At 71.1% G+C, this 56,502-nt stretch carries 52 protein-coding genes (2 of these 52 running past the window's edge); 16 read left to right on the forward strand and 36 right to left on the reverse strand.

From position 1 onward, the window contains the following. A protein-coding gene (locus ASH01_RS00240; protein WP_056769924.1) for a proline--tRNA ligase crosses the window boundary here: on the reverse strand, positions 1–570 show its 5' end (the start). The gene continues 1,209 nt to the left of window position 1, outside the view; 570 of the gene's 1,779 nt are visible here — the first part of the coding sequence; its start codon is at positions 568–570; its stop codon lies beyond the left edge, outside the window. A 441-nt stretch (positions 571–1,011) separates the two neighbouring features. On the opposite strand from ASH01_RS00240, the gene mmsA reads away from it, so the two are divergent. The 5 genes from mmsA (at position 1,012) to ASH01_RS00265 (ending at position 6,990) form a co-directional block, all read left to right on the forward strand. Continuing rightward, a complete protein-coding gene (gene mmsA / locus ASH01_RS00245; protein ID WP_056772404.1) occupies positions 1,012–2,553 on the forward strand; it encodes a multiple monosaccharide ABC transporter ATP-binding protein in 1,542 nt (513 codons plus the stop codon). 65 nt (positions 2,554–2,618) lie between these two features. Continuing rightward, the gene (gene mmsB / locus ASH01_RS00250) at positions 2,619–3,917 is read left to right on the forward strand and encodes a multiple monosaccharide ABC transporter permease (RefSeq protein ID WP_056769927.1); all 1,299 of its coding nucleotides are present in this window, start codon (positions 2,619–2,621) and stop codon (positions 3,915–3,917) included. 128 nt (positions 3,918–4,045) lie between these two features. Beyond that, positions 4,046–5,149: a substrate-binding domain-containing protein gene (locus ASH01_RS00255; protein WP_056769931.1), complete on the forward strand. Its 1,104-nt coding sequence runs from the start codon at positions 4,046–4,048 to the stop codon at positions 5,147–5,149. A 114-nt stretch (positions 5,150–5,263) separates the two neighbouring features. After that, entirely contained in the window at positions 5,264–6,067 is an 804-nt protein-coding gene (locus ASH01_RS00260) for a class I SAM-dependent methyltransferase (protein ID WP_056769933.1), read from the forward strand. Positions 6,068–6,135: 68 nt separating this feature from the next. Further along, entirely contained in the window at positions 6,136–6,990 is an 855-nt protein-coding gene (locus tag ASH01_RS00265; RefSeq protein ID WP_056769936.1) for a GNAT family N-acetyltransferase, read from the forward strand. A 4-nt stretch (positions 6,991–6,994) separates the two neighbouring features. Here the strand turns inward: ASH01_RS00265 and ASH01_RS00270 are convergent, their stop codons facing one another. From ASH01_RS00270 to ASH01_RS00305, 8 genes are all read right to left on the reverse strand, one after another. Beyond that, the gene (locus ASH01_RS00270) at positions 6,995–7,405 is read right to left on the reverse strand and encodes a DoxX family protein (protein WP_056769941.1); all 411 of its coding nucleotides are present in this window, start codon (positions 7,403–7,405) and stop codon (positions 6,995–6,997) included. Between the two features lie 31 nt (positions 7,406–7,436). Next, a complete protein-coding gene (locus ASH01_RS00275) occupies positions 7,437–8,282 on the reverse strand; it encodes a GNAT family N-acetyltransferase (protein WP_235508605.1) in 846 nt (281 codons plus the stop codon). Between the two features lie 115 nt (positions 8,283–8,397). Continuing rightward, a complete protein-coding gene (locus ASH01_RS00280) occupies positions 8,398–9,075 on the reverse strand; it encodes a hypothetical protein (protein WP_056769948.1) in 678 nt (225 codons plus the stop codon). Between the two features lies 1 nt (position 9,076). Continuing rightward, positions 9,077–10,237 (reverse strand): flavodoxin-dependent (E)-4-hydroxy-3-methylbut-2-enyl-diphosphate synthase, encoded by a 1,161-nt coding sequence (gene ispG, locus ASH01_RS00285; protein WP_056769951.1) that lies wholly within the window; start codon positions 10,235–10,237, stop codon positions 9,077–9,079. A 65-nt stretch (positions 10,238–10,302) separates the two neighbouring features. Then, positions 10,303–11,649, reverse strand: a complete 1,347-nt coding sequence (locus tag ASH01_RS00290; protein WP_056769954.1) for a M50 family metallopeptidase — start codon at positions 11,647–11,649, stop codon at positions 10,303–10,305. A gap of 87 nt (positions 11,650–11,736) precedes the next feature. Beyond that, positions 11,737–12,939 (reverse strand): 1-deoxy-D-xylulose-5-phosphate reductoisomerase, encoded by a 1,203-nt coding sequence (dxr, locus tag ASH01_RS00295; protein WP_056769957.1) that lies wholly within the window; start codon positions 12,937–12,939, stop codon positions 11,737–11,739. Between the two features lie 33 nt (positions 12,940–12,972). Beyond that, complete coding sequence (locus tag ASH01_RS00300) at positions 12,973–13,494, reverse strand: pyridoxamine 5'-phosphate oxidase family protein (protein WP_056769959.1); 522 nt, start codon at positions 13,492–13,494, stop codon at positions 12,973–12,975. A 64-nt stretch (positions 13,495–13,558) separates the two neighbouring features. Beyond that, on the reverse strand, positions 13,559–14,878 hold the full coding sequence (locus tag ASH01_RS00305) for a hypothetical protein (RefSeq protein WP_156415352.1): 1,320 nt from the start codon (positions 14,876–14,878) through the stop codon (positions 13,559–13,561). Positions 14,879–14,952: 74 nt separating this feature from the next. Here ASH01_RS00305 and ASH01_RS00310 point away from each other — a divergent pair, with 74 nt between their 5' ends. Next, positions 14,953–15,429: a ribonuclease domain-containing protein gene (locus ASH01_RS00310; RefSeq protein ID WP_056769965.1), complete on the forward strand. Its 477-nt coding sequence runs from the start codon at positions 14,953–14,955 to the stop codon at positions 15,427–15,429. Next, positions 15,426–15,773: a barstar family protein gene (locus ASH01_RS00315; protein WP_056769968.1), complete on the forward strand. Its 348-nt coding sequence runs from the start codon at positions 15,426–15,428 to the stop codon at positions 15,771–15,773. The genes ASH01_RS00310 and ASH01_RS00315 overlap by 4 nt, the downstream gene beginning before the upstream one ends. Positions 15,774–15,894: 121 nt before the next feature. Here the strand turns inward: ASH01_RS00315 and ASH01_RS00320 are convergent, their stop codons facing one another. From ASH01_RS00320 to ASH01_RS00355, 8 genes are all read right to left on the reverse strand, one after another. Next, a complete protein-coding gene (locus tag ASH01_RS00320; RefSeq protein WP_056769970.1) occupies positions 15,895–16,911 on the reverse strand; it encodes a DnaB-like helicase C-terminal domain-containing protein in 1,017 nt (338 codons plus the stop codon). An 85-nt stretch (positions 16,912–16,996) separates the two neighbouring features. Further along, on the reverse strand, positions 16,997–18,466 hold the full coding sequence (locus tag ASH01_RS00325) for an NAD-dependent succinate-semialdehyde dehydrogenase (protein WP_056769972.1): 1,470 nt from the start codon (positions 18,464–18,466) through the stop codon (positions 16,997–16,999). Positions 18,467–18,527: 61 nt separating this feature from the next. Next, the gene (locus ASH01_RS00330; RefSeq protein WP_056769973.1) at positions 18,528–19,775 is read right to left on the reverse strand and encodes a saccharopine dehydrogenase family protein; all 1,248 of its coding nucleotides are present in this window, start codon (positions 19,773–19,775) and stop codon (positions 18,528–18,530) included. Positions 19,776–19,781: 6 nt separating this feature from the next. Beyond that, complete coding sequence (locus tag ASH01_RS00335; RefSeq protein WP_020142720.1) at positions 19,782–20,576, reverse strand: ABC transporter permease; 795 nt, start codon at positions 20,574–20,576, stop codon at positions 19,782–19,784. After that, a complete protein-coding gene (locus ASH01_RS00340; protein ID WP_200959028.1) occupies positions 20,576–21,526 on the reverse strand; it encodes an ABC transporter permease in 951 nt (316 codons plus the stop codon). The genes ASH01_RS00335 and ASH01_RS00340 overlap by 1 nt, the downstream gene beginning before the upstream one ends. After that, on the reverse strand, positions 21,519–22,643 hold the full coding sequence (locus ASH01_RS00345) for an ABC transporter ATP-binding protein (RefSeq protein WP_056772413.1): 1,125 nt from the start codon (positions 22,641–22,643) through the stop codon (positions 21,519–21,521). Before ASH01_RS00345 ends, ASH01_RS00340 begins: the two co-directional genes overlap by 8 nt. Then, entirely contained in the window at positions 22,640–23,884 is a 1,245-nt protein-coding gene (locus ASH01_RS00350) for a polyamine ABC transporter substrate-binding protein (protein ID WP_056769975.1), read from the reverse strand. Before ASH01_RS00350 ends, ASH01_RS00345 begins: the two co-directional genes overlap by 4 nt. A gap of 130 nt (positions 23,885–24,014) precedes the next feature. Further along, entirely contained in the window at positions 24,015–25,463 is a 1,449-nt protein-coding gene (locus ASH01_RS00355; RefSeq protein ID WP_056769978.1) for a gamma-aminobutyraldehyde dehydrogenase, read from the reverse strand. Between the two features lie 113 nt (positions 25,464–25,576). On the opposite strand from ASH01_RS00355, the gene ASH01_RS00360 reads away from it, so the two are divergent. From ASH01_RS00360 to ASH01_RS00375, 4 genes are all read left to right on the forward strand, one after another. Then, complete coding sequence (locus ASH01_RS00360; protein ID WP_020142725.1) at positions 25,577–26,080, forward strand: Lrp/AsnC family transcriptional regulator; 504 nt, start codon at positions 25,577–25,579, stop codon at positions 26,078–26,080. Next, positions 26,077–27,516: an aspartate aminotransferase family protein gene (locus tag ASH01_RS00365; protein WP_200961735.1), complete on the forward strand. Its 1,440-nt coding sequence runs from the start codon at positions 26,077–26,079 to the stop codon at positions 27,514–27,516. The genes ASH01_RS00360 and ASH01_RS00365 overlap by 4 nt, the downstream gene beginning before the upstream one ends. A 180-nt stretch (positions 27,517–27,696) precedes the next feature. After that, positions 27,697–28,401, forward strand: a complete 705-nt coding sequence (locus ASH01_RS00370) for a hypothetical protein (protein WP_056769981.1) — start codon at positions 27,697–27,699, stop codon at positions 28,399–28,401. Between the two features lie 185 nt (positions 28,402–28,586). Next, the gene (locus tag ASH01_RS00375) at positions 28,587–28,958 is read left to right on the forward strand and encodes a VOC family protein (RefSeq protein WP_056769984.1); all 372 of its coding nucleotides are present in this window, start codon (positions 28,587–28,589) and stop codon (positions 28,956–28,958) included. 79 nt (positions 28,959–29,037) lie between these two features. Here ASH01_RS00375 and ASH01_RS00380 read toward each other — a convergent pair whose 3' ends face one another. Further along, on the reverse strand, positions 29,038–29,976 hold the full coding sequence (locus ASH01_RS00380; protein WP_056769989.1) for an AEC family transporter: 939 nt from the start codon (positions 29,974–29,976) through the stop codon (positions 29,038–29,040). Positions 29,977–30,058: 82 nt separating this feature from the next. On the opposite strand from ASH01_RS00380, the gene ASH01_RS00385 reads away from it, so the two are divergent. Continuing rightward, the gene (locus ASH01_RS00385) at positions 30,059–31,174 is read left to right on the forward strand and encodes an LOG family protein (RefSeq protein WP_056769991.1); all 1,116 of its coding nucleotides are present in this window, start codon (positions 30,059–30,061) and stop codon (positions 31,172–31,174) included. Positions 31,175–31,277: 103 nt separating this feature from the next. Here the strand turns inward: ASH01_RS00385 and ASH01_RS00390 are convergent, their stop codons facing one another. Together ASH01_RS00390 and ASH01_RS00395 are read right to left on the reverse strand one after the other, a co-directional pair. Then, positions 31,278–33,191 (reverse strand): propionyl-CoA synthetase, encoded by a 1,914-nt coding sequence (locus ASH01_RS00390; RefSeq protein ID WP_056772419.1) that lies wholly within the window; start codon positions 33,189–33,191, stop codon positions 31,278–31,280. 4 nt (positions 33,192–33,195) lie between these two features. Next, the gene (locus ASH01_RS00395; RefSeq protein WP_056769995.1) at positions 33,196–34,569 is read right to left on the reverse strand and encodes an MFS transporter; all 1,374 of its coding nucleotides are present in this window, start codon (positions 34,567–34,569) and stop codon (positions 33,196–33,198) included. A gap of 71 nt (positions 34,570–34,640) precedes the next feature. Here ASH01_RS00395 and ASH01_RS00400 point away from each other — a divergent pair, with 71 nt between their 5' ends. Next, positions 34,641–35,648 (forward strand): GlxA family transcriptional regulator, encoded by a 1,008-nt coding sequence (locus tag ASH01_RS00400; protein ID WP_056769998.1) that lies wholly within the window; start codon positions 34,641–34,643, stop codon positions 35,646–35,648. A gap of 61 nt (positions 35,649–35,709) precedes the next feature. Here ASH01_RS00400 and ASH01_RS00405 read toward each other — a convergent pair whose 3' ends face one another. From ASH01_RS00405 to rpsB, 15 genes are all read right to left on the reverse strand, one after another. Continuing rightward, the gene (locus ASH01_RS00405) at positions 35,710–36,858 is read right to left on the reverse strand and encodes a N(5)-(carboxyethyl)ornithine synthase (RefSeq protein ID WP_056770001.1); all 1,149 of its coding nucleotides are present in this window, start codon (positions 36,856–36,858) and stop codon (positions 35,710–35,712) included. Positions 36,859–37,006: 148 nt separating this feature from the next. After that, entirely contained in the window at positions 37,007–38,242 is a 1,236-nt protein-coding gene (gene rlmN, locus ASH01_RS00410; protein WP_082619316.1) for a 23S rRNA (adenine(2503)-C(2))-methyltransferase RlmN, read from the reverse strand. A 137-nt stretch (positions 38,243–38,379) separates the two neighbouring features. Further along, a complete protein-coding gene (locus tag ASH01_RS00415; protein ID WP_235508604.1) occupies positions 38,380–39,210 on the reverse strand; it encodes an SDR family NAD(P)-dependent oxidoreductase in 831 nt (276 codons plus the stop codon). 4 nt (positions 39,211–39,214) lie between these two features. Next, complete coding sequence (locus ASH01_RS00420) at positions 39,215–40,183, reverse strand: phosphatidate cytidylyltransferase (protein ID WP_056770004.1); 969 nt, start codon at positions 40,181–40,183, stop codon at positions 39,215–39,217. Positions 40,184–40,199: 16 nt separating this feature from the next. Continuing rightward, entirely contained in the window at positions 40,200–40,757 is a 558-nt protein-coding gene (gene frr, locus ASH01_RS00425; protein WP_056753911.1) for a ribosome recycling factor, read from the reverse strand. Positions 40,758–40,881: 124 nt separating this feature from the next. Beyond that, complete coding sequence (gene pyrH / locus ASH01_RS00430) at positions 40,882–41,610, reverse strand: UMP kinase (protein ID WP_056770006.1); 729 nt, start codon at positions 41,608–41,610, stop codon at positions 40,882–40,884. Between the two features lie 79 nt (positions 41,611–41,689). After that, positions 41,690–42,829, reverse strand: coding sequence for an aminotransferase class V-fold PLP-dependent enzyme (locus tag ASH01_RS00435; protein WP_056770010.1), 1,140 nt, complete (start codon positions 42,827–42,829; stop codon positions 41,690–41,692). Positions 42,830–42,843: 14 nt separating this feature from the next. Beyond that, positions 42,844–45,567: a DUF4153 domain-containing protein gene (locus ASH01_RS00440; RefSeq protein WP_056770013.1), complete on the reverse strand. Its 2,724-nt coding sequence runs from the start codon at positions 45,565–45,567 to the stop codon at positions 42,844–42,846. Continuing rightward, entirely contained in the window at positions 45,564–46,340 is a 777-nt protein-coding gene (locus ASH01_RS00445) for a response regulator transcription factor (protein ID WP_056770015.1), read from the reverse strand. The genes ASH01_RS00440 and ASH01_RS00445 overlap by 4 nt, the downstream gene beginning before the upstream one ends. Positions 46,341–46,455: 115 nt before the next feature. Then, a complete protein-coding gene (locus tag ASH01_RS00450; protein ID WP_056770018.1) occupies positions 46,456–46,974 on the reverse strand; it encodes a DsrE/DsrF/DrsH-like family protein in 519 nt (172 codons plus the stop codon). Continuing rightward, entirely contained in the window at positions 46,974–47,288 is a 315-nt protein-coding gene (locus ASH01_RS00455) for a TusE/DsrC/DsvC family sulfur relay protein (protein WP_056770021.1), read from the reverse strand. Before ASH01_RS00455 ends, ASH01_RS00450 begins: the two co-directional genes overlap by 1 nt. Positions 47,289–47,319: 31 nt before the next feature. Then, the gene (sqr, locus tag ASH01_RS00460; RefSeq protein ID WP_200961736.1) at positions 47,320–48,567 is read right to left on the reverse strand and encodes a type III sulfide quinone reductase, selenoprotein subtype; all 1,248 of its coding nucleotides are present in this window, start codon (positions 48,565–48,567) and stop codon (positions 47,320–47,322) included. 127 nt (positions 48,568–48,694) lie between these two features. Beyond that, positions 48,695–49,294, reverse strand: coding sequence for an antibiotic biosynthesis monooxygenase (locus ASH01_RS00465; protein WP_056770024.1), 600 nt, complete (start codon positions 49,292–49,294; stop codon positions 48,695–48,697). Positions 49,295–49,445: 151 nt separating this feature from the next. After that, complete coding sequence (gene tsf, locus ASH01_RS00470; protein ID WP_056770026.1) at positions 49,446–50,276, reverse strand: translation elongation factor Ts; 831 nt, start codon at positions 50,274–50,276, stop codon at positions 49,446–49,448. 64 nt (positions 50,277–50,340) lie between these two features. Continuing rightward, positions 50,341–51,270: a 30S ribosomal protein S2 gene (rpsB, locus tag ASH01_RS00475; protein WP_056770029.1), complete on the reverse strand. Its 930-nt coding sequence runs from the start codon at positions 51,268–51,270 to the stop codon at positions 50,341–50,343. Positions 51,271–51,555: 285 nt separating this feature from the next. On the opposite strand from rpsB, the gene ASH01_RS00480 reads away from it, so the two are divergent. The 3 genes from ASH01_RS00480 (at position 51,556) to ASH01_RS00490 (ending at position 55,683) form a co-directional block, all read left to right on the forward strand. Further along, on the forward strand, positions 51,556–53,472 hold the full coding sequence (locus ASH01_RS00480) for a DUF6541 family protein (protein WP_056770030.1): 1,917 nt from the start codon (positions 51,556–51,558) through the stop codon (positions 53,470–53,472). 243 nt (positions 53,473–53,715) lie between these two features. Then, a complete protein-coding gene (locus ASH01_RS00485; RefSeq protein WP_056770033.1) occupies positions 53,716–54,885 on the forward strand; it encodes a pyridoxal phosphate-dependent aminotransferase in 1,170 nt (389 codons plus the stop codon). A 252-nt stretch (positions 54,886–55,137) separates the two neighbouring features. Continuing rightward, a complete protein-coding gene (locus ASH01_RS00490; protein WP_082619317.1) occupies positions 55,138–55,683 on the forward strand; it encodes a M23 family metallopeptidase in 546 nt (181 codons plus the stop codon). A 16-nt stretch (positions 55,684–55,699) separates the two neighbouring features. Here ASH01_RS00490 and ASH01_RS00495 read toward each other — a convergent pair whose 3' ends face one another. Continuing rightward, positions 55,700–56,502 carry the 3' portion of a tyrosine recombinase XerC gene (locus ASH01_RS00495; RefSeq protein WP_056770040.1) on the reverse strand. The gene runs 127 nt beyond the window's last position, so 803 of the gene's 930 nt are visible here — the last part of the coding sequence; the start codon falls outside the window, past its right edge; its stop codon occupies positions 55,700–55,702.

Here is a 56,502-nt window from a genome sequence, read left to right on the forward strand (position 1 = left end):
GAGGCGGTCGAAGATGCGGACGTAGGCCTCGCGGTGCAGCTGGTAGCTCTTGTCGAGACCGGCGACGTCGACGTCGAAGGAGTAGCTGTCCTTCATGACGAACTCGCGGCCGCGCAGCACGCCGGCCCGCGGACGTGCCTCGTCGCGGTACTTCGTCTGGATCTGGTAGATCGAGAGCGGCAGGTCCTTGTAGGAGCTGTAGAGGTCCTTGACCGTGAGGGTGAACATCTCCTCGTGGGTCGGGCCGAGGAGGTGGTCGGCGCCCTTGCGGTCCTGGAGTCGGAAGATGTTGTCGCCGTACTCGGTCCAGCGACCGGTGGCCTCGAAGGGCTCCTTGGGCAGCAGCGCCGGGAAGAGCAGCTCCTGGGCGCCGATGGCGTCCATCTCCTCGCGGACGATCTTCTCGACGTTGCGCAGGACGCGCAGGCCGAGGGGCAGCCACGTGTAGACGCCGGGGCTGACCCGGCGCACGTAGCCGGCGCGGACGAGCAGCCGGTGGCTCGGGACCTCTGCGTCCGCCGGGTCCTCGCGAAGGGTGCGCAGGAACAGGGACGACATGTGCAGGGCCACCGGGACTCCTCGAGTGGTGCAGGGTGCACGGCGCGGCGTGACTCGTGCGCGCGGGTGCGGAACCCCGGCAGGATATCGGCCGCCCGGGATGCCCCGTTGGCCCGTGTCCTGTCCACTTCCCGTCCTGACCGGACAGGAACCGGTCACGGGCTTGACCGGCGAGTAGCCCCGCGTGTTCAGTGAGCCTGCCGGATCGGCAGGTGCGGTCGAACTCGTCCAGACATCGTGACGTCCTTGTGACAACACGACGGGGTGTTCGGCCACGCACGGGTGAACGGTGAGCAACAATCGGGGAGGGCGTTCGCGCCTCACGAAACACCACAAAGGAGTGTTGACGACCAGATGAGCGACCCCTCCATCCCGGCTCCTGGATCCTCGGGTGCGGACAGCACCGGCGCCGCGGCCCCTGCCGCGAACCCGCCCGGCAGCGTCATCCTCGAGATGCGGGACATCACCAAGGAGTTCCCCGGCGTCAAGGCGCTCTCGAACGTCTCCATGGCCGTGCGCCGCGGAGAGGTCCACGCGATCTGCGGGGAGAACGGCGCCGGCAAGTCCACCCTCATGAAGGTGCTCTCCGGGGTGCACCCCGCGGGCACCTACGACGGCGAGATCCACTTCGAGGGTCAGCTGTGCGAGTTCAACAACATCCGCGACAGCGAGCACGCCGGCATCGTCATCATCCACCAGGAGCTCGCGCTCATCCCGGAGATGTCGATCGCCGAGAACATCTTCCTCGGCAACGAGACGGCCAAGAGCGGCGTCATCAACTGGCTCTCGACCCGCGTCAAGGCGCGCGAGCTGCTCGCCCGCGTCGGCCTCGAGGAGGAGCCCGACACCAAGATCCGTGACATCGGCGTCGGCAAGCAGCAGCTCGTCGAGATCGCCAAGGCGCTCTCCAAGGACGTCAAGCTGCTCATCCTCGACGAGCCGACCGCCGCGCTCAACGAGGGCGACTCGCAGCACCTGCTCGACCTCATCGCGGGGCTGCGCTCCAAGGGCGTCACCTGCATCATGATCAGCCACAAGCTCAACGAGATCGAGCAGATCGCCGACTCCATCACCATCATCCGGGACGGCAAGTCGATCGAGACCCTCCGCGTCAAGGAGGACGGCGTCGACGAGAACCGCATCATCCGCGGCATGGTCGGTCGTGACCTCGAGTCGCGCTTCCCCGACCACACCCCCGACATCGGCGAGGTCTTCTTCGAGGTGCGCAACTGGACGGTGCGTCACCCGAGCGTCGCCGACCGGCTCGTGGCCAAGCACAGCGACTTCTTCGTCCGCCGCGGCGAGATCGTCGGCTTCGCCGGCCTCATGGGCGCCGGGCGCACCGAGCTCATGCGCAGCCTCTTCGGCCGCTCCTACGGCACCTACGTCGAGGGCACCATCCTCAAGGACGGCAAGGAGGTGCGGCTGCGGTCCGTCTCCGATGCCATCGACGCCGGCCTCGCCTACGTCACCGAGGACCGCAAGACGTTGGGTCTCAACCTCCTCGACGACATCAAGCGCACCACGGTGTCGGCGCGGCTCTCGCGCATCACCCACGGCTTCGTCGTCGACGAGCGCGAGGAGTACAACTTCGCCGAGTCCTATCGAAAGTCCCTGCGCACCAAGGCTCCCAACGTCGACGAGGGGGTCTCGAAGCTCTCCGGCGGCAACCAGCAGAAGGTCGTCCTCGCGAAGTGGCTCTTCACCGAGCCGGACCTGCTCATCCTCGACGAGCCCACGCGCGGCATCGACGTCGGCGCCAAGTTCGAGATCTACGGGATCATCCAGAGGATGGCCTCGGAGGGCAAGGGCGTCATCCTCGTCTCGTCCGAGCTCCCCGAGCTGATCGGCCTGTCCGACCGCATCTACACGATCGCCGAGGGCGCGGTCACCGGCGTGCTGTCCCGTGAGGAGGCCGACCAGGAGTCCCTGATGCGACTCATGACCCGGCGCACCCACGGCGGCTCCCAGGCGACCACGCGCGAGAGCGCGTGACCGGCGCCGAGACGCCGGACCCGACACCTCCCCCATCCACACCCGACACAGCCAGGACTGCACCCATGGACAAGGTCAAGAAGATCTTCGGTGGCGACACCCGTCAGCTCGGCATGATCTTCGCCCTCGTGGCGCTGATCATCTTCTTCCAGATCTGGACCGGCGGGCTGACGCTCACGCCGGACAACGTCATCAACATCTTCCAGCAGAACTCCTACATCCTCGTGCTCGCCATCGGCATGGTGCTCGTCATCATCGCCGGCCACATCGACCTCTCCGTCGGCTCCGTCGCGGCGTTCGTCGGCATCTGCGTGGCCATCGCGATGCGTGACTGGAACCTCAGCTGGTGGATGGGCATCCTCCTCGGCCTCGCGATCGGCGCCCTCGTCGGGGCGTGGCAGGGGATGTGGACCGCGTACGTCGGCATCCCGGCGTTCATCGTGACGCTCTCGGGCATGCTCCTCTTCCGCGGCGCGAACCAGTACGTCGGCAAGTCCAACTCGGTGCCGGTCTCCGAGGACTTCCAGGTCATCGGCGGCGGCTACCTCCCCGAGGTCGGGCCCGACACCGGCTACAACAACCTCACCGTCCTCATCGGGCTGCTGCTCGCCGTCGGGATCGTCGTCGGCAGCCTCCGCAGCCGTCGCGCCCTCGTCAAGCTCGGTGCCGACGTCGAGGAGGCGTGGGTCATGTGGGTGCGGCTCGGCCTCATCTGCGCCGCCATCATCGGTGCGACGCTGCTCTTCGGCTCCGGCCGCCCCGGCACGTCCTTCCCCATCTCCGGGATCATCCTGGCCGTGCTCGTCCTGCTCTACGGCTTCATCTCCAACCGCACCGTCATCGGCCGCCACATCTACGCCGTCGGTGGCAACCGCCACGCGGCCGAGCTGTCCGGTGTGAAGAGCAAGAAGGTCAACTTCCTCGTCATGATGAACATGTCGATCCTGGCGGCCCTCGCCGGCATGATCTTCGTGGCGCGCTCGACCGCCTCCGGCCCGTCCGACGGTGTCGGCTGGGAGCTCGACGCCATCGCGGCCGTCTTCATCGGTGGCGCCGCCGTCACCGGCGGTGTCGGCACCGTCGTCGGCTCCATCGTCGGAGGCCTCGTCATGGCCGTGCTCAACAACGGCCTGCAGCTCAAGGGGATCGGCGCCGACGCGACGCAGATGATCAAGGGCCTCGTGCTCCTCGTCGCCGTCGCCTTCGACGTCTACAACAAGTCGCAGGGCCGCGTGTCGCTCCTCGGCATGCTGACCCGCAACTTCCGACGCGGCGGCAGCGACGACGACTCGTCCGCCCCACCGTCGCCGTCCGCGGCCACCGAGACGACTCCCGTCTCCGAGACCATCCGCCAGTCCAGCTGAGCCCCGGCTCGGCCCGACGAAAACCCCCCAAACCCACCCAAGAACCACCAGAGACCCGGTCAGGGCGCCCGCCCGCGACCGAGAGGGATCCGCGCTCCGCCCGGACGCGATGAGAGGAAAGAGAGCACATGCGTACCTTTACCAAGGTGCTGGGCGTCACGGCTGTGGCCGCCCTTGTTCTGACCGGTTGCGGTCGGAGCAGCGACACCGGCACGACGCCGGGCGCATCGAACGGCGGATCCGCCGCGGCGGGCTTCCCCGCCAACGCCGTCATCGGCATCGCCCTGCCCCAGAAGACGTCGGAGAACTGGGTGCTCGCCGAGCAGCTGTTCAAGGACGGCCTGTCGGCAGCCGGCTTCCAGGGCGACGTCCAGTTCGCCAACGGCGGCGTCTCGGAGCAGCAGAACCAGATTTCGGCCATGGTCACCAAGGGCGCCAAGGTCATCGTCGTCGGCGCCATCGACGGCTCGCAGCTGGGCACCCAGCTCAAGGCCGCCAAGGACGCCGGCGCGACCGTCATCGCCTACGACCGTCTCGTGAAGAACACCGCGGCCGTTGACTACTACGTGGCCTACGACAACTTCAAGGTCGGCGAGCTGCAGGGTCAGGCCCTGCTCGACGGCATGGCCAAGAAGAAGCCGAACGGCCCGTACAACATCGAGCTCTTCGCCGGCTCGCCCGACGACGCGAACGCCCAGGTCTTCTTCGACGGCGCCATGAAGGTGCTCCAGCCGAAGATCGACGACGGCACCCTCAAGGTCACGTCCGGCCAGAAGGACTTCAACCAGGTCGTCACCCAGGGCTGGAAGGCCGAGAACGCCCAGAAGCGCATGGACACGCTCCTCGCGGCGAACTACACGAGCGCGGCGCTCGACGGCGTCCTGTCGCCCAACGACACGCTGGCCCGCGCGATCATCACGTCGGTCAAGGCGGCCGGCAAGCCCGTGCCGATCGTGACCGGCCAGGACTCCGAAGTCGAGTCGGTCAAGTCGATCATGGCGGGTGAGCAGTACTCCACGATCAACAAGGACACCCGCAACCTCGTCAAGGAGACCATCGCCATGGTCACCGCCCTCCAGAAGGGCCAGGCCCCGACGGTCAACGACACCAAGTCCTACAACAACGGTGTCAAGGTCGTCCCGGCCAACCTGCTCCCCCCGGTCATCGTGACCAAGGAGAACGCAGCCGAGGCCTACGCGAACGACCCGACGCTGGCCCCGCTCACCAAGTGAGCTGAGACCACCCGGTCACCGCACTCGGTGGAGGCCCGCCCCGTTCCAGGGGCGGGCCTTCGTCGTGCGTGGACGGCCCCACCGCGTGCCGCGGACGAGGCGTAGCGTCGCGCCATGGCGGACGTCTACCTCCACGGGCACCACCCGAGCGTCCTCGCGTCGCACGGCGCGCGGACCGCCGCAGACTCGGCGGCCTACCTGCTCCCCCACCTGCACGACGGCCTGCAGGTCCTCGACGTCGGCTGCGGGCCCGGCACGATCACCCTCGACCTCGCCGCGGCCGTCGGCCCCTCGGGCGTCGTGGTCGGGGTCGAGAACGTCGACGGCCCCCTCGAGCAGGCCCGCAGCCACGCCGCCGCGCGAGGTGACGAGCGCACCCGCTTCGAGCGCGCCGACGTCATGGCCCTTCCGTATGCCGCCGGGTCCTTCGACGTCGTCCACGCCCACCAGGTGCTCCAGCACCTCACCGACCCCGTGGGAGCCCTGCGCGAGATGACGCGGGTCACGCGCCCGGGCGGCATCGTCGCGGTGCGCGACGTCGACTACGCCTCGATGGCGTGGCACCCGGCGTCGCAGGAGATGACCCGCTGGCTCGAGCTCTACCACCGCCTCGCGCGCCTCAACCACGCCGAGCCGGACGCCGGCCGCCACCTCGTCGCCTGGGCGCACGCGGCCGGTCTCTCCCGGCTCACGCCGTCGGCCTCGCTGTGGACGTACGCGACGCCCGAGCAGTGCGCGTGGTGGGGCGGCACATGGGCGCGGCGCACGCTCGAGTCGACCTTCGCGACGCAGGCGCTCGAGCGCGGTCTCGTCACGGCCGACGAGCTCGCGGAGATCAGCGCCGCGTGGCAGGACTGGTCGAGGCACCCCGACGCGTGGTTCGCGATGACCCACGCCGAGGTCGTCGCCCACGTCTGACCCGGTCACCGGTCGGCTGCCCGTCAAACGGCTCGCGACGCGTCCGCGTCCTTTGCGAGAGTTGCCGTATGTCGCGCTCCTCCAGCACGTTCACGCTCGTCACCGACGCCGCCGAGGCACAGGCTCGGTTCGCGGGCCTCGTGGCGCGCGAGCCGGAGGCACTGAGCGTCGTCGCGAGCGTGACGGACGGTCTCGTCGTCGACCGCAGCCGCTACGTCGGGGCCCGGTGGTGGGCCGCCACCGACGCGTCGGGTGAGGTCGTCGGCGCGTTCATGCACACGCCGCCCCATCCGCTGCACATCGCGCTCGCCAGCGCCGACGAGGCCCGCGACCTCGCGGCCCTGCTCGCGGACCAGTGCGACGTGCTGCCCGGCGTCGGCGGCCAGCGCAGACCGGCCGAGGCCTTCGCCACGGAGTGGGTCGCGCGCACGGGAGCGACGTCGAGGGTCGCCATGGAGGTGGGCCGCTTCGACCTCCCGACCCCGCCGCACGTGCCCTTCGAGGTGAGCGGCTCCTTCCGGCTCGCGACGGACGCCGACACGGCGCTCGTCGACGGCTGGCACCAGCAGTTCGTCGACGCGATCGAGGGCGAGGGCCGGGTCGTCCCGTCGCTCGACCGGCACGTCACCGACGGACGGGTGGGCCTCTGGGAGGACGCCGGGCGCACCGTGTCGATGGCCTACGCCTCCCCCGCCAGCGGCGGCGTCACCCGCATCTCAGGGGTGTGGACCCCACCGGAGCTGCGCGGACACGGCTACGCGAGCGGTGTCGTCGCCGCCCTCAGCAGCGCCCGCCTCGACGCGGGCGAGGCCTGCATGCTCTACACCGACCTCGCCAACCCGACGTCGAACGCCATCTACACGGCGATGGGCTACCGCCGTGTCGGTGACAGCATCAGCATCGCGTTCGGCGAGCAGGCCTGACGCCTCAGCGCATCACTCCCCCGGCGCGCAGCGCCGTGCGGATCATCGGCCACTGGAGCGGCAGCCGCGCGACGGTCGCGGCGAGGTAGCCCTGCCGCTTCGCGTCGTCCGGCTTCCGGTCGAGGCGACGCTTGGCGTGGCCCGTCATCGTGACGTTCGCCGGGAAGACCGCGACGAGAAGGGCCGCCGACGCGAGACCGGCCACGCGACGCGTGCGAGGGACGAACAGCCCGACGGCGCAGGCGATCTCGAGCGCGCCGGAGGCATACACGAGTGCGCGACGAGACGGCAGCTGCTTCGGCACCATCGCCTCGAAGGGCTCGGGCTTGACGAAGTGCATCGTGCCCGAGGTGAGGAAGAGGCCGGCCAGGGCGATGGCGTCCTTGCCGAGCGGGGCATTCGTCGCGGTCTTCATGTGCCCACCCTAGGCCGGGCTCCCGAGGACTCTAGAGCAGCACCGTCGTGAACGAGCCGACCTCGCGGAAACCGCACCGCTCGTAGGTCGCCCGGGCCGCGACGTTGAAGTCGTTGACGTAGAGCGACACCTCGTCGGCCAGGCCCGACAGCACCTGCTCGACGACGCTCGCCATGGCCGGCACCGAGAGACCCTGTCCACGCAGCCGAGGGTGCAGCCAGACCCCCTGGACCTGGGCGCAGCCGAGGGCGAGCGAGCCGACGTCGGCCTTGAAGACGACCTCGCCGTCCTCGATCTTGACGAAGGTGTGGCCGGCGCGGATCAGCGCGGCGATGCTCGCCCGGTAGCCGCGGTCGGAGCCGAAGTAGGGCGGGTAGCCGATCTCCTCGGTGAACATGTGTGCCGCAGCGGGCAGCACGAGATCGACCTCGTCCATCCGCGCCGGGCGCACACCGGCGTCGAGGCTCAGGCCGAGAGCCGACGGGCGCGTGCGCGTCGTCAGCAGCGGCTGCTGGGTGCGGATCGCGCGAACAGGGCCCCACGTCGGGCCGAGCCGGTCCCACAGACCGCCGACCTGCCCGCTCGGGCCGAAGATCGAGGCGCACTGACGGCGCATCCTGCTGATCCGCGACGCGACGGCCGCGACGCCGTCGTCGTCGAGCTCCACCGGCACGACGTTGGCGCTGACCCAGGCGAGGCCGCGCAGCTCACCGTCCCCCCAGTGCCCGAGGAGCGCGCCCGGGGACGTGCGCAGCGATCCCTCGACGATGCGGGCGGCGACGAAGGCGTTGGCCACCCGGTCACGCGCGCACACCTCGAGCGCGGCGTCGTGGTCGACCACCGACAGCGGTCGCACGGGGAGGCGTTGGCGGAGCACCACCCAAGAGTGCCTGCCCGCGGGCCGGGTGTCACCCCGGCGCGCCTCACGAACCCGTCACGACCACCGTGCAGGCAGCTGCCGGATAGCCGCCGGGCAGCTGCCGGGGTGGGTGTCAGCGTGGCGCGACGAGGACGGGCCGCTCGAGGTCGGTGTTGTCGAGCACCCACGTCGCACGGGCCCGCGGGTCGGCGGCCGCGAGGTAGAGCCGCTGGCCCTCGACGTAGCGGCGGTTCGCCTCCGCCGCCGGGTCGGGGTCGTGGCCGTCCCCGAAGCGGGCATTGCCCCGGGGCACCGAGACGCTGAAGGGGACGTCGACCCAGACGGCGGCGTCCCAGGCCTCGGTGAGCTCGGGACGCTGGAGGAAGATCCCGTCGACGAGCAGCACCGTGTCGGGCCCGACGGCGACGGGGGCGGGCCGCACCGGCTCGTCGGCCTCGACGTCGTTGACGGCGGGGGTGACCGGCTCGCCCCGACGGAAGGGCTCGACGACGGCGCGCCGGAACGCGTCGTAGTCGTAGGAGTCCTCGTAGAAGGTCTCCGGCCCTCGACCCCGCGCGATGCGCTGGGCCCTGGGCCGGTGGAAGCCGTCGATGGTGACGCGCAGCACGTCACGCGCGGCGTCGAGACCGCCGATCACCTCGGCCAGCTGGTCGGCGAGGACCGTCTTGCCGGCGCCGTCGAACCCGTCGACCGCCACGGCCACGCGCTCACCCGGCCGGAGCGCGACGACACGCTCGGCGAGGTCGCGCAGGACGGCATACCGCTCGGTCGAGTGGACGGGGGCACGCACCTCAGCTGACGGAGACGCTCGGGGCCCCGGCCGACTCCTCGTCGACCGGCTCGCCCATCTCCTCGGCGAGACGCATCGCCTCCTCGATGAGCGTCTCGACGATCTGCGCCTCGGGGACGGTCTTGATGACCTCGCCCTTGACGAAGATCTGGCCCTTGCCGTTGCCGGACGCGACCCCGAGGTCGGCCTCGCGGGCCTCCCCCGGGCCGTTGACGACGCAGCCCATGACGGCGACGCGCAACGGGACCGTCATGCCCTCGAGGCCGGCGGTGACCTGGTCGGCGAGCGTGTAGACGTCGACCTGGGCGCGGCCGCACGAGGGGCACGAGACGATCTCGAGCTTGCGCGGGCGCAGGTTGAGGCTCTGGAGGATCTGGATGCCGACCTTGACCTCCTCGACCGGCGGGGCCGAGAGGGAGACGCGGATCGTGTCGCCGATGCCGCGCGAGAGGAGGGCGCCGAAGGCCGTCGCCGACTTGATGGTGCCCTGGAAGGCGGGGCCGGCCTCGGTGACACCGAGGTGGAGTGGCCAGTCGCCGCGCTCGGCGAGCAGCTCGTAGGCGCGCACCATGATGACCGGGTCGTTGTGCTTGACCGAGATCTTGAAGTCGTGGAAGTCGTGCTCCTCGAAGAGGCCCGCCTCCCAGACCGCCGACTCGACGAGCGCCTCGGGCGTCGCCTTGCCGTACTTCTCCATGATCCGCTTGTCGAGGCTGCCGGCGTTGACGCCGATGCGGATGGAGACGCCGGCGTCCTTGGCCGCCTTGGCGATCTCCTTGACCTGGTCGTCGAACTGGCGGATGTTGCCCGGGTTGACGCGCACGGCTGCGCAGCCGGCGTCGATGGCCGCATAGACGTACTTCGGCTGGAAGTGGATGTCGGCGATGACCGGGATCTGGCTCTTCCGCGCGATCGCCGGCAGGGCGTCGGCGTCGTCCTGGCTCGGGCAGGCCACGCGCACGATGTCGCAGCCGGAGGCCGTCAGCTCGGCGATCTGCTGGAGCGTCGCGTTGATGTCGGTCGTGGGCGTCGTCGTCATCGACTGCACCGAGACCGGGAAGTCGCTCCCGACACCGACCTTGCCGACCTGGATCTGGCGGGTCTGTCGCCGCGGGGCGAGGACCGGCGGGGGCAGGGGCGGCATACCGAGGGAGACGCTCATGCCGCCATTATGTCGCGCCCCGCCGAAGCGGGAGCCGGGGAGGTGGGATGGCCGTCTCAGCCGGCTCAGCCGAAGAGCTTGATCGGCTTGACGATGTCGGCGTAGATGAGCAGCACCGACATGGTGATGAGGACGAGGCTCATGCCGTAGGCGATGGGCAGCCCCTTGGCGACGTCGACGAAGCCGGGGTCGGGACGGTGGCGCAGTCGCGCCCAGCCCCGCTTGACGGCCTCCCAGAAGGCTCCTGCGACGTGACCGCCGTCGAGCGGGAGCAGCGGGATGAGGTTGAAGACGAAGAGGGCGAGGTTGAGGGAGGCGATGAGCAGGATGAGCTGGGCGAGCTTGACCCAGTTGCCACCCTCGTCGGCCGGGATGTCGAGCGCAGCGACCTCGCCGCCGATGCGACCGACGCCGACGACGGAGATGGGGCCGTTGGGGTCTCGGGCCTCGGACCCGAACGCGGCCTGGACGACGCCGGTCATCTTCTCGGGGATCTTGACGATGATCGAGGCGGTGTCGACGATCCGGTCCCAGACGAAGCCGGGCGCCTGCGCGATGGGGGTGCGGACGAGCTCCTGGCCGGGCGTGATGCCCGCGAAGCCCATCGAGGCGAGGACGGGCTTGCCGTCCTTGGCGACGGGGTTGCCCTGGTCGTCGTACGTGGCGCGCTCGAGGACGGCGGGCGTGATCGCGATCGTGACCTGCTGACCGCCGCGCTCGACGACCCACGCCATCGTGGCGCCCTTGCTGTCGCGGATGGCCGCGGTGACCTGGTCCCACGTTCTGACCGGCTTGCCGTCGACGGAGAGGATGCGGTCGCGCTCCTGCAGGCCCGCGGCCTTGGCCGGCGCGACGGGATCGCCCGGCTTGCAGGCGGGCTGCGGCACCTGCAGCGTCGGGGCCGTCGTCGGCACGCACGCCGAGAGGAGTCCGACCTTGGGGGCCACCTGCGGCAGGCCGTAGAGCGTGATGACGCCCGTGATGAGGACGAACGCGATGATGAGGTTCATGACCGGCCCGCCGAGCATGATGACGATCTTCTTGCCGGGACTCAGCTTGTAGAAGACGCGGTCCTCGTCGCCGGGCTTGACCTCCTCCATCGAGTCGGCCCGGGCCTGGTCGACCATCTGGCTGAAGCGGCCGGTCGAGAGGGTGCGCAGCTCGCCGGGCTTGTCACCGGGGCGGGGCGGGAGCATCCCGATCATCCGGACGTAGCCGCCGAGCGGGATCGCCTTGATGCCGTACTCGGTCTCGCCACGCTTGCGCGACCAGACCGTCGGGCCGAAGCCGACCATGTACTGGGTCACCTTGACCCCGAACTTCTTGGCCGGCACGAGGTGGCCGATCTCGTGCAGCGCGATGCTGAGCGCCACACCGACGACGACGACCAGGACCCCTAGGAAGAACAGCACCCCTCCATTGTCACATCGACTTCCTGTGATTCCCGCGTCGATGTGTTCCACGGCCACCGGTGACCGTGGAACACCTCGAACCGTGGCCTACCCGGCGATGGTGCTCCGGGCGGCGTGGCGGGCCCAGGCGTCGGCAGCGAGGACGTCGTCGAGCGTGAGGTCGGTGACCCCTGAGGCCGGCTCGGCGGCATACGCGTCGACGACGTGCGCGACGGTGTCGACGATGTCGACGAAGCCGATGCGGCAGTCGTGGAAGGCGTCGACGGCGACCTCGTTGGCGGCGTTGTAGACGGCCGGCCACGTGCCACCGGCCTCCCCCACCCGACGGGCGAGAGAGACCGCCGGGAACGCGTCGTCGTCGAGCGGCTCGAAGTCCCACGACTGCGCCCGGGTCCAGTCGACGGGGACGTCGGCGTCGGCGATGCGCTCGGGCCAGGACATCCCGAGAGCGATCGGCACGAGCATCCGCGGCGGACCTGCCTGGGCGATCGTCGAGCCGTCGACGAACTCGACCATCGAGTGGATCATCTGCTGCGGGTGCACGACGACGTTGATGCGCTCGAACGGGATGTCGAAGAGCAGGTGCGCCTCGATGACCTCGAGGCCCTTGTTGACGAGGGTCGCTGAGTTCGTCGTGATGACGCGGCCCATCGCGAAGTTGGGGTGCGCGAGGGCCTGCTCGGGGGTGACGTCGGCGAGCTCGTCACGCGACCGACCGCGGAACGGGCCACCACTCGCCGTGACGACGAGCCGGCGCACCTCCTCGGCGCGGCCGCCGCGCAGGCACTGGGCGATGGCCGAGTGCTCGCTGTCGACGGGCACGATCTGGCCGGGGGCCGCGAGCGCCTTGACGAGCGGGCCGCCGATGATGAGCGACTCCTTGTTGGCGAGCGCGAGCGTCGTGCCGGCGCGCAGCGCGGCGAGGGTGGGCTCGAGGCCGATGGCCCCGGTGATGCCGTTGACGACGACGTCAGCCTCCCGCGCGGCGATCGTCGTGCTCGCCTCGGGGCCGACGAGCAGCTCGGGGTCGTATGCCGTCACGCCGGCCGCGTCGGACGCGCGCGCGAGCGCTGCGGCGAGGTCGTCCGGCGTCCCGCTCGCGACGGCCACGACGGGGGTGCGGAGCGCGACGGCCTGTTCGGCGACGAGGTCGAGGTTGGAGCCGGCGGAGAGCCCGACGACCTCGAAGCGGTCGCGGTTGCGCTGGACGAGGTCGATGGCCTGCGTGCCGATCGAGCCGGTCGAGCCGAGCAGGACGATGCGGCGGGGGCGCGCCGAGGTGTCAGTCACCCCGGCATTCTCCCGCAGGCCACGGCACTGCGGTCAGGCGGTCACTCCCCTCGACCGGAGCAGCTCGTCGCGTTTGAAGGCGTAGGCGACGGCCCAGGTCATGCGCAGGCGGTACATCCGGATGTCGTCGGCCCAGGACCACGGGCTGCTGCCGTAGTGGGCGGTCCAGTGGGCCTCGACCTCGTCGCGCTCCGGTCCCGGGGGCATGAGGTCGGCGTACCCGTGGCTGAACAGGGCGAGGTCCTCGCCGTCGACGTGCGCGACGCTCACCGCGGGCCGCGTCTCGAGGTGCTTGGCCTTGGCCGACGTGCCGGCCGTGCTGAACGTCCACGTGCCGTGGAGGAAGTGGCCGTCGAGGGCGCTGATGCGCGGCTCGCCCGCCGCGGTGACGGTGGCCACGGAGAGCACCTTCATGCCGGTGAGCAGCGCGACAAGTTGCTCGGCGGTCAGCGTGCGGTCGTCGTCGATGATGCTCCGCAGGTGGCCCGACGCCTTGGCGTGCGAGGCGTCGAGCAGGGCCTGGAGGGCGGCTGTCTCGTCAGGTGTCTCGAGCATCCTCCGACGCTAGCGCCGAGCACCGACGACGGACCTGATCGTCCTTGCTGACCTGGGCGGGCCCTCACCACCACATGGCCTCGCTCGCGGCATAGAAGCCGTCGTCGGTCCACATCCGCCACGGCCCGACGTCGTAGCCGGCCGCAGGTGCCGCGACGTGCGGCGGCGGGAGCAGGACGCTCGACGGGACGGACGGGCGGGCGCCGACGGCGTGGGCGGCGTGGGCGGCGCCCGGTGAGGACGGACCGGAGGCCACCGGCGGCAGTGGCGCCCCGCTCGTCGGCGGGCCCGACGGGGGCGGCAGGTCCGGCACCTGGCCGGGCGGCAGGAAGCCGGTGTTCGGGTCACGCTGCGGGACGACACCGGCCTCGGCGAGGTTCTTGACGACGGCGAGACGAGTGGCCATGAGCGCGGCGATCCCGGAGCCGTCGACGACGCGACCGGGCCCGGCGGGGAGCCAGCCGGTGAAGGTCTCGGTGAGGCGGGCGCCGACCGCGCACGGCTCGACCGTCGTGACGACGTCGGCCTCGTGGGAGGAGGTGAGGTCCCGCTCGACGGTCCGCCCGGGCTCCGACGCCGGGGTGAGGAGCGAGACCGAGGCGGCCCGGCGCCCGTCGTCGTGGCGGTGCACCGCGAGCACGTGCTCGCGCCCGGGCTCGTCGGCGAGCTCGAGGCGCACGAGCTGCTCGAGAGACGGCTTGAGCAGCTGCTCGGACGACGGCTGCTCGAGCAGCTCGCGGAGCCGGTCGGGGGCGACGGCGACCTCGATCGAGGCCGTCTCGTGCACGGGCAGGACCCCGGGGCCGCCGGCCGTGGCGACACCGTGTCCGACGAAGCCGCTCGCCATCGCCTCCTCGACCGGTCCGTCGGCCGTCTGGTCCGCCGTCCGGCTGCGCGGGTTCCCCTCGACGTCCGCCTTGAGCCCGAGCAGCGCCCGCGCCATCCAGGCCCGGGCGAACTCCGCCACGGGGTCTGAGGGTGCGAGGCCGTCGAGCCGCTGGGCGACGACGCAGCCGCCGTCGAGCGGCTCCACCGTCGTCGTCAGGGTGAGCGCCGTCGCACCGTCGGCCGACCGGGACACGACCTGGACCCCGTGCTCGACCGCGACGACGGTGCTGAGCCCGACCCAGAGCCGACCGTTCGACCGCCGCCAGACCCCGGCGAACTCGGGCAGTCCCGCCGGGCCCGCAGCCGGCAGGGCGAGCACCCGCACGCAGTCGACACCGAGCTCGGCCCCCGGCCCGGGGGCGACGAGGTGTGGCCAGACCTGCTCGGGAGGGCGCTCGACGAAGACCCGGTGACCGACGTCGCGCGCCACGACCGCGGGTGCCGGCTCGTCACGCCGGCCGCCCCGCTCCCCGAAGAGGCCGCGTAGAAGGCTCACGTGCCGCAGTCTCCCCCAGCGGCGCGGCGCCGTCAGAGGATTCGGACCATTGCCTCCTCGGGCATGATGACGACGTGAAGACGCTCGGCTCGCGCCAGGTCCTCCTCGGCGTGCTCGCCGTGGCCCTCGTCGTGCTGGCCTGGGTCGTCGTGCGCGCCGCACAGGGTCCGTCGTCCCCGGCCGCGTCCTCGGCCCGCGGCACCTCGGCCAGTGGTCCGGCCGCCAGCGGCACCCCTGCGACCGGCGACACCGACCCCGTCTCGGGCCTGCCCTGGGTCGCCGAGTCGGCCCTGCCCGCGCAGGCCCGCGAGACGATGGCCCTGATCCGCGCCGGCGGCCCGTTCCCCTACCCCCGCAGCGACAACCGCACCTTCGACAACCGCGAGCGCATCCTGCCGCCGCACACGAGCGGCTACTACCGCGAGTTCACCGTCGTGACACCGGGATCCGCCGACCGTGGGGCCCGGCGCATCATCACCGGCAGCAGCGGCGAGCGATACTGGACGGACGACCACTACGCATCGTTCAGCCGGATCAGGGAGGGCACGTGACGACGTTCCTGGGCCGGCACAGCGAGGCCGACGACCACATCGCCCAGCTCGCCTGGCTCGGCCACGACGTGCGCGTCGTCTCGGGCGGGGACGACAAGGCCGGCGTGCTCGACGCGTTCGCATCCGGACTCGAGCTGCCCGACTGGTTCGGGCACAACTGGGACGCACTGCTCGACGCGCTGCGCGACCTCGACGGCGCCCGGGGCGTGCCCCTCGAGCTCGTCTGGGACCACGCGGCCACCCTGCGCGAGCACGACCGCGGGGCCTACGACACCGTCCTCGAGATCCTCGAGCAGGTCGCCGACGAGCGCGACGACCTCCACGTCACCGTCATCACCCGCTAGCCGGCGAGACGGCCGGGACCGCGTATGCCGTCACGGCATCCGCGCGCGACGGCGCGCGGGCGCGCGGACGCGACAGGACGGCATACGCCACGGGACGGCATACGCCATCGGGTGGGACGGCTCAGGAGACGAAGACCCGGTCGTCGATGAGCCGCTCGGTGACCTCCTGGCCCTCCGTGTGGAAGCGGCCGTGCTCGAAGTCCTTGGCGAACTCGAGCTCGACGTGGGCCTTGCCGTGGCGGTTCTTCTCGACGCTGACGACCGACCAGCCGCGGAAACGCTGGATGTTGCCGAGGTTGTAGACGAGGTGCTCTCGCGAGACGACATCGACCTTGTCGTTGACGATGAGCACGACGTCGGCCTCGAAGGCGAGCGCCGAGGAGCCGCGCAGGTCGTGCGTGCGCATCCGGTGTCCCGCGGCGAGCGCCTCCTTGTCGGCGGCCGAGATGGCGACGACGGGCACGCGGGCGGAGAGGGCCAGGTCCTTGAGCCCCTCGGCGACGGCGGTGATGCGATCGTCCTCCTCGCCCCGGTCGGCGGGCACCTTCTGGATGTAGTCGAGCAGCACGAAGGGCGCCTGGCCCGTCGCCTCCGTGACGCGGTCGACGGTCGCGCGGATCGTGTCGAGGGTCGTCGTCGCGCCGGACGACTCGTGGATCTGGAGCCGGTCGCCGTAGCTGCCGAGCGCCGCGAGGGCGCGTCGGCCGCCGGGCAGGCTGCCCAGCACGGTGTCGAGCGAGCCGCCGTCGTCGGCCGTCTCGAGCGCGCGCCGCACGTCGATGACCCCGGCCACCTCGCCGGGGTCGCCCTCGGCGGCCTCCATCGAGATGAGCCGTTCGAGCAGCGTGTGACTCTCGTGCTCGTAGGACAGGACGAGGGCGGTGGCGCCCGCGGCGACGACGTTGCGGGCGAGCTGGAGGCCGATCGTCGTCTTGCCGTGGCCGGCCGGCCCGCCGAGCAGGACGAGCTCACCGGAGCGCAGGCCACCGGTCAGGACGGCGTCGAGCGCCGGGAAGCCGGTCGACCACACGCGCGCACCGGCCGGCGACCCGCGTCGCAGCACGTCGTCGGTCTCGCTGAGCAGGGCGCCGAGCGGGCGCAGGGACCCCGCGTCGCGGGAGCCGGCTGGTGTCACCATGCGCAGATTGCACCACAGGGCGGCAGCGTGCCGGGCGGGTTCCGTGAATGTCCCGAAAGCGCGTGGGCTGCCGGCCCAGCCGTCGTCAGAGGGCGATGCCGACGTACTTCGTCTCGAGGTACTCGTCGATGCCCTCGAAGCCGCCCTCACGCCCGACCCCGGACGCCTTGACGCCGCCGAAGGGGGCGGCCGGGTTGGAGACGATGCCCTGGTTGACGCCGACCATGCCGTACTCGAGCGCCTCGCTCATCGTGATGGCCCGCGAGAGGTCCTGGGTGAAGAGGTAGGCGACGAGGCCGTACTCGGTGTCGTTGGCCAGGCGGATGGCCTCGGCGTCGGTGCGGAAGGTCGTGACGGGCGCGACCGGTCCGAAGATCTCCTCGCGGGCCATGTCGGCGTCGGTCGGCACGTCCGCGAGCACGGTCGGCTCGTAGAACCAGCCGGCACCCTTCGGGGCCGAGCCGCCGACGAGGACCTTCGCGCCCTTGGCGACGGCGTCGTCGACGAGGGCCGACACCTTGTCGCGGGCCTTCTCGTCGACGAGGGGGCCGACGTCGACGCCCTTCTTCGTGCCCTTGCCGAGCGTCAGCGCACCCATCCGGCGGGCCAGCTTGGCGCTGAACTCGTCGGCGAGCGACTCGTGGACGTAGAAGCGGTTGGCGGCGGTGCACGCCTCGCCCATGTTGCGCATCTTGGCGAGCATCGCGCCGTCGACGGCCCGGTCGACGTCGGCGTCCTCGAAGACGAGGAACGGGGCGTTGCCGCCGAGCTCCATCGAGACCCGCAGGATGCCCTGCGAGGCCTGCTCCATGAGCGAGCGGCCCACGGGCGTCGAGCCGGTGAAGGTCAGCTTGCGCAGGCGCGGGTCACGGATGAGCGGCTCCATGACGTCGCCCGTCGTCGCGTGCGTCGTCATGACGACGTTGAGCACGCCGTCGGGCAGCCCGCACTCGCGGAGCAGCTCGGCCAGCGCGAGCATCGTCAGCGGCGTCTGGCTGGCCGGCTTGACGACCATCGTGCAGCCGGCCGCGATGGCCGGGCCGATCTTGCGGGTGCCCATCGCGAGCGGGAAGTTCCACGGCGTGATCATCAGCGTCGGGCCGACGGGCTGCTTCATCGTCATGAGCCGGGTCGCCCCGTTGGGAGCCGTCGACCAACGCCCCGAGATGCGCACGGCCTCCTCGGAGAACCAGCGGAAGAACTCCGCACCGTAGGCGACCTCACCACGGCTCTCGGCGAGCGTCTTGCCCATCTCGAGCGTCATGAGCATCGCGAACTCCTCCGCGCGCTCGGTGATCTTCTCGTAGGCCGACCGCAGCAGCTCGCCGCGGTCGCGCGGCGCCGTACGGGCCCAGTCGGCCTGCGCCGCCACGGCGGCGTCGAGGGCGGCCCGGCCGTCGGCGACCGACGCCGCCGCGACGTGGGTCAGCACCCGGCCGCTCGACGGGTCGTCGACCGCGATGGTCTGCCCGTCGCTGCCGTCGCGCCACTGCCCGCCGATGAGCAGGCCCTTGGGCACCGAGTCGATCACTGACTTCTGCGTCACCGCTGCCATGCCTGGAACCCTATTCCTGTCGTCGTGTCCACCGTCGGCCCCCTGTCCCTGCGAGTGCTGCTCAGCGTTCGTCGATGCCCCACGGGGAGCCGTAGCCCTCGGGCTTGGGTGCCGCGAGCAGGTCGAGGAACGGGACGGCGTCGAACGCCTCGGGACCGAGGACGCCGGCCCCCTTCCACGTGCCCCGGGCCAGCAGCTCGAGGGCGACGACGGGGTTGACCGCCGTCTGCCAGACGACGCACTGCGCATCGTAGGCCGCCATCGTCTCGGCGTTGTCGACGACGTGGTAGAGGTACGTGCGCCTGGGTTGACCGTCCTTGCCGGTGCCGGTCACGAAGAGGCCGGCGCACGTCTTGCCCGTCATCCGGGGCCCGATGGTCGCGGGGTCGGGCAGCGCCGCCGCGACGACGTCGCGGGGCGAGACCTGCACGCCCTTGACGGTGATCGGTTCGGTGCGGTCGAGGCCGAGGGTGTTCAGGACCTTGAGGATGGTGATGAACTCGTCGCCGAGGCCGTACTTGAAGGTGACCCGCCTGGCGTCCACCCAGCGCGGCATGAGGAGCACCTCCTCGTGCTCGACGTTGACGCACTCGACCGGCCCGATGCCCTCCGGGAAGTCGAAGACCTCGGGCTCGCTGAAGGGCGCGGTCGTGAACCATCCGCGAACCCTCTCCCAGACCACGGGCGGGTTGAGGCACTCCTCGATCGTCGTCCACATCGAGAAGCTCGGGGCGAAGACCTCGTTGCCGTCCTCGTCGTGCACGACGAGGTTGGCGCCGTCGCGCGTGCCGAGCTCGTCGATCTCGCTGAAGAGGTGGTCGGCGGCGTAGCGGGCGAAGACGTCGGAGAGCCCCGGCTCGACGCCGATGCCGACGAGCGCGAGGCGACCGTCGGCCTCCCACTCCCCTGCCACGGCGAACTGCTCGTCGCCGAGCATGACGCCGACCTTCTCGTAGGGCTGCTCGGGATGCCGCTGCGACAGGCTCATCGCCATGTCGAGGTAGTCGGCCCCGGCGGCCTTGGCGCCCGTGAAGATCGGCATGTTGAACTTCGGGTCGACGGCGTTGAAGACATGGGTCGCCCCGTGCTCGCGTGCGAGCGCCGTCACCGCCTCGGCCGACGAGGCGTCGACCTGGGCCGAGACGAAACGAGCCTCCCCGGGATGACGGCCGGCCACGGCCGCGACGGTGCGCTCGGCACGCGTCACGTCGTAGTCGGCGACGACCCAGCGCTCGAAGAAGCCACGCTCGGCGGCGATGCGCGCGGCGGCGTCACCGACCCCGCCGGAGCCGATCATGAGGACACGCATGGGCGTTCAGGCCACCTGACGGTTGCGCCGCTTGCCGATGACCTGGCCGGTCACGACGAACAACAGGGCGAGGAGGAACATGACGGTGCCGATGACGTACACCTGCACGGGGACGCCGCGGGCCGTCGCACCCCAGACGAACATGGGGAACGTGATGGAGCTCGGGCTCGCGTTGAAGTTGGTGATGATGTAGTCGTCGAAGCTGAGCGAGAACGCGAGCAGGGTGCCCGCGGCGATGCCCGGGGCCGCGAGCGGCAGGGTGACGCGCAGGAACGTCTGGGTCGGGTTGGCACCGAGGTCGGCGGCCGCCTCCTCGAGCTTCGGGTCGAGCGTGGCGACGCGGGCCTTGACCGCCACGACGACGAACGACACGCAGAACATGATGTGCGCGATGAGGATCGCGCCCTCGCCGGAGGGCACGCCCAGTGCGAGGAAGAGGGTCAGCAGGCTCGAGCCCATGACGACCTCGGGCGTGGCCATCGGCATGAAGATGAGCAGGTTGGTCGCCGAGCGGCCCCGGAACCGGTAGCGCCCGAGCGCGAAGGCGATCATGGAGCCGAGGATCGCCGCCGTGATCGACGCGATGAGCCCGATCTGCAGGCTCAGCCCGAGCGACTCGCAGATGCCCTGGGTGCCGCAGGGGTTGGTCCACGCCGCAGTCGAGAACTCGTTGAAGCTGTAGTTGAACTTGCCCTTCGGCTCGTTGAACGAGAAGACCGCCACGACGATGTTGGGCACGAGCATGTAGACGAGGACCGCGAGCGCGGCGAAGGCGATGAGGTGCCTCTTGATCCAGGCCATCACAGCAGTTCCTCCGTTCCGGCCTTGCGGACGTAGATGGTCACCATCGTCACGATGGTCAGGAGCATGATGAACGACAGGGCGGCGGCCAGCGGGTAGTCGAGCACCCGGAGGAACTGCGCGTCGATGACCGACCCGAGCATCGTCGTCTGCGTGTTGCCGAGCAGGCGAGCGTTGATGAAGTCACCGGCCGCAGGGATGAAGGTCAGCAGCGTGCCGGCGACGACGCCCGGCAGTGACAGCGGCCAGGTGACCTTGCGGAACGTCTGCCACGGTGACGCGTAGAGGTCTCCGGCCGCCTCGAGCAGCCGAGGGTCGAGCCGCTCGAGCGAGGTGTAGAGCGGCAGGATCATGAAGGGCAGGAAGTTGTAGGTCAGGCCCATGATCACCGCGAACTGCGAGAACAGCAGCGAGTCGTTGCTCGTCAGGCCCACGGCCTGCAGCAGGTCGGTGATGTGCAGCTTGCGCGCCCACTGCGTGATGAACCAGTCGTCGGACAGGATCGTGCGCCAGGCCAGCGTGCGGATGAGGAAGCTCGTGAAGAACGGGGCGACGACGAGCACGAGGACGACGTTCTTCCAGCGTCCGGCCTTCTGCGCGATGAAGTACGCCAACGGGTAGCCGAGCAGCAGCGCGAGCACCGTCGCGGACCCCGCGTAGAGCAGCGACCGGACCATCTGCGGCCAGTACTGCTGGAAGGCGTCGACGTAGATGCCGACGTTGCCCGTGAACACGTAGCCGTCGTCGACGTTCCCCTCCTGCAGGGACTGCGACCCGAGGGTGATCATCGGCAGGACGAAGAACACGACGAGCCACAGCATCCCGGGCAGGAGCAGGGCGTACGGCACCCAGTTGCGCCGCTTGCGCGGCTCGGCCAGGGGTCCGGCCGCCCGTGGCGTGCTCGGCGACGCGCTCGTGGGCGCGGTCGGCAGGACCCCGGACTCAGCCATGCTCGTCCACCAGCTCCGCACCGGCCTCGGCGTCCTGCGACGCGTCGAGGGCGAACCCGTGCGCCGCGGCCCACGACACGGTGACGGTCTCCCCGAGCGTGGCCCGCGCTGTGCCGTCGTTCTGCTGGACGACGGTCAGCTCCTGGCGCCAGGGCATCTCGACGATGTACTGCGTGGCCACGCCGGTGAAGGAGACGTCGCGCACGATGCCGCGCAGCCGGTTGGGACCACCGGCCTCGCCGAGACGCAGCTTCTCCGGGCGCACGCCGAGCCACACGTCGGTCACGCCGTCGGGCAGGTGCTCACGGGACACCTCGAGCTCGGTGTCGTGGCTGCGCACGCGGACCACGCCGTCGTCGGACGGCCCCCCGAGCACCTGGGCCCTCAGCAGGTTGGACTGGCCCAGGAAGTTCGCGACGAAGGTCGACCGCGGCATCTCGTAGAGCGTCGCCGGGTCACCGAGCTGCTCCAGCCGCCCGGCGTTCATCACGGCGATCCGGTCGGCCATCGTCATGGCCTCCTCCTGGTCGTGCGTGACGTGGATGAACGTCAGCCCGACCTCCTGCTGGATCCGCTTCAGCTCGATCTGCATCTGGCGTCGCAGCTTGAGGTCGAGCGCCCCGAGCGGCTCGTCGAGGAGGAGCACGTCCGGGCGGTTGACGAGGGCACGCGCGAGCGCGACGCGCTGCTGCATGCCACCGGAGAGCTGGGTCGGACGCTTGTCGCCGACCTGGGCCAGCTGCACCAGCTCGAGCGTCTCCTGCGCCTTGCGCTTGGCGTCCTTGTCGCCCCGGCGCTTCAGGCCGAACATGACGTTGTCGATGACCGTCATGTGCGGGAAGAGCGCGTAGGACTGGAACACGGTGTTGACGTTGCGCTGGTAGGCCTTGGTGTCGGTGATGTCCTTCTCACCGATGCGGATCCGCCCGCTCGTCGGCGCGTCGAGCCCCGCGATCATCCGCAGCGTCGTCGTCTTGCCACAGCCCGACGGGCCGAGCAGGGCGAAGAACGATCCCGCCTCGATGGTGAGGTCGAGCGGCTGCACCGCCGTGAACGACCCGTACGACTTCGTGAGCGCGACCAGCGAGAGGTCGCCCTTGCTCGTGTCCACCGTCAGCCGGCCGTGATCGACGCGTACATCTTGGAGTACTTCGTCTCCTCGGCGGGGCTGAGGCCGCGGAACACCTGGGCCCGGGCCAGCACGTCCGCCGGCGGGACGATGAGCGGGTTGGAGGCCAGTGACTCGTCGATCTTCACCAGCTCCTCCTTGGTCCCCGCGACGGGCGCGATGTAGTTGACGTAGGCCTCGACCTGGGCCATGACGGCGGGGTCGTAGTAGTAGTCGATGAGCTTCTCGGCGTTCTTCTTGTGCTTGGCCAGCGCCGGGATGACGAAGTTGTCGGACCAGAGCGTGAAGCCCTTCTGGGGCAGCGTGTACTGGATGTTGGGGTCGGCGAACTGGAGCTGGACGACGTCGCCGGTCCAGGCCACGCAGGCGGCGATGTCGCCCTTGGCGAGCCCGTCGGTGTACTCGTTGCCGGTGAAGCCCTTGATCTGGCCGGCGTCCTTGGCCTGCTGGATGACGTCGATCGCGGCCTGGAAGTCGGCGTCGGTGAACTTCGAGATGTCCTTGCCCTGCTCCATCATCACGAGGCCGACGGTGTCGCGCATCTCGGTCAGCAGCGTCACCTTGCCCTTGAGCGACGGGTCGGTGAGCAGCTGGGTGATCGTCTCGATCTTCTTGCCGCCGGTGGCCTTGAGGTTGTAGCCGATGCCGGCGAAGCCGCTCTGCCACGGCAGCGAGTAGAGCCGGCCGGGGTCGAACTCGACCTCCTGGAGGGAGGCATCGAGATTCTTGGCGTTCGGGATGTTGGCGAGGTCGAGCTTCTGGACGTAGCCCTGGCGGATGAGGCGGGCGACCATCCAGTCGGTGCTGCACCAGACGTCACGGCCGGTGTCCTTGCCGCCGTCGAGGAGCGGACGCACCTTGGCGTAGAACTCGTCGTTGTCGAGGTAGTCCTCGGAGTAGTTGACCTTGATGCCGGTCTGCTTCGTGAACGCCTCGAGGGTCGGCCGGGACTTGGTCTTGTCGTTGACGTCGATGTACTCGGTCCAGTTCGACCAGTTGATGATCTTCTCGCTGTCGGACATGTCGGTGGCGGCTGCCGCGGTCTTCTTCGCCGCGCCCGTGCCGGCAGCACCCGATGTCGGGTTCTTCCCCGCTGAGCCGCAGGCGGCAAGGAAGGCCGCCGCGCTGACGCCGGCCGCGCCCATCATGGCCGATCGCCGGCTGACGAGACCGCGGATGAGGGCGGCGCGCAGGATCGGGTTGTCCTTGTCGAAGGAGCTCTCGTTCATGGGTTCATCTCCAGGGGTTTCGTGGGGGTCTGGTGGTGGAGGGGATCAACGCTGACCCGAGACAGTGCTGCTGTTGGATACCTTGTGCGACAGACGAGTACGCGCCGTCCGGAACGGACGGCGCGTGAGCTCATGAGTCGATGTTGGCCATGACGTGCTTGATGCGGGTGTAGTCCTCGAGCCCGTACATGGACAGGTCCTTGCCGTAGCCGCTGTGCTTGAAACCCCCGTGCGGCATCTCGGCGACGACCGGGATGTGGGTGTTGATCCAGACGCACCCGAAGTCGAGCCGCTTGCTCATGCGCATGGCCTTGCCGAAGTCGCGCGTCCACACCGACGACGCGAGGCCGTACTGCACGCCGTTGGCCCACGCGAGCGCCTCGGCCTCGTCGCTGAACTGCTGCACCGTGATGACGGGTCCGAAGATCTCGTTCTGGATCTGCTCGTCGTCCTGGCGCAGGCCGGCGAGCACGGTGGGCTCGAAGAAGTAGCCCTCGCCGAGGCCCTCGGCGCGACGGCCGCCGGCCTCGATGCGGGCATGGTCGGGCAGGCGGTCGATCATGCCGCCGACGTGGGCGACCTGGTTCGGGTTGTTGACGGGGCCGAAGAGGGCGTCGGGGTCGTCGGGCATGCCGACCTTGGCCGAGCCCTTGGCGTACTCGGCGAGCGCGGCGACGAAGTCGTCGTGGATGCGGGGGCCGGCGAGGACACGCGTCGCGGCGGTGCAGTCCTGCCCGGCGTTGAAGTAGCCACCGATGGCGATGCCCTCCACGGCGGCCTCGATGTCGGCGTCGTCGAAGACGATGACCGGCGCCTTGCCGCCGAGCTCGAGGTGGACGCGCTTGAGATCGCGCGACGCGCTCTCGGCGACCTGCATGCCGGCACGCACCGAGCCGGTGATGGCGACGAGGGCAGGCGTGCGGTGCTCGACGAGCATGCGGCCGGTCTCGCGGTCGCCGGTGATGACGTTGAAGGTGCCCTCGGGCAGGAACTCCGAGGCGAGCTCGGCGAGGAGCAGGGTCGTCTCGGGGGTCGTGTCGGAGGGCTTGAGGACGATGGTGTTGCCAGCGGCGAGCGCCGGGGCGATCTTCCACATCGCCATCATCATCGGGTAGTTCCACGGCGTCACCTGGCCGACGACGCCGATCGGCTCGCGGCGGACGAAGGACGTGTGGCCCTTCATGTACTCCCCCGCCGACTTGCCCTCGAGCACCCGCGCGGCGCCGGCGAAGAAGCGCAGCTGGTCGAGCATCGGAGGGATCTCCTCGCTCTGCGTCAGCGCGTGCGGCTTGCCGGTGTTCTCACCCTCGAGGCGGATGAAGTCGTCGGCCCGGGCCTCGATGGCGTCGGCGAACTTCAGCAGGGCGGCCTGCCGCTCGCCGGGGGTCGTGTGGCCCCACGTCTCGAACGCGGTGGCCGCCGCGGCATACGCCCGGTCGACGTCCGCCTGGGAGCTGACGGGGGCCGTGGCCACGACCTGTGCGGTGGACGGGTCGACGACGTCGGTCGTCGCGTCGGCGTCGGGGTCGACGTACTGGCCACCGATGAAGTTGCGGAGCTGGCGCGGCTGCGAAGTCATGCGGGAATGCTAAACACATACCTTCGCAATCGTGAAGACTTGTCGAGATAAATCTTCGGAATCAGTTGCGCGGGGACTTGCCAACAGCGCGTTCCACAGGTCAGTATCGCCCCATGACGACGATCCGAGGTGTGGCCAACACCGGGGGAAACGGGGCCAAGAAACCCTCGGTCAATCTCGACGACGTGAGCAAGACCATCATCGAGCTCCTCCAGCACGACGGGCGCAAGTCCTACGCATCCATCGCCCAGGAGGTCGGGCTCTCCGAGGCCGCGGTGCGCCAGCGTGTGCAGCGACTCCTCGACGCCGACGTCATGCAGATCGTCGCCGTGACGGACCCGCTGCAGGTCGGCTTCCAGCGCCAGGCGATGGTCGGGCTGCGGGTGTCGGGAGACATGACGTCGGTCGCCGACGCGCTGACCGACATGGAAGAGGTCTCCTACGTCGTCACGACGGCGGGGAGCTTCGACGTCCTGGCCGAGGTCGTCTGCGAGAACGACACCCACCTGCTCGAGCTGCTCACGACCCGCATCCGCCCGCTCCCGGGCGTCACGGCGACCGAGACGTTCGTCTACCTGAAACTCAACAAACAGCTCTACAACTGGGGTACACGATGAGCATCAACCCGAACGAGGTCTGGGAACCCACCTCGGACCACCGCACGCCGATGGGCACCCTCCACTCCGAGGCCGCCCGCGACCACCTGTGGATGCACTTCACGCGCCACTCGGTGTTCGAGGACCGCACCGAGGGCGGCCTCGGCCACACCGTGCCGATCATCACCAAGGGCCAGGGCTGGAAGATCTGGGACGACCGCGGCAACGAGTACATCGACGGACTCGCCGGCCTCTTCGTCGTCCAGGCCGGCCACGGCCGTGAGGAGCTCGCCGAGGCGGCCGCCAGGCAGGCCAAGGAGCTCGCGTTCTTCCCGCTGTGGAGCTACGCGCACCCCAAGGCGATCGAGCTCGCCGAGCGGCTCGCGAGCCACGCCCCCGGCGACCTCAACCGGGTCTTCTTCACGACGGGTGGCGGCGAGGCCGTCGAGACCGCCTGGAAGCTCGCGAAGCAGTACTTCAAGCTGACCGGCAAGCCGACGAAGCACAAGGTCATCTCCCGCGCCGTCGCCTACCACGGCACCCCCCAGGGCGCCCTGTCGATCACCGGCATCCCCGCGGCCAAGGAGATGTTCGAGCCGCTCGTGCCCGGTGCGCACAAGGTCCCGAACACCAACCTCTACCGCGCCCCCGAGCACCTGCAGGGTGACGAGAAGGCCTTCGGCCGCTGGGCCGCCGACCGCATCGCCGAGGCCATCGAGTTCGAGGGCCCCGACACCGTGGCAGCCGTCTTCCTCGAGCCGGTGCAGAACTCCGGTGGCTGCTTCCCGCCGCCCGCCGGCTACTTCGAGCGGGTCCGCGAGATCTGCGACGAGTACGACGTGCTCCTCGTCTCCGACGAGGTCATCTGCAGCTTCGGCCGCATCGGCTCGATGTTCGCGTGCGACGACTTCGGCTACGTGCCCGACATCATCACGTGCGCCAAGGGCATGACGAGCGGCTACTCCCCCATCGGCGCGATGATCGCGAGCGACCGGCTCTTCGAGCCGTTCAAGACGGGCACGACCTACTTCCCGCACGGCTACACCTTCGGTGGCCACCCGGTCTCCGCCGCGGTCGCGATGGCCAACCTCGACATCTTCGAGCGCGAGGGCCTCAACGACCGGGTCAAGCAGAACGCCCCGATCTTCAAGGCGACGCTCGACAAGCTGCTCGACCTGCCCCTCGTCGGTGACGTCCGCGGCGCCGGCTACTTCTACGGCATCGAGCTCGTCAAGGACAAGGCCACCCGGGAGACGTTCAACGACGCCGAGTCCGAGCGGCTGCTGCGCGGCTTCCTCTCCAAGGCGCTCTTCGACGCCGGCCTCTACTGCCGCGCCGACGACCGCGGCGACCCCGTCATCCAGCTCGCGCCGCCGCTCATCATGGGCCCCGAGCAGTTCGACGACATCGAGTCGCGGCTGCGCTCGGTGCTCACGGAGGCCGAGAACCACCTCTGACCCCAGCCTTCCCGACTCCGTGCGTATGCCGTGGGGGTGTCGCCGGCCACGAAGCCACCCGTTCGCGGGTGGCTTCGTGCGTGTGTGGGCTCGGACCGTCCGGAACGCTGGTCCGTGCCGTTCGTTGGGGTAGGTATCCGACGAGTGCGACGCCGACGCACCGCCGACGAAGGAGAAGACATGGGATTCCTCGACAAGCTCCTGGGCCGTGAGCCCCTCCAGCAGCAGCAGCGGGCCCAGCAGCCGCCCACGGGAGCGCCGTATGCCGTCCCGCCGCCGCGCGGAGGCGCGTCGTCCGAGGACGAGCGGGCCATCGCCCGCTACAAGTACCTGCTGCGCACCGCGCCGCCGGAGGACATCGAGAGGGTGCACACCGAGGCCTTCGCCAAGCTCTCCCCCGAGCAGCGCCAGATGGTCCTCCAGCGCCTCAACGAGGACCTCCCCGAGGGTGAGCGCCCGCGCAGCGACCAGCCGGCTGACCTCGCCCGCAGCGCGACCCGCGCCGAGATGAGCCGTCCCGGCTACCTCCAGGGCGCCTTCGGCGGGGGCCGAGGCGGCATGGGCGGTGGCATGCGCGGTGGCATGGGCATGGGCGGCATGATCGCGGGCTCGATGCTCGGCACCATCGCGGGTGTCGTCGTCGGATCAGCGCTCGCCGACATGATGCTCGGGGGCTACGACTCCTCGCCCGAGGCCCAGGAGGCCGGCGACGCGAACGCCGACGCGGGCGACAGCGGCGATGCAGGAGACGCGGGAGGCGACACGGGCGATGCCGGCGGTGACGCGGGCGGCGACGGCGGCGGCTCGGACTTCGGCGACTTCGGTGGCGGGGGCGACTTCGGTGGTGGCGACTTCGGCGGCGGTGGGGACTTCGGGGGTTTCTGACCCACTCCGTAGCCAGGATCGCCGCGCGGCGTTCGGTTCCCGTGGTCCACGACGCGTTAGTGGCAACGGAACCGGGCGCCGCGCGTCTGTGCGCCGACACGCCCCCGGTGTCGGGTTCGTCCAAGACGGGGACGGTCGGCACGAGCGATGCTGACCTCTCACCGTCACCGACGAAAGGGATCCCGATGGCCATCGCCGCCCTCAAGATGCTCACCCTCGACAGCTCGGACGCGCGCCGCGACGCCACGTTCTGGTCGACCGTGCTCGGCTGGGAGGTCGCGCACGCGCAGGACGAGTACGCCATGCTCACCGGCCCCGGTGGCGTCGCCCTGGGCCTCGGACTCGTCGACGACCACGAACCGCCGGCGTGGCCGAACGAGCGCGGCACCAAGCAGTTCCACCTCGACCTCGCCGTCGACGACCTCGACGCGGCGGCCGCAGAGTGCGTGGCGGCCGGCGCGACGCTGCCCCACGAGCAGCCGGGCGAGACGTGGCGCGTGCTGCTCGACCCGAGCGGTCACCCCTTCTGCCTCACCCAGGCCGCCAACTGGGGCTGACGCCCCCAACCATCACTCGAGTGAGCGCTCCGTCCGACACCGGTGGGACGGAGCGCTCGCTGGACGGGGACGGGGGCGGTCAGACGCCGACGAGCCAGTGGAAGAGGGCGGCGATCCCGAGGATCACCGGGACCGATGCGAAGGTGCTGACGAAGATGACGTCACGGGCGAGGTTGACCTCGCGTCGGTAGCGGACGGCATACGTGAAGATGTTCTGCGCCGTCGGGAGGGCCGCCGTCACGACGACGGCGAAGAGCGCCTCGCCCCGTAGCCCCAGCGCCAGGCCGACGCCGAGCGCGATGGCCGGCATGAGGAGGGTCTTGAGGACGACGATCGTCCACACGTGCTCGGCGGTGCGCCCGGTCGCCGGGCGCGGTCCGCGCCGCAGCGAGATGCCGAAGGCGACGAGCATCGACGGCACGGCCATCGCGCCGAGCAGGTCGATGGGCGCCGCGATGACGCGTGGGAGGTGGATGTCGAAGACGGCGATGAGCAGGCCCGCCACCGCACCGAGGGTGATCGGGTTGCTGAACATCCGGCGCAGGCTGCGGCCGAGGGTCGGGCGCTCGCCACGGGCGTCGCTGTCGAACAGCGCCATGTAGACCGGTGTGATGATGAGCAGCTGCATGAGCAGCGTCGGCGCCACCCACGCGACGTCGCCGAGGACGTAGAGCGCGATCGGGATGCCGAGGTTGCCCGCGTTGACGTATGCCGCCGAGAGGCTGCCGATGAGCCGTGACCCGAGCGTCCCTCCCGCCCAACGGAACCGGGCGATGAACAGGTAGAGCCCGACGACGATCGCAAAGCTGATGAGCGACGTGACGAGGTTGGCCGACAGGACGGCGTCGAGCGAGGTGCGCTGCATCACGGTGAGCAGCAGCGCCGGCGAGGCGACGTGGAAGGCGAGGCGCGAGAGGTTGACCTGGGCCGAGTCGTCGAGCACCCGACGGTCGGCGAGGAGCCAACCGACCGCGACGATGATCGCGATCGTCGCGAACCCCTCGAGCACGCCGACCATGCCGCCGATCCTGTCAGCCGCGGCCGATGCGACGTCGCCCGGGTCCGCTCCTCGGCCACCCGGCCGGGGCAGGATGGGGCACATGGAGATCGAGACGCTCGACGAGCTGGACGACCACCTCGCCTCCGACGGACCGCTGCGCGGACTGCGGCTCCAGGACCTCGACCTCACCGGCTACGGCGACCGACTCGCGGCCCGCGGAGACCTGACCGGCCTCGTCGTGCTCGGGGGCACGGTGCCGGTCCGGGTGGCCGAGATGCTGCTGACCCGGGGCGCGATCCTCTTCCCCGGCATCGCCGACGCCCCGGTCGACCCGTGGCGCGGCCTCTACTTCCCGACCGACCTCTACGCCGGTCTCGAGCACGGCTACGCGGCGACGCCCGACGCGAAGGCGTACGCGTGGTTCGTCGACGCGCGGCTGCGCACCGACGCGTACGCCACCCTCGTCCGCGCGATCCACGACGACTCGGTGACGGACGAGCTCGACGAGTTCGTCCAGGGGCGATCGGTCGTCGGGATCATGGGCGGCCATGCGCTGCAACGGGACTCAGCGGCATACGCCGGCGCTGCAGGGCTGGGGCACACGCTCGCCGAGGAGGGACACCTCGTCGCGACCGGTGGCGGTCCGGGGGCGATGGAGGCCGCCAACCTCGGCGCGCTGTGCCGGAGCGCAGCCGCCGTCGAGGAGGCCGTCGGTCTCATTGCGAGCGTCCCGGGCTTCCGGCCCGACGTGACGGCGTGGGCCACGACAGCGCTCGCCGCACGGCACGACATCGTCGGGGACGAGCTCCAGGCGCCGTCCGAGACGCTGGGCCCGTCGGCCCGGTCGCTCGGCATCCCGACGTGGTTCTACGGTCACGAGCCGCCCAACGTCTTCTGCGACGTCATCGCGAAGTACTTCTCCAACGCGATCCGCGAGGAGGGCCTGCTCGCCCGGTCGAACGCCGGGATCGTCGTGCTCGACGGGGCGGCCGGCACGGTGCAGGAGATCTTCCAGGCCGTGACGCCGCTCTACTACGCCCCCGAGGGCGCTCCCCTGCCTCCCCTCGTCCTCGTCGGGCGCGAGCACTGGACCGAGCGCGTCCCGGTCTGGCCGGCCCTGCGCGCCATCGCCGCCGGTCGCCCGATGGAGGCGGCGGTCCACCTCGTCGACTCCGTCGACGAGGTCCTCCCCCTCCTGGAAACCCCAGCTCCCTGACTCCCTAGCCTCGGCTCCCTGACCGAACGCAGCGTTCGGTGCCGAACGCGCTGTTGGAACAGTGAGCTCGAGACCGAACGCTGCGTTCGGTGCAGGAGGGGCCTCAGGACGATGGGCCGCGCAGGACGGGGGTCAGGGTCTCGAGGACCGAGGCGTCCTCGATCGTCGCGGGCACGGCCGGCGCCTTGCCGTCGGCCAGCTCACGCATCGTCTTGCGCAGGATCTTGCCCGACCGCGTCTTGGGCAGGCCGGCGACGATGTCGACCTGGTGCAGGGCTGCCACGGCCCCGACCTCTGACCGCACCCGGGCGACGAGCTCGCGCTTGATCCGGTCACCGTCGGCCTCGGCGTCGACGCTCGACTTCAGGACGACGAGCGCGCGCGGCACCTGTCCCTTGAGGTCGTCGTGGACGCCGATCACGGCACACTCGGCGACCGCCTCGTGGCCGGCGAGGGCCGCCTCGAGCGAACCGGTCGAGAGGCGGTGGCCGGCGACGTTGAGGACGTCGTCGGTCCGACCCATGACGTAGAGGTAGCCTTCCTCGTCGAGGTAGCCGCCGTCTCCGGTGAGGTAGTAGCCGGGGTAGGCCGACAGGTAGGAGCTGACGTAGCGGTCGTCGTCGCCCCACAGCGTCGGCAGCGTGCCGGGCGGCATCGGCAGCTTGATGCAGATGGCACCCTCGGTGCCGGCCTCGACCTGCTCGCCCGTCGCGTCGAGCACCCGCACGTCGTAGCCCGGCACGGCAACCGTGGGCGAGCCGGCCTTGACCGGCAGCAGCCCGATCCCCACGGGGTTGCTGGCGATCGGCCACCCAGTCTCGGTCTGCCACCAGTTGTCGATGACCGGCTTGCCGAGCGCGGCGGAGGCCCACTCGTACGTGTCGGGGTCGAGCCGCTCTCCGGCGAGGAAGAGGGCGCGGAAGCGGGAGAGGTCGTGCTCGGCGACCTTGGACGCCGTCGAGTCGTCCTTCTTGATGGCGCGGAAGGCCGTCGGTGCGGTGAACATGCAGACGGCGCCGTACTCCGCGATGACCCTCCAGAACGCACCGGCGTCGGGGGTCCCCACGGGCTTGCCCTCGTAGAGCACCGTCGTGGCGCCCGTCAGCAGGGGCGCGTAGACGATGTAGGAGTGCCCGACGACCCAACCGACGTCGCTCGCGGTGAACATCGTCTCGCCCGGGGCGACGTCGTAGAGGTTGGCCATCGACCACCGCAGGGCCACCGCATAGCCACCGCAGTCGCGGTAGATGCCCTTCGGCTTCCCCGTCGTCCCGGACGTGTAGAGGATGTAGAGCGGGTCGGTGGCTGCGACCGTGACGCACTCGCTGCCCTCGCTGGCCGCGTCGCCGGACTCGAAGTCGGCCCAGTCGATGTCGCGCTCGCCGAGCTCGGCGACGAGCTGCTCGCGCTGGAGCACGACGCAGCGCTCGGGCTGGTGCGCAGAGCGGCGGATGGCCTCGTCGAGGAACGGCTTGTAGGGCACGACGCGGCTCGGCTCGACGCCGCACGACGCCGACAGCACGACCTTCGGCGCGGCGTCGTCGATGCGCGCGGCGAGCTCCTGCGGGGCGAAGCCGCCGAAGACGACGGAGTGGATGGCACCGATGCGGGCGCACGCGAGCATCGCGATGACGGCCTCGGGGACCATCGGCATGTAGATGACGACCCGGTCGCCCTTGCCGACGCCGAGCCCACGCAGCCCACCGGCCACCGCGCGCACCCGCTCGAGCAGGACGGCATACGTCAGCGTGCTCTTCGTGCCCGTCACCGGCGAGTCGTAGTGGATCGCGGGCTGCTCGCCGCGCCCCGCGGCCACGTGGCGGTCGACGGCGTTGAAGCAGACGTTGAGCTCGGCGTCGGGATACCACCGGTAGAACGGCGGTCTCGAGTCGTCGAGGATGCGCGTCGGCGGCGTCACCCAGTCGATGCCTTCCGCGGCCGCACGCCAGAACCCTTCCGGGTCGCGCAGGCTGTCGTCGTGGATGCGGTGGTATGCCGTCGAAGCGCCGTCGCTCATGGCCTCACTGTGCCGCCGGTGGCGCCGCCGCGCCAGAGTCGGTGCGCCGAGGTGACGCATCTGACAGACGAGCGGTCGTGATCGCGACGCACATCACGGCGGCGACGAGGCACAGCGCGCCGGCGACGTACCAGGCGAGGTCGTAGGTGCCGAGCTGGTCGCGGACGAGACCCGCACCGAGGGCCGCTGCGGCGGCCCCGATCTGGTGCGAGGCGAAGACCCAGCCGAAGACGATCGGCGCGCGCTCGCCGTACGCACTGCGACACAGGGCGATCGTCGGGGGCACCGTCGCGACCCAGTCGAGGCCGTAGAAGAGGACGAACGCGAGCATGTTGACGTGCATCGAGTCGCTGAAGAGCGCCGGCAGCAGGAAGAGCGAGCCGCCGCGCAGCGTGTAGTAGGCCGCGAGCAGGATCCGTGGGTCGACCCGGTCGGTGAGCCAGCCGGAGAAGACGGTGCCGACGATGTCGAAGACGCCGACGAGGGCGAGGAGGCCTGCGGCGGTCGTCGTCGGCATGCCGTGGTCGTGGGCGGCCGGGATGAAGTGCGTGCCGACGAGGCCGTTCGTCGAGGCACCGCAGACGGCGAAGCTGCCGGCGAGCAGCCAGAACACCTTGGTGCGCGCCGCGTCACGCAGGGTCGCGAGGGCCAGGTGCGCCGGGTGGCCCGTCGGCCGAGGCGGACGACCGACCGGGGTGCCGGCCGGGGCGCCGTAGGCCGTGATGCCGAGGACGCTCGGGTGGTCGTGCAGCTTCCAGAGCACGAGCGGGACGACGGTCAGGGCGGCGGCCGAGGTGACGATCGCCGCGGTGCGCCAGCCGTGGTTCTCGGCGAGCCACGCGAGGACGGGCAGGAAGATGAGCTGGCCCGTGGCACCCGCAGCCGTGAGCACGCCGGTGACGAGGCCGCGTCGCTCGACGAACCAGCGCCCCGTGACGGTCGCGACGAGGCTCATCGCCATGGCGCCGGTGCCGAGGCCGACGACGATCCCCCAGCACAGGACGAGCTGCCACGAGGCCGTCATCCAGATCGGCAGGAGGGAACCGACGCTGACGAGCACGAGGGCGACGGCGACGACCCGCTGGATGCCGAGGCGCTCCATCAGGGCCGCCGAGAACGGTGCCGCGAGCCCGAAGAGGACGAGGTTGACCGACACGGCGCCACCGATGACGCCCATCGGCCAGCCGAACTCCTCGTGGAGCGGCGTCATGAGCACGCCCGGCGTCGAACGGAAGCCGGCCGCGCCGATGATCGTCAGGAAGGTGACGGCGGCGACCCACCAGGCCGGGTGGATCCGGTGGCCGGATCGGCCCGGAGTGACGGCATGGTCGGGTGTGGCGTCGTCGGGGACGTCGGCGCGGCGGTCGGTCAGGCTCACGGACCCACTGTGCGGGATCGGAGTCCGTCACGACGAGTGGCCAGAAGGACATGATGTGCAAAGATCTGGCCATGACCGCAGCTCTCCCGCGACCGCACCGCGTGGCCGTCCTCGCCCTCGACGGCGTCGTGGCGTTCGAGCTCGGGCTGCCACACCGCTTCTTCAGCGCGAGCGCCCTCGACCCCGGCTGGCCCGGCCGCCTCACCGGCGCTCCCCCGCCCTACGAGGTGTCGATGTGCACGCTCGACGACGGACCCGTCATGACGTCGGCCGGCTATGCCGCTCTGCCGACCCACCCGAACTCCATTGTCGCGCAAGCTGACACGGTCGTCGTTCCGGGCATCACGAACACCCCCATCGTCACGCGGGGCGAGCTGCCCGCCGACCTCGTCGCGCTCGCCGGCAGGGCCCGCCCCGACGCGCGGTGGCTCTCGATCTGCACGGGCGCCTTCGTCCTCGCGGGCCTCGGCAAGCTCGACGGCCGCGAGGCGACGACGCACTGGGTCTACGAGGACCTTTTCCGCCGCCACTTCCCCGCCGTCCACCTCGACCCCGACGTGCTCTACGTCGACCACGGCGACGTCCTCACCTCCGCCGGCAACGCCGCGGGCATCGACCTGCTGCTCCACGTGCTGCGCAGCGACCTCGGCACCGAGGCCGCGAACCGGGTCGCGCGTGGCGCCGTCGTCGCGCCCTGGCGGGCGGGCGGGCAGGCCCAGTTCATCGAGCGACCCGTGCCCGACGCGTCCGACGCGGGCACCGGGTCGACACGGACGTGGGCCCTCGAGCACCTCGACGAGCCGATCGGCCTGGCCGACCTGGCCCGGCACGCCGGGACGAGCGTGCGCACGTTCACCCGCCGCTTCCGGGAGGAGACGGGCGAGACGGCGGGCACGTGGCTCGCGCGGGCTCGCGTCGACCGAGCCCGACACCTGCTCGAGACGACCGACCTGCCCGTCGACCGTGTGGCCGCCGCGGCCGGCTTCGGCACGAGCGCCTCGCTGCGCCAGCACCTCGCGGCCGCCGTGGGACTCTCGCCCCTCGCCTACCGTCGCACCTACCGGGCGGAGCCGGCCTGAACGGCCACGCCCGCGCCGGCCGGGCCCGAGCGGGCCGCAGCACCCGGCATACGACCCCTCGTCACGTCGCGAGGGGCAGGTGCGGGTGCTTCGGCGAGCGGCCCTGGAACGACAGGATCGCCGGGTTCTGGATCTCGCCGTCCCGGATCTCGATCGCCCGCCGGACGGTCGAGTTGGCGTCCCAGGCCTCGGGCCCGCCCATGACCGTCGGCAGGAAGGGCAGCAGCGCCTCGCTGATCTCCCACGTGGCGGCGTCCCAGAGGTAGGACGGGCTGTGGTCGACGGCGTAGTAGAGCACGTGGTCGCCGACGAGGAAGGTGGGGTCGGTGAAGGTCGTCGGCTTCGCCCAGCTGAAACCCATGCCCTCGTCGCACGACACGTCGATGACGATGCTGCCCGGCGTCATCCGCTTGAGGTCGTCGTCCGTCATGAACGTGATCGGGGCGTCGGTGTCCTGGAGCACGCAGTTGACGACGATGTCGTGCTCGGCGAGGAACTCCCCGAGGGCCACCGGGCCGTCCTCGGTGACCGCGTGGCTGACGCGCGCCGTCGTGTCGTCGGTGTCGAAGTGCACGATCCGGGCCGAGTGGATCGGCGAGGCGACAGCCGCCTTCTGGCGGTGGGTCAGCACGTCGACGTCGCCGATCCCGAGCGCGTTGAGCGCGGTGACCGCCCCGCGGGCCGTGGCGCCGAACCCGATGACGACCGCACGGCGCTGGGGACCGTAGTCACCGGTGATCCCCGCGATCTGGAGGGCGTGGAGCACCGAGCAGTAGCCGGCGAGCTCGTTGTTCTTGTGGAAGACGTGGAGGCTGAACGAGCCGTCCTTGTTCCAGTGGTTCATCGCCTCGAAGGCGATGAGCGTCAGCTTCCGGTCGATGGCGACCTGCGTCAGCTCGGCGTCCTGCACGCAGTGCGGCCAGCCCCAGAGCACCTGCCCGACCCGCAGGGCCGAGATGTCACTGAGCAGGGGCTTCGGCGCGAGGATGACGTCGCACTGCGCGACGAGCTCCTCGCGGCTGAGGAACCCGCCGACGTAGCGCTCGAGCTGGTCGTCGGACACGCCGTGTCGATCGCCGTAGCCGGTCTCGAGGAAGATCCGCTCGCGCAGCTCCTCGGGGATGCGGTCGACGTGCTTGGGGTGCAGTGGCAGCCGGTGCTCGTTCTCCTTGAGGGACCGGGCCATGACGCCGAGGCTGAGCTGGACCATGCGAGGACCTCCTGGTGGGCCGCCCCGTGCTCTGCCCGGCGACTCGTCACCAGTGCCCGAGCCGGGCACGACCCCGCCAGCGTACGCGGGTGAGCCGGTTGACGCGCCGAGCCGGCCGCAGGCCCCGTCACGTCGTCGAGTCGACGGGTCAGGCGGTCGACGCGGCGAGCTGGCCGCAGGCCCCGTCGATGTCCTGGCCACGGGTGTCGCGGATCGTCGTCGGGATGCCGTGGGCACGCAGGCGCTCGACGAAGTTCTGCTCGACGCCGGGCCGGCTCGCGGTCCACTTCGAGCCGGGCGTCGGGTTGAGCGGGATCGGGTTGACGTGCACCCACCCCCGGCCCCGCCGGTTGAGCTTCTCGCCGAGCAGGTCGGCGCGCCAGCCCTGGTCGTTGATGTCGCGGATCAGGGCGTACTCGATGGACACGCGACGGCCGGTCGCCTCGAAGTAGCGGTAGGCGGCGTCGAGCGCCTCGTCGACGGACCACCGGGTGTTGATCGGCACGAGCTCGTTGCGCAGCTCGTCGTCCGGGGCGTGCAGGGAGAGGGCGAGGGTCACCGGGATGCCCTCGGCCGTCAGCTTGTCGATGCCGGGGACGAGCCCGACCGTCGACATCGTGATGCCGCGGGCCGACATGCCGAGGCCGTCGGGCGCGGGGTCGGTGAGCCGGCGGATCGCACCGATGGACGCCTTGTAGTTGGCGAGGGCCTCGCCCATGCCCATGAAGACGACGTTGCTGACGCGCAGCGGCGCCTCGCGGTCGTCGTCACCGCCCCCGGCGAGCTCACCCCGTCGCAGCGCCCGGGCCGCCCAGACGACCTGCTCGACGATCTCGCCGGCGGACATGTTGCGGGTCAGGCCGGCCTGGCCGGTCGCGCAGAACGGGCAGTTCATGCCGCAGCCGGCCTGGCTCGAGATGCAGATGGTGACGCGCTTGGGGTAGCGCATCAGCACGGACTCGACGATCGCGCCGTCGTGCAGCCGCCACGCGTACTTCATCGTCTGGCCGTCGTCGGCGACGCGCTGGACGATCGGCGTCAGCAGCGTCGGGAGCAGGCCTGCGACGAGCTCGGACCGCACGGCCTTCGGCAGGTCGGTCATCTGCTCGGGGTCGTCCTCGAGCCGCTCGAAATAGTGGGTCGAGAGCTGCTTGGCCCGGAAACCCTTGTGCCCCAACGACTCCACGGCCTCTTTGCGCTCGGCCGGCGTGAAGTCGGCGAGGTGCCGCGGCGGTTTGCCGCGACGGGGCGCCTGGAAGGTCAGCTGCCCCGGCACGGGGCGGGCGGTCGTCGGCTCGGCCAGCACGACGGGCGCCGGCACGGACGCGGGCTCAGTAGCGGACTCGGAGGCGGACTCGGAGGCGGGGGCTGGGGTGTCGGTCATCTCCCCTCCAGTCTCTCAGGTGGAGTCAAAACGGGTCGGCCCGGCGCCGTGGCCGGCACCGAGGGCGTATGCCGCCCTCCCGCAGCCGGTGCCCACGCCCAGGGTCACGCCTGGTTCACGTCGGCGGTCTCGAAGGGTCACGCCTGCGCGCGCTGCTCGCTGACCGCGTTGCCGCCGTCGACGACGAGGACCTGGCCCGTGACGTAGGACGCCTCACGGCTGGCGAGGAAGGCGATGGCCGCGGCCACCTCGTCGGCGCTGCCTGAGCGACCGAGCGGTGTGGCCCGCCCGTCGCGCGCCTCCTCGTCGGTCTGGGAGCCGGTGGCGACCCAGCCCGGGGCGACAGCGTTGACCGTGGTGCCGTGCGGGCCCTCGTCGACCGCGAGGGCCCGGGCGAGCCCGACGAGCGCGGCCTTGGCCGTGGCGTAGGCGACCTCGCCCCGCATCGCCATGACGCCGCCGGTGACGCTGCTCACGAGCACGAGCCGGCCTGCCCCGGACACCCGAAGGTGCGGCAGGGCGGCCCGGCTCACGAGATAGGCGGTGTCGAGGTTGCGGGCGAGCGAGCCTCGCCAGCGCGACGGGTCGGTGGACCCCAGGTCTCCGCCGAGCGGGTCGGGGTCGGCGGCGCTCGTCATGCCGGCGTTGTTGACGACGACGTCGAGGCGAGCGTGCTCCGCGAGGCAGGCGGCCACGAGCGCTCCGGCCTCGAGCTCCCGGGTCAGGTCGCCGACGTGGCCACTGGCCGTCACGCCGTCGCGACGGAGCTCGGCGACGCGCTCGTGCACCCGGTCGGTCGTGGCCGCGACGACGACGGCGGCACCGAGCCGACCGAGCATCCGTGCGGTGGCGAAGCCGATGCCGCTCGCGCTTCCGGCACCCGTCACGAGCACGACCCGGCCGGTCTGGTCGAAAGGCACGGCCTCGGAGCCGGACGCCCGGTCCGCGGCCACCCGCTCCGCGACCACCCGGTCAGCCCGGCTTGGCGGCGAGGAGCGTCAGCACGGCCCAGACGATGGGGGCCACGACGACGAGCGAGTCGAGCCGGTCCATGACACCGCCGTGACCGGGAAGGACGTTGGACATGTCCTTGATGCCGAGGTCCCGCTTGATGAGCGACTCCATGAGGTCGCCGACCGTCGCAGCGACGGCCACCCCGACACCCAGCGCGATCCCGATGACCCACGAGTGGTCGAGCAGGAAGTGGACGGTGAGCGAGCCGGCGACGACGCACAGCAGCACCGAGCCCGCGAAGCCCTCCCACGACTTCTTGGGGCTGATGGTGGGCGCCATGGGGTGCTTGCCGAAGAGGACGCCCGCGGCGTACCCGCCGACGTCGCTGCACACGGTCGTGATGAGGAAGACGAAGAGACGAGCGACGCCGTCCTCGGGTGCGAGCAGGAGGATGGCGAAGCCGACGAGGAAGGTCGGATAGGTGGCGATGAAGATGCCGCCGAGGACGTCGCGCCCGGCTCCGTCAAGGCGGCCGGTGCCGCGCCAGAGCACGACGGCGAGGCACGTCAGCGACCAGGCCACGACGAGACCGGCAGGCCCGTGGACGAAGGCCGCCCACAGCATGACGACCATGCCCACGACCGGTGGGACGAGCGGAGCCCGGACCGCTGCGTGCCGCAGGGCCGCCCGCAGCTCCCAGATGCCCACGGCCACGGCGAGCGCGACGAGGACGATGAACGACTCCTTGCGGATGAGCAGGGTCGCGACGATGAGCGCTCCGAGGCCGACACCCACCCCGATGGCCGCGGGCAGGTTGCGTCCCGCGCGGCTCTGCTTCTGCTCGATGACCTCCTCGGCGGGGAGGCCGGCGAGCTCGTCGAGCGCAGGGTCGTAGGGGACGGGCTCGAGCGGCCCGGCCCCGCCGTCGCCGGCCTGGGCCGCGGGTGCGGGGTCCACGGGGTCCGACGGGGAGTCAGTCGTCATCATCGGTCGAGCATCGAGGTCACACCTCGAGCAGCTCGGCCTCCTTGGCCTTGACGAGTCCTTCGACGAGGTCGGTGTGCTTCTTGGTCAGGCCGTCGAGCTCCTTCTCGGCACGCGACCCGTCGTCCTCGCCCACCTCGCCGTCCTTGACGAGCTTGTCGAGGTCGGTCTTGGCCTTGCGACGGATGTTGCGCACCGAGACCCGTGCCTCTTCGGCCTTGTGGTTGGCGAGCTTGATGTACTCGCGGCGGCGCTCCTCGGTCAGCTCCGGCATGACGCAGCGGATCTGGTTGCCGTCGCTGCTCGGGTTGACGCCGAGGTCGGAGTCGCGGATGGCGCGCTCGATCTCGTGCATCGCCGACTTGTCGAACGGGATGACGAGGATCGTACGGGGCTCGGGGTTCTGGAACGAGGCGAGCTGCTGCAGCGGGGTCGGCGCGCCGTAGTACTCGACCGTGAGCTTGTTGAACAGGCCCGGGTTGGCGCGCCCGGTGCGGATGCCCGCGAAGTCCTCCTTGAGGACCTCGACGGCCTTGTCCATCTTCTCCTCGGCCTCGAACATCGTCTCTTCGATCATGGCTCTGGCTTCCTCGTCCCTCGTTCGTGGGGTGCTGCGGGGGTGCTGCGGGGGTGGTGCAGGGTGACAGGTGGTTCGGGTGCTTCGCGGTGGTCGTGCTCGCGCGCGGCAGGTGCCGTGGCGCTCAGGCGTTGGTGACCAGCGTGCCGATCTTCTCACCGAGCAGGGCGCGCGTGATGTTGCCCGCGCCTTCCATGCCGAAGACGACCATGGGCAGCTTGTTCTCCATGCAGAGGCTGAAGGCCGCCGCGTCGACGACCTTGAGCCCCTCGACGATGGCGTCCTGGAACGTGACCGTCTCGAGCTTCTTGGCGTCGGGGTTGGTACGCGGGTCGGCGTCGTAGACACCGTCGACGCCGTTCTTGGCGATGAGCACGGCGTCGCACTTGATCTCGAGGGCGCGCTGGGCGCTGACCGTGTCGGTGGAGAAGAACGGCATGCCGGCGCCGGCGCCGAAGATGACGACGCGGTGCTTCTCGAGGTGGCGGATGGCCCGGCGCGGGATGTACGGCTCGGCGACCTGCTGCATGGCGATCGCGGACTGCACCCGGGTCTCGATGCCCTCCTTCTCGAGGAAGTCCTGCAGGGCGAGGCAGTTCATGACGGTGCCGAGCATGCCCATGTAGTCGGCACGCGTGCGGTCCATGCCGCGCTGCTGGAGCTCGGCGCCGCGGAAGAAGTTGCCGCCGCCGATGACGACGGCGACCTCGACGCCCCCGCGCACGGCGTCGGCGATCTGCTTGGCGATGCCGGAGACGACGGCCGGGTCGAGGCCGATGCTCCCGCCCCCGAACACCTCACCGGAGAGCTTGAGAAGGACCCGGTGGAAGGGGGTTGTCTGGGCGTCGGTCATGGCGCAGGGCCTCCTCGTGGGCAGCGTTCCGGCGGTCGGTCGATCTTTCCACATCCGGCGGACATCGGCCGCATCGGGTTCAGGCGGTTCGGACGTCGGACAGCAGGCCCGGTAGCACGGCCGCGAGGCGGGCGTAGTCGTCCTCGTCGTTGTACGGCGCGGCGGCCAGCCGCACGTAGCCGCGCCCCTCGAAGGCCACGGGCGGCACGACGAGCCCGACGGCATACAACCGCTGCCACAGGGCCTCGGCGTCCTCGGTCGTCGTCGCCACCCCGTCGGGCAGCGCGACGAGGCGTAGGCACGGGGCGGAGGGTATGCCGCCGTGCGGGCCGTCCGTGCCGAGTGCGTCCCGCACGAGCTCGGCCCCGCGCAGGAGCAGGTCGGCGTTGCACCGGACCTGCTCCCAGCCACCGAGGGCGGCCCAGGCGGCCAGGCCGTCGGGCACGGCCACCCACGACGAGTGGTCGACGGTGCCCTGGAGGTCGAAGCGCTCGGGGAAGGGCAGCCCGTGGCTCCACGAGGTGACGAGCGGACGCATCGCGTCGCGGTGCTCGGGAGCCACCCAGAGCGTGGCGGCGGCGCGCGGCGTGTAGGCCCACTTGTGCAGGTTGCCCGCCCAGAACGCCACCCCGAGAGCCTCGACGTCGAGGTCCGGCAGGGCTCCGGGCACGTGGGCGGCGTCGACGAGAACCGGGACGGGTGCGACGGCGGCTGCCACCTCGGCGACCGGGAGGACGAGGGCCGTCGGGGAGGTGATCTGGTCGATGACGACGAGGCGGGTGCGGTCGGTCACGGTGGCCGCGAAGGCCGCCACGACGTCGTCCGGGTCGCTGTCGACGCCGAAGACCGCCGTCCGCAGCGTCGCACCGCGCGCCTCGGCGGACCAGCCGGCCGTGAGGTAGCCGTGGTTGCCGACGACGACGTCGTCACCGGGGCCGATGCCGAGACCCTGGAGCACGACCCCGACCGCCTCGGTGACGTTGCGCACGAGGGCGGTCGACCCTGCCGGCACGCCGAGGAAGGTCGCGGCCGCCTCGCGGGCACCCGAGAGCGTCGCGGGGAGCTCGTCGCGGAAGGCCCGCATCGGCGCCCCCTCGATGCGGGCCCGGGCGCGGTCCTGCGCCTCGCGGACCGATCGGGGCACCGCCCCGAACGCACCGTGGTTGAGGTGGGTCAGGGCCGGGTCGAGCTCGAACAGGTCGGCGATGTCGCGGCGCACCCGGACATCCTGCCTCAGGGGTTGAGACCGCCCGACATCAGGCCCGGGCACCGGGCCGCCTCGGCGGGGGTCATCGGCGCGACGTCCACGGAGGCCTCTCGGGAGCGGCCGAGGTTCCACGACAGTGCGTCCTCGCGGGAGGCGCGTGCCGAGATCGTCGACGGGAGCACGATGCAGGCCGAGACGTCGCGCGGCAGGCCGGCGACGATCGCCGGGGTGGCGTCCGCTCCCAGCGTCCGGAGGTAGGCCGCGTCGAGCTTGCCCGTCGCCTGGTAGCGGTCGATGTTGCGCTGTGCGACCCACGCCTCGGGGTTGGCCAGGCCCCCGACGAGCACGATGGCAACAGCAGAGACGAGTGCGGCCCGCGGCAGCCACCAGCCCGAGAGACGCACCCCGGCGACCAGGACGAGCACGACGAGCAGGCCGAGCCAGAGCTCGAAACCGTCGACGAGCACCCGGAGCAGCGTGAAGCCGTAGGCCTGCTGGTAGAGGTCCATCCGGTGCAGGGCCGAGGCGACGACGACGAGCGTCAGGGCGCACAGCGCTCCGAGCGCGACCCGCAGCACGAGACGCTCCCGGGACGTGGAGCGTGGCGCCTTGCGGACCGCGAGCGCCACGGTCGCCAGGGTGAGCACCGTGGCGGCCGTGAGCTGGCCGAAGCCCTGGTGGACGTACTCGGCATACGTCAGCCCGGTCGTGCGCTGGACGTAGTCGTGACCGCCGAACAGCGCCGCGGCCTGGGCGACGACGAATGCGGCGAAGAGGGCGACGACCAGGCCGACGGGCACGACCCACTCCCAGAGCCGGGCCACCGGGCGTCCCTCCGGGAGCGCGACCCGGTCGACGCGCGGAGGGTTGAGGGCGACGTAGCCGGCGGCGAGCAGGGCACCACCCATGACGAAGCCGACGAAGAAGCGGAAGGTCAGCCCGTCCCACGCGAAGTGCGGCACGATCGCCTGCGCCCACGACCCGAAGACCGCGTCGCCGGAGGCGAAGAGGCCACCGAAGACGACGAGCGCGACGAGCGAGATGGCGGCCGTGCGCACGACCGGCCACACGACGTTGATGCGGCTCGTCGCGGCGACGGTGCGCCCGAGCAGCGGCAGTCCGCGCACGGCGGCGAGGGGCCAGGAGGCGAGGCCGGCGACGACGGAGAGGAATCCCCTGGCGTCGGTGAGGGCCGTGGTCAGCACGACGACCCCGAGCATGACGGAGATGACCGTGAGCCACTCGGCGGCTCGCAGCACCGAGAAGGAAGCGAGTACGACGCAGAGCACGCTGCTCACCGTGGTCCAGCGGCCGGCACGGTGGCGCGTCGAGCGCCACAGCACGACGCCGCCGAGCAGGAGCACCCCGAAGAGGGCGACCCCGATGTCGCGGTAGGGCAGCAGGACGGCGGACAGGACGCCGACGCCGAGGCAGAGCAGCAGCAGGCGCACCTGCGGCCCGAGGCCGGCCTCCGGCCAGAGGTCGCCGAAGAGCGAGTCGACGACGGGCCTGGGCGCCCCCACCGGAACGCCGGCGTATGCCGTCGGGCGGCCCTCGGAGCCCGGGGCGCGTGGCGCTCCGGACGGGGTGGGTCCCGCCGCGGCGGGGATGGGTGCGGGCACGGTGGGCTCCTCGGTGTCGGGCGCCGCGGCGGGCGCGGTCGCGTCGGTGGTGATCGAGGGGATCCTGGGGATCGGGGGACCGGAGGGGACCTGCGCGAGGCTTTCGGTGGCAGACGGCGACGTGCGGGCAGGGGTGCGGGGCAGGACGGCCCGGAGCCGGGCGCCGTGCTCCCCCTCGGGCGGCGAGACCGCGGAGATCGACCCGCCGTGCAGCTCGCACACCCAACTGGCGATGGCGAGCCCGATGCCTGTGCCTCCCCCGGCGTCGTCGCCCGACCCGAAACGGTCGAAGATCCGGTGCACGTGCTCGGGCGGGATGCCCGGTCCCTCGTCGGCGACCATGAGCCACCACCGGTCCGGGCCGTCGGGACCCGCGCTCACGGTGACCCGGCCACCGGCCGGGCTGTGCCGGTCGGCGTTGTCGAGCAGGTTGGCGAGCAGCTGCGCGAGGCGGGCCGCGTCCCCGGTGACGGGAAGGTCGGCGGGGACGTCGACGACGTGGACGGTGCCGCGCCGGGAGACGCCGGCCTCGGCCACGGCGCCCTCGACGAGCTCGCGGACGTCGACGTCCGCGAGCGCGAGCGGAGCGCGACCGCCGTCGACGCGGCTGAGGTCGAGGAGGTCGCCGACGAGCGTGCCGAGCCGCTCGGCCTGGGCCAGCGCGGTGCGCAGGACGGCGTCGTCGGGGCGCACGACACCGTCGACGAGGTTCTCGAGCAGGGCCTGCTGGGCGGCGAGCGGTGTGCGCAGCTCGTGGGAGACGGTGGCGACGAGCTGGCGTCGCTGCTGGTCGGCGCCGGCGAGGTCGGCCGCCATGGTGTTGAAGGCGTCGGCGAGCACCCCCACCTCGTCGGCGGACGTCGCCGTGACGCGCTGCGAGTAGTCCCCCGTCGCCATCCGCGACGCCGCCGTCGTCATCTCGCGCAGCGGTGAGGTCATCCCGCGAGCCAGCCACTGGGTGACCCCGAGGGCGGCGGCGACCGTCACCGGGAGGGTGAGCCAGCCGGGCACACCGGCCCGGTCACCGATGACGGACACGAGCGACGCGGCCACGATGCTGGCCGCGACGAGCAGACCGAGCTTGGCCTTGATCGAGCGGATGCCGTCGAGGGGCCGGTCGGCGTTCACGGCCGCGCCTCGTCGGGCGCCTCGGGGGTGTCGTCGTCGTCGGCGGCCACGAGGGCCTCGCCGGCCTCGAGCGCGTAGCCGACGCCGTGGACGGTGCGGACGCGGTCGGCCCCGATCTTGGCGCGGAGGGACTTGACGTGGCTGTCGAGGGTGCGGGTGCCGCCGGCGTCCGCCCAGCCCCAGACCTCGCGCATCAGCCCGTCGCGCTCGCGCACCGCCCCCGGCTCGGCCGCGAGGGCCAGCAGGAGGTCGAACTCGAGCGGCGTCAGGTGCACCTCGCTCCCCCGTGCCGAGACGCGGCGCGACCCGCGGTCGACGGTCAGGTCGCCGACGGTCAGCACGGGCGGCTGCTCGGCGGCCAGCTCGCGCGCCCGCTCGACGCGACGCAGCAGGGCGCGGATGCGGGCGACGACCTCACGCATGCGGAACGGCTTGGTCACGTAGTCGTCGGCGCCGACGCCGAGACCGACGAGCAGGTCGGTCTCGTCCGCGCGCGCCGTGAGCATGAGGACCGGCACCGGGCGCTCCCCCTGGATGCGTCGGCACACCTCGAGCCCGTCGAAGCCGGGCAGCATGAGGTCGAGGACGACGAGGTCGGGGGCGTGCTCCGCGTGGGCGGCGACGGCTCCGGGCCCGTCGAAGGCCTGGACCACCCGGAAGCCTTCTGCCACAAGTCGATCCGTGACGGCCTGGTTGATCGTCGGGTCGTCCTCGACAACGAGCAGCACGGGAGCGCTGGCGCTCGAGGACGGTGCCGCATACCCCTGGTTCATGCCCCTGAGCCTAGGAGCGGGCGCGCGGGTGGCGAGGGTGCGACGTGTGGAGATCGTGTGAAGGCCGGCCGGGCCCACACCGGCCCGACCGGCCACACCCACCCACCACGGTGGCTCAGATGAAGAGCAGCTGCGCGCCCTCCGTCAGCTCGATGAAGTCCGAGGCCGAGATGATCCCCTCGACGTCGTCGCGGAGGTCGCCCTCGGTCAGGTGCTGCATGTCCGCCGACATCCGGCAGGCCCACAGGTGCCCGCCCGAGCCGACGATCTGGTCGAGGAACTCCGGGACCTCGGGCACGTCGAGGTCGGCGATGGCCTTCTTCATCTGCGACGTGGCGAGGTGCGTCATCCCGGGGATGCCGCCGAGGCCCTGCGGCAGGTGCGTCGCGGTGTTGCCGAGCATCGTGAACTTCAGGTCGCCCGAGGTCTTCTTGTTGATCATGTCGAAGCCCCAGAAGGTGAAGAAGAGGTGGGTCTCGACGCCCTCACCGAGGGCCGCGTTGGCGAGGATAAGGCCCGGGTAGGCCATGTCGAGGTTGCCCTTGCTGCAGATGATCGCCAGTTTGCGGCCCTGCGACTCGGGCGCGTCGAACCTCGGCACGAACGGGGTGGTCTGGTCGGCGTGCGTGGTCATCACACACATCCCTTCGGCTTGGGCAGCCCCGCGACGTAGGCCATCTTCTTGGCCGGCTTGCCGGGGAAGAGGTCGAAGAGGGACTTGATCGGGGTGCCGGTCTGCGTGCTGACGCGGCGGAGGGTCGCGGTCTCGCCCTGGTGGGCGAAGTCGTCGCGGAGGAAGTGGAGGAGCTTCCAGTGGTCGGCCGTCAGATCGATCCCGATGAGCCGGGCGAGCTCGGTGCCGAGGTCGTCGGACCACTGGTCGGGACGGGTGAGGAAGCCCTCGTCGTTGACCTCGACGGCTTGGCCGGCGATCGTCGTGGTGGGCATGGTGACGCTCCTTGTCTGTGTCTGGTCGAGCTCAGGCGGCGGGGACCTTCCCCGCCATCGACATCTGCGCGGGCAGGCCGAGAGGTCGTCCGGGGAGCAGGAGGTTCCAGTAGATGTGGCGGAACGCGAGCTTGCCGACGTGGTTGGCCCGCGACTCCTTGAGCAGGGTCATCGGACCCAGGTGTGGCAGCGGGAACGTGCCGGTCAGCGGCTCGGTGTCGTAGTTGAAGTCGAGGAGCATCGCCTTGCCGCCACCGGACTCGACGAAGCAGTTGGCGTGCCCGTCGAAGGAGTGCGTCATGGCCTGCCCGCGAGCGTGCTCGACGAAGTTGTCGACGAACACCTCGACGGAGAAGTGCGCGACGGAGCCGGCCTTGGAGGTCGGGATGGTGCTCGCGTCGCCGAGGACCCAGATCGCCGGGTGCTCGGTCGAGCGCATCGTGTGCTTGTCGACCGGGACGTAGTTGAGCTCGTCGCCGAGTCCCGACCGGGCGACGAAGTCGGCGCCCATGTTGAGCGGGATCGTCACGAGCTGGTCGTAGGCGACCTCGCGCTCGTCGTAGGACACGAGGACGCGCCGCTCCTGGTCCACGTGCTCGACCATGAAGTCGGTCTCGAGGGTGATCCCCTTGTCGGCGAGCAGGTGGCCCAGCTCGCGGCTCGCGACCGGCTTGGTGAAGGCGCCGTCGAGCGGGGTCACGTAGACGATCTCGGAGCGGTCGCGCAGACCACGGCGGCGCAGGAAGTCGTCGGCGAGGAACGCGAACTCGAGGGGCGCCACCGGGCACTTGATCGGCATCTCGGTGACGTGCACGACGAGCCGGCCGCCCGAGAAGCCGGCGAGCGACTCGCGGAGCGCCAGGGCGCCGTCGTAGGTGTAGAACTCGCCGACGCTGCGGTGCCACTCGGCCCCGAGCATCCCCGGCGTCTGGTCGGGACGCGGGCTCGTGCCGGAGGCGATGACGAGCTCGTCGTAGACGAGAGTGCGTCCGTCGAGGAGCGACACCTCACAGGCCTGCGGGTCGACGCGGTCGACGTCGCCGAGCACGAGCTCGACACCCTCGGTGATGAGACCGTGACGGGTCCTTCTGACCTGCTCCGGCTCGATGAGCCCGAAGGGCAGGAAGAGGTAGCCCGGCTGGTAGTCGTGCAGGTCGTCCTTGTCGACGACGGTGATGCGCCACTCGCTGGTGGGGAGGCGGTGCCTCAGCTTGTTCACGACCATGGTGCCGGCCGTGCCCGCTCCCAGGACCACGAGGGTTCTCATGGTGGTGGTCATGCTCCAAAGTACCCCCGTGGGTATCAGGAGCGCTGTGAGCCACCAGACAGAAGGACTGTGAGGTGCGAGACAAAGGCTTGCCTCACAAGCGATTTCGCCGACGTCGCTGTCGGCCGGACGCCAGTCGTCAGTCGGCCTTGAGCCACCGACCGAAGAGCCGGGTCACGAACGGGAGGAAGACGTAGGTCATCCACGGCGTCGCGAGCAAGGTCGTCACGAAAACGCGCAGGACGACCGGCCAGTCCCCGCTCCACGGCGAGAGGAGGTAGGACAGCGCCAGACTGGTCGGGAAGAAGGCGATCCAGATGACGCTCGCCTGCTTCCAGCGCGGCGGCGCAGGCGGTCCCGCCGGTCCGGTCGCCCCGACCTCGTGCACCGACGACGACGCCGGCTCGTCGAACCAACCCTCGATGCCGGTGCGGTACTCCGTGCGACGGTGCTCGACGAGGTCGGCCGCCGAGCGCAGCCACCGCAGCCGCTCGGGCGACCGCTCCCACGTGTCGAGGTGGGCGCGCGAGTCGAAGCGGTAGAGCATGTGCCAGTCCTCGGTGCCGGACCGCACCCATCCGGCGCCGAGGAAGCCCTCGAAGTGCTCGGCCATCGAGGTCCCGGCGTGGACCCAGGCCTGCATGAGCAGCTCGTCCTCGGGGGCCACGCGACGGGTGATCGAGACGGTCAGTGGGCCGTCGACCTCGGCATCGGCCGGCGTGTCGGTGCTCGTGCTCATGGGACTCCTCCTGGGGTGGGTCCGGAGCGGCCGGTGACGGCCCCGGAACGCGACGATGCCGGCCGCCCCGGAGGGGGCGACCGGCATACGTCGTCGTGATGCGCGGGTTCTGCGCTACGCGTGCTGCGAGGGCACGAGTGGGGTCAGGACCTCACTGGCCGACGCGGAAGCGCGCAAAGGACTTCGCCGTGGCGCCGCCCTCCTCGAGCACCTTGCCGACGGTCTTCTTGGCGTCCTTGGCGAAGGCCTGCTCGAGCAGGACGTTCTCCTTGAAGAAGCCGTTGACGCGACCCTCGATGATGCGGGGAAGGGCAGCCTCGGGCTTGCCCTCCTCCTTGGCCGTGGCCTCGGCGACGCGACGCTCGTTCTCGACCGTCTCGGCCGGGACCTCCTCGCGCGTCAGCACCGTGGGGCTGAACGCGGCGATGTGCATCGCGACGTCGCGACCGACGGTCTCGTCGCCACCCTCGAGCGCGACGAGGACACCGATCTGCGCGGGCAGGTCGGGGCTCGTCTTGTGGAGGTAGGACACGACCTTGTCGCCCTCGAGGCGCGCCACGCGGCGGACCTCGATCTTCTCGCCGATGGTGGCGTTGGCCTCGTCGAGCAGCTCCTGGACGGTCTTGCCGTCCTCGAACGTGCTGGCGAGGAGCGAGTCGGCGTCGGTGGCGCCGGCGGCGACGGCCTGCGTGAGGACCTGGTCGGCCAGGGCGATGAACTTCTCGCCCTTCGCGACGAAGTCGGTCTCGCAGTTGACCTCGACCAGGGTGCCGACGCCGTCGGTGGCCGAGGCCGCCACGAGGCCGTTGGAGGCCGAGCGGCCCTCACGCTTCGTGACGCCCTTGAGGCCCTTGACGCGAAGGATCTCGATGGCCTTGGCGCGGTCGCCCTCGGCCTCGTCGAGGGCCTTCTTGACGTCCATCATGCCGGCGCCCGTCTGCTCGCGCAGCGCCTTGATGTCAGCGGCGGTGTAGTTCGCCATGCTCTGTATCGCTCTTTTCGTCAGTGGAGATTGACTCGTGTGGTGCGGCTGGTGCGGAAGACCGTCAGGCCTTCTCGGCACCGGCCGTCGCCTCGGCGGGGGCCTCGCTGGCCTCAGCGGCCGGAGCCTCAGCAGCCGGTGCCTCAGCGGCCGGAGCCTCCGTGGCGTCAGCGGCCGGAGCCTCGGTCGCCTCGGCGGCGGGGGCCTCGGTGGTCTCCGTGCCGGCAGCGGCGTCGGCGTAGAGCTCGCGCTCCCACTCGGCCAGCGGCTCCTCGGCCTGCGCGTCGCCACCGGACTTGCCGGACGAGCGCTGGACGAGACCGTCGGCGACGGCGTCGGCGATGACCCGCGTCAGCAGCGTGACGGAGCGGATCGCGTCGTCGTTGCCGGGGATCTTGTAGTCGACCTCGTCGGGGTCGCAGTTCGTGTCGAGGATCGCGATGACCGGGAGGCCGAGCTTGCGCGCCTCGTCGACGGCGAGGTGCTCCTTCTTGGTGTCGACGATCCACACGGCCGAGGGGACCTTGGCCATGGTGCGGATGCCGCCCAGGGTGCGCTCGAGCTTGATCATCTCGCGCTTGAGGATGAGCAGCTCCTTCTTCGTGTAGCCCGAGCCGGCCACGTCGTCGAAGTTCAGCTCCTCGAGCTCCTTGAGGCGCGTGAGGCGCTTGGAGATCGTCTGGAAGTTGGTGAGCATGCCACCGAGCCAGCGGTGGTTGACGTACGGCATGCCGACGCGCGTCGCCTGCTCGGCGATGGGCTCCTGGGCCTGCTTCTTCGTGCCGACGAAGAGGATGGTGCCACCGTGGGCGACCGTCTCCTTGACGAAGTCGTACGCGTTGTTGATGTACGTCAGCGACTGCTGCAGGTCGATGATGTAGATGCCGTTGCGCTCGGTCATGATGAAGCGCTTCATCTTGGGGTTCCAGCGACGGGTCTGGTGCCCGAAGTGGACGCCGCTCTCGAGGAGCTGGCGCATGGTGACGACGGCCATGCCGTGTTCTCCCTTGGTTCGATGTTGTCAGTTGTGCGTGGGCGCCGACGCCCGGCGGTCACGTCACAGACGTGGCCCGGCGGGCGGCATACGACCTCACTCCTGGCGCCTGACGCACCCCGCCCCGCCGCGAACGGCGGGGACTGCCGTGGTGTGACCCGGTCCGGCGGACCGGCAGAAGACGCGCGAATTACGGTCCGTGCGACGAGCACACGGGACCGCCGACCATCGTACGTCCTGACCCGGGTTGTGGAGAAATCGTGGCGACCCGACAGAATGTCCCGCATGGCGCACTGGGTGGAGACGATCCCGGCCTTCGTCGTCCTCTCGCTGGTGCTCTTCCTGCCCGGCTGGCTCGTCGTGCGCGCCCTGGGCGCGCGGGGCCTCGAGGCTCTGGCCGTCTCCCCGGCGGTCTCCGTCGGCATCATCGCCGTCTGCGCGACGCTCGCGCAGCGGGTCGGGGTGCGCTGGGGGCTGCTGCCGCTCGTCGTCGTCACGGCGATCGCCGTGGCCGTCGCCTGGCTCGGGATGCGGCTCTTCGGGCGCCAGGACCCGGAGCTCGGCGCGGCCCGCCGTCTCCTCGGCCGGCCGCGGCCCGACGCGGTCGTCGCCATCGCCATCGGTGCCGTCCTCGCGCTCGCCACGATCCTCCCGGCGATCGGGCGACCCGACGAGCTCGTCGACTCCCCCGACGCCGTCTACCACCTCGGGCGCATCAAGACCTTCCTCGAGACCGGCAACTTCTCGATCGCCAACCCGACCTTCTACCCCAACGGCTTCCACTCCTGGATCGCGACCAGCCTCCTGCCCGGGGTCGCCGACGTGCTGCCCGGCACCAACGTCGCGACGATCGTGCTGGCGGCCCTCGTGTGGCCGGTCGGCTGCGTGGCCCTCGTGCGCCACGCGCTCGGCACCTCCCGCCTCGTGACGTATGCCGCCGGGTTCGCCTCCGCAGCCTTCATCGCCTTCCCGACGATCCTCCTCGGCTGGGGCGTCCTCTGGCCCAACCTCATGGCGACCGCGCTGACCCCCGGCGCGCTCGCCCTCATGCTCCAGGCCGCGCGGTCCGGGCGCATCGGGCAGTGGCTCGCCTTCGGCGCCGCCCTGCCGGGCCTCGCCCTGATCCAGCCCAACGCGCTCGTGGCCCTCGTGCTCTTCGCGCTCGTCTGGTTCGTCACCGCGAGGGTGCGGGCCGGACTGCTGCACCATGTCTCGTGGTGGGTCGTCGCGCGCGACCTCGCGATCGTCGCCGTCGTCGGTGTGGCCGGGCTCGTGGCGGCTCCCGTCGTGTCGGCCCAGCTGGCCTCGACCCAGTCCTACGAGTGGAAGGACCGGGTCTCGGCCTGGACCGCCCTCGTCGAGGTCGTCGGCGGCCGGCTGCAGATCCCCGACGTGCTCTGGGGCCTCGTCCTGCTCATCGCCCTCGGGATCGGCTGGATCGCGCTGCGCGCCAGGGCCGCCCTGCCGGTCGTGGCCATGTGGGGAGCCGTCGTCGTCCTCTACGTCATGGCCGCGTCGTCGACGATGTCGTGGACCTCCCTCATCACGGGCTACTGGTACAACGACAAGGTCCGGCTCGCCTCGCTCGCCGCCGTCCCCGGCGTCGTCCTCGTCGCCGCGGCCGCCCCGGCCCTGCGCGAGCTGCTGCGCAAGGTGCCCGGCCTCGGGTCGCGGCCCGTCGTCGTCGGGCTCGTCGCGGTGCTCGTCATCCCGGTCCTCACGCTCGGGCTCAACGGCGCCACCCGCGAACGGATGCTCACCGGCTTCTTCCAGCCGGACGACCCGAAGAAGGTCATCCTGTCGTTCGAGGCGCAGGACTCGCTGCGCCGGCTCAACGCCCTCATCCCGCCCGGCCAGGGCGTCGTCGGGCGCCCCGAGAACGGCTCGCCGCTCATGTGGCCGCTCTTCGGCACCAACACCCTCTACCGCTCGATCCCGATCCCCACGACCGGCGACGAGATCGTCATCGGCACCGGCTTCGACGACATGGCGAATCGGCCGGACGTCTGCGCCGCCATGGCGCGCCACGACATCCGCTGGGCCATCGACTCGACGCACGTCTACTGGCTCGACCGCCCGGAGCGCTCGTCCGGGCTCAAGGACCTCGCAAACGTGGACGGCGTCGAGCCCGTGCAGACCGACGGCGACTACACGCTCTACCGCGTCACCGGGTGCGGGCTGGGCGCCGCGGCGGCCTCCTGAGCCGGCCGGACGGCATACGCCCTGGGGTCTGCCGAGCCGACTCGTGGACGGCGCGTAACACTCTCGGCCCGACCGCGATGGTGGGGGTGGAGATCCCACACGGACCCCCTGACCGGGTGGGATCTCCACTCACGTCCGCGGCAAAGGACCCCTCCACAGCCGCCGCAGGGCGCAGAGCCCCCGCCCGGTGCCCAGGCGGGGGCTCTCCCCCGTCCTCGGGTCGGTCGTGGCTACGCTCGAGCCATGAGCTCGCCGCTGATCTCGCGCATGCAGCCCTTCGGGACGACGATCTTCGCCGAGATGTCGGCGCTCGCGACCCGCACCGGCGCCATCAACCTCGGGCAGGGCTTCCCCGACACGGACGGGCCCCACGAGATGCTCGAGGCGGCCAAGGCCGCGATCGACGGCGGCCGCAACCAGTACCCGCCGGGGCCGGGGGTCCCGGAGCTGCTCGAGGCCGTCGCCGCGCACCAGCAGCGCTTCTACGGGATCTCGCTCGACCCCGCGTCGCAGGTGCTCGTCACTGCCGGTGCGACCGAGGCGATCGCGTCGGTCGTCCTCGCCCTCTGCGAGCCAGGCGACGAGGTCGTCACCTTCGAGCCCTACTACGACTCGTATGCCGCCACGATCGCTCTCGCGGGAGCGACCCGCCGCACGTCGGTGCTCCGCTTCCCCGACTTCGCGGTCGACGAGGTGTCGCTGCGGGCAGCCTTCTCCTCGCGGACCCGTCTCGTGCTGCTCAACACGCCGCACAACCCGACCGGCAAGGTCTTCACGCGGGCCGAGCTCGATCTCATCGCGTCGCTCGCGCGCGAGCACGACGCCTGGGTCGTCACCGACGAGGTCTACGAGCACCTCGTCTTCGACGACGCCGAGCACGTGCCGATGGCGACCCTGCCGGGCATGGCCGACCGCACCATCACGATCAGCTCGGGCGGCAAGACGTTCTCGGCCACCGGCTGGAAGGTCGGCTGGCTCTCGGGTCCCGCCGAGGCGGTCGCGGCGGCGCGCACCGTCAAGCAGTTCCTCACGTACGTCGCGTCCGGACCGTTCCAGCCGGCCGTGGCCCTCGCCCTCGGGCTCGGCGACGAGGTGTATGCCGGCCTGCGGGACTCGCTCCAGGCCAAGCGCGACCTGCTGTGCTCGGCGCTCGAGGCGTCGGGCCTGCAGGTCGCCCGGCCGTCGGGCACGTACTTCGTCATCGCGGACGCCGCGCCGCTGGGTGCGGTCGACGGGCTGCAGTTCGCCCGCCGGCTGCCGGACCTCGCCGGGGTCGTCGGGGTGCCGGTGTCCGTCTTCCACGACGACCAGGAGGCGGCGCGCACGTTGGTGCGGTTCGCCTTCTGCAAAAAGGACGAGGTGCTGCTCGAGGCCAGCCGCCGCCTCGCCGCCGCCGGCACCCGAACCGCCTGACCGCCCCAACGCCCGCCCAGTCGAGTGAGCGCCCCGTCCCACACGAGTGAGCGCGCAATCACACTCGAGTGGCCCCGCCGTCACACCTGACCCAGTGGAGTCAGCGGCCGGTCCTACCCCACTCGAGTGGCCGCGACGCCACACCTGGCCGTCACGTGACGGCCTTCCACAGCCACCGGGCGAATGGGCTGGTCATCCACAGGCAGACGAGGACACGTCGCACGGCCGCGGTTGCAGGACGAGCATGACGGGATGTCCATCGGGTCAGCACTGCTCAGCACCGTCCTTGCCGTTGCGTCTGTGTCCGGGGCGAGTGCGGCGCCGTTCGCCCCCGTGGGCATGGCGGGAGCCCGGCCGGCCACTCAGGTCGCGTCGAGCCCCTCGGCTGCTCGGTGGGGTTGGCCGCTCGACCCCGAGCCCGAGGTGGTGCGGCGCTTCGACCCGCCCGACCAGCCGTGGCTGCCCGGCCACCGCGGCGTCGACCTCGCCGCCACCGTGAGTCAGTCCGTCCGGGCTCCGGCCGCGGGGCGCGTCTCCTGGAGCGGCGTCATCGCCGGACGTGCCGTCGTCGTCGTCGCGCACGACAGCGGCCTGAGGAGCACCTTCGAGCCGGTCGCCGCGGCCGCACCCGTCGGCACCGCGGTGGGCCGCGGCGACACCGTCGGCGTCCTGACGGCGACCCCGGGTCACTGCGCCCCTCGCACCTGTCTGCACTGGGGCGTCCTCCGGGGCGAGACCTACCTCGACCCGCTGTCGTTCGTCGGCCGGGTGCCGGTCGTCCTGCTCCCGCTCACGTAGGAGCCACCGGCCCCGGTCACGCTCGAGGATGGGCCTGCTCGTAGCTGCGGCGGAGCCGGTCGACGGAGACGTGCGTGTAGATCTGCGTCGTCGCGAGGCTCGCGTGGCCGAGGATCTCCTGGACCATCCGGAGGTCCGCGCCGCCCTCCAGCAGGTGGGTGGCGGCGCTGTGACGCAGACCGTGCGGACCGAGGTCCGGCGCATCGGGAAGGTGCGAGAGCAGCTCGTGCACGGCGGATCGGACCTGCCGTGCGTCGACGCGCCGGCCCCGGCGGCCGAGGAAGAGCGCAGGTCCGGAGTGCTCACCGACGAGCCTGGACCTGACCGCCAGCCACGCCTCTATGGCACGCGCTGCGGGGGCACCGAACGGCACGATCCGCTCCTTGGCGCCCTTGCCCATGACGCGCACGACGCCCTGCGCCAGGTCGAGGTCGTCGATGTCGAGCGCTGCGAGCTCCCCCACCCGAATGCCGCTGGCGTACAACAGCTCGAGCACCGCGCGGTCACGCACGTGGATCGGATCCTCGTCGTCGGCTCGGGTGGCGGCGAGGTCGAGCATCTCGCTGGCCTCGCCCTGACGAAGGACGCCGGGGAGCGTGGCGTACCGCTTGGGTGCGACGAGGCGCAGGGACGGGTCGGTGGGGATGCGACCGGTGTGTTCGGCCCACCGGAGGAAGGTGCGCGCGGACGCAGCGCGGCGCGCGATCGTCGCTCGGGCAGCGCCAGCGTCGGCCTGGACCCCCAGCCACGCTCGCAGGTCCCCGATGCGCAGGTCACCGATCTCGTCGATCCCGCGCGTCGCCGCGAACGTCAGCAGGT

The sequence above is a fragment of the Terrabacter sp. Soil811 genome (assembly GCF_001429655.1).
Taxonomy (GTDB): domain Bacteria; phylum Actinomycetota; class Actinomycetes; order Actinomycetales; family Dermatophilaceae; genus Terrabacter.

Bases quoted from the DNA above. Each gene is read 5' to 3' on its own strand.
- ASH01_RS00400 (WP_056769998.1), top strand. From the start codon at position 34,641: ATGACCGCAGCTCTCCCGCGACCGCACCGCGTGGCCGTCCTCGCCCTC.
- ASH01_RS00480 (WP_056770030.1), top strand. From the start codon at position 51,556: ATGGCGCACTGGGTGGAGACGATCCCGGCCTTCGTCGTCCTCTCGCTG.
- mmsB (WP_056769927.1), top strand. From the start codon at position 2,619: ATGGACAAGGTCAAGAAGATCTTCGGTGGCGACACCCGTCAGCTCGGC.
- tsf (WP_056770026.1), bottom strand. From the start codon at position 50,276: ATGGCGAACTACACCGCCGCTGACATCAAGGCGCTGCGCGAGCAGACG.
- ASH01_RS00385 (WP_056769991.1), top strand. From the start codon at position 30,059: ATGGAGATCGAGACGCTCGACGAGCTGGACGACCACCTCGCCTCCGAC.
- frr (WP_056753911.1), bottom strand. From the start codon at position 40,757: ATGATCGAAGAGACGATGTTCGAGGCCGAGGAGAAGATGGACAAGGCC.
- ASH01_RS00300 (WP_056769959.1), bottom strand. From the start codon at position 13,494: ATGCTCGAGACACCTGACGAGACAGCCGCCCTCCAGGCCCTGCTCGAC.
- ASH01_RS00360 (WP_020142725.1), top strand. From the start codon at position 25,577: ATGACGACGATCCGAGGTGTGGCCAACACCGGGGGAAACGGGGCCAAG.
- ASH01_RS00365 (WP_200961735.1), top strand. From the start codon at position 26,077: ATGAGCATCAACCCGAACGAGGTCTGGGAACCCACCTCGGACCACCGC.
- ASH01_RS00390 (WP_056772419.1), bottom strand. From the start codon at position 33,191: ATGAGCGACGGCGCTTCGACGGCATACCACCGCATCCACGACGACAGC.
- ASH01_RS00330 (WP_056769973.1), bottom strand. From the start codon at position 19,775: ATGCGTGTCCTCATGATCGGCTCCGGCGGGGTCGGTGACGCCGCCGCG.
- ASH01_RS00420 (WP_056770004.1), bottom strand. From the start codon at position 40,183: ATGATGACGACTGACTCCCCGTCGGACCCCGTGGACCCCGCACCCGCG.
- sqr (WP_200961736.1), bottom strand. From the start codon at position 48,567: ATGACCACCACCATGAGAACCCTCGTGGTCCTGGGAGCGGGCACGGCC.
- ASH01_RS00265 (WP_056769936.1), top strand. From the start codon at position 6,136: ATGTCGCGCTCCTCCAGCACGTTCACGCTCGTCACCGACGCCGCCGAG.
- ASH01_RS00355 (WP_056769978.1), bottom strand. From the start codon at position 25,463: ATGACTTCGCAGCCGCGCCAGCTCCGCAACTTCATCGGTGGCCAGTAC.
- ASH01_RS00455 (WP_056770021.1), bottom strand. From the start codon at position 47,288: ATGCCCACCACGACGATCGCCGGCCAAGCCGTCGAGGTCAACGACGAG.
- ASH01_RS00405 (WP_056770001.1), bottom strand. From the start codon at position 36,858: ATGGTCCAGCTCAGCCTCGGCGTCATGGCCCGGTCCCTCAAGGAGAAC.
- ASH01_RS00260 (WP_056769933.1), top strand. From the start codon at position 5,264: ATGGCGGACGTCTACCTCCACGGGCACCACCCGAGCGTCCTCGCGTCG.
- pyrH (WP_056770006.1), bottom strand. From the start codon at position 41,610: ATGACCGACGCCCAGACAACCCCCTTCCACCGGGTCCTTCTCAAGCTC.
- ASH01_RS00445 (WP_056770015.1), bottom strand. From the start codon at position 46,340: ATGAACCAGGGGTATGCGGCACCGTCCTCGAGCGCCAGCGCTCCCGTG.
- ASH01_RS00450 (WP_056770018.1), bottom strand. From the start codon at position 46,974: ATGACCACGCACGCCGACCAGACCACCCCGTTCGTGCCGAGGTTCGAC.
- ASH01_RS00320 (WP_056769970.1), bottom strand. From the start codon at position 16,911: ATGGTGACACCAGCCGGCTCCCGCGACGCGGGGTCCCTGCGCCCGCTC.
- ASH01_RS00380 (WP_056769989.1), bottom strand. From the start codon at position 29,976: ATGGTCGGCGTGCTCGAGGGGTTCGCGACGATCGCGATCATCGTCGCG.
- ASH01_RS00270 (WP_056769941.1), bottom strand. From the start codon at position 7,405: ATGAAGACCGCGACGAATGCCCCGCTCGGCAAGGACGCCATCGCCCTG.
- rlmN (WP_082619316.1), bottom strand. From the start codon at position 38,242: ATGACCGACACCCCAGCCCCCGCCTCCGAGTCCGCCTCCGAGTCCGCT.
- mmsA (WP_056772404.1), top strand. From the start codon at position 1,012: ATGCGGGACATCACCAAGGAGTTCCCCGGCGTCAAGGCGCTCTCGAAC.
- ASH01_RS00370 (WP_056769981.1), top strand. From the start codon at position 27,697: ATGGGATTCCTCGACAAGCTCCTGGGCCGTGAGCCCCTCCAGCAGCAG.
- ASH01_RS00335 (WP_020142720.1), bottom strand. From the start codon at position 20,576: ATGGCCTGGATCAAGAGGCACCTCATCGCCTTCGCCGCGCTCGCGGTC.
- ASH01_RS00350 (WP_056769975.1), bottom strand. From the start codon at position 23,884: ATGAACGAGAGCTCCTTCGACAAGGACAACCCGATCCTGCGCGCCGCC.
- ASH01_RS00490 (WP_082619317.1), top strand. From the start codon at position 55,138: ATGTCCATCGGGTCAGCACTGCTCAGCACCGTCCTTGCCGTTGCGTCT.
- ispG (WP_056769951.1), bottom strand. From the start codon at position 10,237: ATGAGCGTCTCCCTCGGTATGCCGCCCCTGCCCCCGCCGGTCCTCGCC.
- rpsB (WP_056770029.1), bottom strand. From the start codon at position 51,270: ATGGCCGTCGTCACCATGCGCCAGCTCCTCGAGAGCGGCGTCCACTTC.
- ASH01_RS00255 (WP_056769931.1), top strand. From the start codon at position 4,046: ATGCGTACCTTTACCAAGGTGCTGGGCGTCACGGCTGTGGCCGCCCTT.
- ASH01_RS00485 (WP_056770033.1), top strand. From the start codon at position 53,716: ATGAGCTCGCCGCTGATCTCGCGCATGCAGCCCTTCGGGACGACGATC.
- ASH01_RS00465 (WP_056770024.1), bottom strand. From the start codon at position 49,294: ATGAGCACGAGCACCGACACGCCGGCCGATGCCGAGGTCGACGGCCCA.
- ASH01_RS00375 (WP_056769984.1), top strand. From the start codon at position 28,587: ATGGCCATCGCCGCCCTCAAGATGCTCACCCTCGACAGCTCGGACGCG.
- ASH01_RS00340 (WP_200959028.1), bottom strand. From the start codon at position 21,526: ATGGCTGAGTCCGGGGTCCTGCCGACCGCGCCCACGAGCGCGTCGCCG.
- ASH01_RS00325 (WP_056769972.1), bottom strand. From the start codon at position 18,466: ATGGCAGCGGTGACGCAGAAGTCAGTGATCGACTCGGTGCCCAAGGGC.